This is a genomic window from Echinicola shivajiensis, assembly GCF_018642165.1.
GTDB lineage: Bacteria > Bacteroidota > Bacteroidia > Cytophagales > Cyclobacteriaceae > Echinicola > Echinicola shivajiensis.
This window is the reverse complement of record NZ_JAHHZM010000004.1, coordinates 403700-461063: the sequence shown is the minus strand read 5'-3', so window position 1 is coordinate 461063 and position 57364 is coordinate 403700. Positions and strand designations below refer to the sequence as shown.

49 protein-coding genes and 1 tRNA gene (1 of these 50 only partly in view) are annotated in these 57364 nt (G+C 40.6%); 12 read left to right on the top strand and 38 right to left on the bottom strand.

What is annotated here, in order from left to right; genetic code table 11:
* Positions 1–181 precede the first annotated feature (181 nt).
* Together KMW37_RS10375 and KMW37_RS10370 are read right to left on the bottom strand one after the other, a co-directional pair.
* Positions 182–853 (bottom strand): FAD-binding oxidoreductase, encoded by a 672-nt coding sequence (locus KMW37_RS10375; protein ID WP_215224541.1) that lies wholly within the window; start codon positions 851–853, stop codon positions 182–184.
* 86 nt (positions 854–939) lie between these two features.
* Positions 940–1776 (bottom strand): purine-nucleoside phosphorylase, encoded by an 837-nt coding sequence (locus KMW37_RS10370; RefSeq protein ID WP_215224540.1) that lies wholly within the window; start codon positions 1774–1776, stop codon positions 940–942.
* A 118-nt stretch (positions 1777–1894) separates the two neighbouring features.
* Here KMW37_RS10370 and KMW37_RS10365 point away from each other — a divergent pair, with 118 nt between their 5' ends.
* Positions 1895–2419 (top strand): NADPH-dependent FMN reductase, encoded by a 525-nt coding sequence (locus KMW37_RS10365; RefSeq protein ID WP_215224539.1) that lies wholly within the window; start codon positions 1895–1897, stop codon positions 2417–2419.
* Here the strand turns inward: KMW37_RS10365 and ftsZ are convergent, their stop codons facing one another.
* The 15 genes from ftsZ to KMW37_RS10290 form a co-directional block, all read right to left on the bottom strand.
* A complete protein-coding gene (ftsZ, locus tag KMW37_RS10360; protein ID WP_215224538.1) occupies positions 2420–4075 on the bottom strand; it encodes a cell division protein FtsZ in 1656 nt (551 codons plus the stop codon). It lies immediately after the preceding gene.
* 84 nt (positions 4076–4159) lie between these two features.
* Positions 4160–5473 carry a cell division protein FtsA gene (gene ftsA / locus KMW37_RS10355; protein ID WP_186754410.1) on the bottom strand — a complete coding sequence of 438 codons (1314 nt, stop codon included), beginning with the start codon at positions 5471–5473 and terminating at the stop codon, positions 4160–4162.
* A gap of 11 nt (positions 5474–5484) precedes the next feature.
* Positions 5485–6249 carry a cell division protein FtsQ/DivIB gene (locus tag KMW37_RS10350; RefSeq protein WP_215224537.1) on the bottom strand — a complete coding sequence of 255 codons (765 nt, stop codon included), beginning with the start codon at positions 6247–6249 and terminating at the stop codon, positions 5485–5487.
* Positions 6240–7637: a UDP-N-acetylmuramate--L-alanine ligase gene (murC, locus tag KMW37_RS10345; protein WP_215224536.1), complete on the bottom strand. Its 1398-nt coding sequence runs from the start codon at positions 7635–7637 to the stop codon at positions 6240–6242. The genes KMW37_RS10350 and murC overlap by 10 nt, the downstream gene beginning before the upstream one ends.
* A complete protein-coding gene (gene murG / locus KMW37_RS10340; protein ID WP_215224561.1) occupies positions 7634–8743 on the bottom strand; it encodes an undecaprenyldiphospho-muramoylpentapeptide beta-N-acetylglucosaminyltransferase in 1110 nt (369 codons plus the stop codon). The genes murC and murG overlap by 4 nt, the downstream gene beginning before the upstream one ends.
* A 12-nt stretch (positions 8744–8755) precedes the next feature.
* Positions 8756–9925: an FtsW/RodA/SpoVE family cell cycle protein gene (locus KMW37_RS10335; RefSeq protein ID WP_215224535.1), complete on the bottom strand. Its 1170-nt coding sequence runs from the start codon at positions 9923–9925 to the stop codon at positions 8756–8758.
* Between the two features lie 4 nt (positions 9926–9929).
* Complete coding sequence (gene murD / locus KMW37_RS10330; protein WP_215224534.1) at positions 9930–11270, bottom strand: UDP-N-acetylmuramoyl-L-alanine--D-glutamate ligase; 1341 nt, start codon at positions 11268–11270, stop codon at positions 9930–9932.
* 3 nt (positions 11271–11273) lie between these two features.
* Positions 11274–12485, bottom strand: coding sequence for a phospho-N-acetylmuramoyl-pentapeptide-transferase (gene mraY, locus KMW37_RS10325; RefSeq protein ID WP_215224533.1), 1212 nt, complete (start codon positions 12483–12485; stop codon positions 11274–11276).
* 3 nt (positions 12486–12488) lie between these two features.
* Entirely contained in the window at positions 12489–13955 is a 1467-nt protein-coding gene (locus KMW37_RS10320; protein ID WP_215224532.1) for a UDP-N-acetylmuramoyl-L-alanyl-D-glutamate--2,6-diaminopimelate ligase, read from the bottom strand.
* Positions 13955–16069, bottom strand: a complete 2115-nt coding sequence (locus KMW37_RS10315; protein WP_215224531.1) for a penicillin-binding protein — start codon at positions 16067–16069, stop codon at positions 13955–13957. Before KMW37_RS10315 ends, KMW37_RS10320 begins: the two co-directional genes overlap by 1 nt.
* Positions 16066–16464 carry an FtsL-like putative cell division protein gene (locus KMW37_RS10310; protein WP_215224530.1) on the bottom strand — a complete coding sequence of 133 codons (399 nt, stop codon included), beginning with the start codon at positions 16462–16464 and terminating at the stop codon, positions 16066–16068. Before KMW37_RS10310 ends, KMW37_RS10315 begins: the two co-directional genes overlap by 4 nt.
* A gap of 2 nt (positions 16465–16466) precedes the next feature.
* Positions 16467–17375 (bottom strand): 16S rRNA (cytosine(1402)-N(4))-methyltransferase RsmH, encoded by a 909-nt coding sequence (rsmH, locus tag KMW37_RS10305; protein WP_215224529.1) that lies wholly within the window; start codon positions 17373–17375, stop codon positions 16467–16469.
* Positions 17372–17824, bottom strand: coding sequence for a division/cell wall cluster transcriptional repressor MraZ (mraZ, locus tag KMW37_RS10300; RefSeq protein WP_215224528.1), 453 nt, complete (start codon positions 17822–17824; stop codon positions 17372–17374). The genes rsmH and mraZ overlap by 4 nt, the downstream gene beginning before the upstream one ends.
* 438 nt (positions 17825–18262) lie before the next feature.
* Complete coding sequence (locus tag KMW37_RS10295; protein ID WP_215224527.1) at positions 18263–19237, bottom strand: polyprenyl synthetase family protein; 975 nt, start codon at positions 19235–19237, stop codon at positions 18263–18265.
* 105 nt (positions 19238–19342) lie between these two features.
* Positions 19343–20263, bottom strand: coding sequence for a lipid A deacylase LpxR family protein (locus KMW37_RS10290; protein WP_246581430.1), 921 nt, complete (start codon positions 20261–20263; stop codon positions 19343–19345).
* Between the two features lie 161 nt (positions 20264–20424).
* On the opposite strand from KMW37_RS10290, the gene KMW37_RS10285 reads away from it, so the two are divergent.
* The 3 genes from KMW37_RS10285 (at position 20425) to KMW37_RS10275 (ending at position 24124) form a co-directional block, all read left to right on the top strand.
* Positions 20425–22125, top strand: coding sequence for a 1-acyl-sn-glycerol-3-phosphate acyltransferase (locus KMW37_RS10285; RefSeq protein ID WP_215224526.1), 1701 nt, complete (start codon positions 20425–20427; stop codon positions 22123–22125).
* Complete coding sequence (locus tag KMW37_RS10280) at positions 22100–23164, top strand: NAD(P)H-dependent glycerol-3-phosphate dehydrogenase (RefSeq protein WP_215224525.1); 1065 nt, start codon at positions 22100–22102, stop codon at positions 23162–23164. The genes KMW37_RS10285 and KMW37_RS10280 overlap by 26 nt, the downstream gene beginning before the upstream one ends.
* Positions 23165–23227: 63 nt before the next feature.
* Positions 23228–24124, top strand: a complete 897-nt coding sequence (locus KMW37_RS10275; RefSeq protein ID WP_215224524.1) for an SMP-30/gluconolactonase/LRE family protein — start codon at positions 23228–23230, stop codon at positions 24122–24124.
* A gap of 16 nt (positions 24125–24140) precedes the next feature.
* Here KMW37_RS10275 and KMW37_RS10270 read toward each other — a convergent pair whose 3' ends face one another.
* From KMW37_RS10270 to KMW37_RS10240, 7 genes are all read right to left on the bottom strand, one after another.
* Positions 24141–25235, bottom strand: coding sequence for a lipid II:glycine glycyltransferase FemX (locus KMW37_RS10270; protein WP_215224523.1), 1095 nt, complete (start codon positions 25233–25235; stop codon positions 24141–24143).
* A gap of 118 nt (positions 25236–25353) precedes the next feature.
* On the bottom strand, positions 25354–26160 hold the full coding sequence (locus KMW37_RS10265) for an Nmad3 family putative nucleotide modification protein (RefSeq protein WP_215224522.1): 807 nt from the start codon (positions 26158–26160) through the stop codon (positions 25354–25356).
* A 19-nt stretch (positions 26161–26179) separates the two neighbouring features.
* Positions 26180–27223, bottom strand: a complete 1044-nt coding sequence (locus tag KMW37_RS10260; RefSeq protein ID WP_215224521.1) for a phosphotriesterase family protein — start codon at positions 27221–27223, stop codon at positions 26180–26182.
* A gap of 18 nt (positions 27224–27241) precedes the next feature.
* The gene (locus KMW37_RS10255; protein WP_215224520.1) at positions 27242–28534 is read right to left on the bottom strand and encodes a hypothetical protein; all 1293 of its coding nucleotides are present in this window, start codon (positions 28532–28534) and stop codon (positions 27242–27244) included.
* 224 nt (positions 28535–28758) lie between these two features.
* The gene (locus KMW37_RS10250; protein ID WP_246581438.1) at positions 28759–30297 is read right to left on the bottom strand and encodes a M81 family metallopeptidase; all 1539 of its coding nucleotides are present in this window, start codon (positions 30295–30297) and stop codon (positions 28759–28761) included.
* A 163-nt stretch (positions 30298–30460) separates the two neighbouring features.
* Entirely contained in the window at positions 30461–31693 is a 1233-nt protein-coding gene (locus KMW37_RS10245; protein WP_215224518.1) for a M48 family metallopeptidase, read from the bottom strand.
* 12 nt (positions 31694–31705) lie between these two features.
* Entirely contained in the window at positions 31706–32755 is a 1050-nt protein-coding gene (locus KMW37_RS10240; protein WP_215224517.1) for a PorP/SprF family type IX secretion system membrane protein, read from the bottom strand.
* Positions 32756–32835: 80 nt separating this feature from the next.
* Here KMW37_RS10240 and KMW37_RS10235 point away from each other — a divergent pair, with 80 nt between their 5' ends.
* From KMW37_RS10235 to KMW37_RS10225, 3 genes are all read left to right on the top strand, one after another.
* The gene (locus tag KMW37_RS10235; protein WP_215224516.1) at positions 32836–38478 is read left to right on the top strand and encodes a gliding motility-associated C-terminal domain-containing protein; all 5643 of its coding nucleotides are present in this window, start codon (positions 32836–32838) and stop codon (positions 38476–38478) included.
* Positions 38479–38482: 4 nt separating this feature from the next.
* Positions 38483–39235, top strand: a complete 753-nt coding sequence (yaaA, locus tag KMW37_RS10230) for a peroxide stress protein YaaA (RefSeq protein ID WP_215224515.1) — start codon at positions 38483–38485, stop codon at positions 39233–39235.
* Positions 39236–39320: 85 nt separating this feature from the next.
* Positions 39321–39683, top strand: coding sequence for a septal ring lytic transglycosylase RlpA family protein (locus tag KMW37_RS10225; RefSeq protein ID WP_215224514.1), 363 nt, complete (start codon positions 39321–39323; stop codon positions 39681–39683).
* A gap of 83 nt (positions 39684–39766) precedes the next feature.
* On the opposite strand, the gene KMW37_RS10220 is transcribed toward KMW37_RS10225, so the two are convergent.
* From KMW37_RS10220 to KMW37_RS10170, 11 genes are all read right to left on the bottom strand, one after another.
* A complete protein-coding gene (locus tag KMW37_RS10220; RefSeq protein WP_215224513.1) occupies positions 39767–40966 on the bottom strand; it encodes a phosphoglycerate kinase in 1200 nt (399 codons plus the stop codon).
* A gap of 54 nt (positions 40967–41020) precedes the next feature.
* A complete protein-coding gene (locus KMW37_RS10215; protein ID WP_215224512.1) occupies positions 41021–41983 on the bottom strand; it encodes an L-threonylcarbamoyladenylate synthase in 963 nt (320 codons plus the stop codon).
* On the bottom strand, positions 41983–42663 hold the full coding sequence (locus KMW37_RS10210; protein ID WP_215224559.1) for a tetratricopeptide repeat protein: 681 nt from the start codon (positions 42661–42663) through the stop codon (positions 41983–41985). Before KMW37_RS10210 ends, KMW37_RS10215 begins: the two co-directional genes overlap by 1 nt.
* Positions 42664–42871: 208 nt before the next feature.
* The gene (locus tag KMW37_RS10205) at positions 42872–43423 is read right to left on the bottom strand and encodes an NUDIX hydrolase (RefSeq protein ID WP_215224511.1); all 552 of its coding nucleotides are present in this window, start codon (positions 43421–43423) and stop codon (positions 42872–42874) included.
* A complete protein-coding gene (locus KMW37_RS10200; RefSeq protein ID WP_215224510.1) occupies positions 43404–44009 on the bottom strand; it encodes a hypothetical protein in 606 nt (201 codons plus the stop codon). Before KMW37_RS10200 ends, KMW37_RS10205 begins: the two co-directional genes overlap by 20 nt.
* Positions 44006–45988 carry a RecQ family ATP-dependent DNA helicase gene (locus KMW37_RS10195; RefSeq protein WP_246581429.1) on the bottom strand — a complete coding sequence of 661 codons (1983 nt, stop codon included), beginning with the start codon at positions 45986–45988 and terminating at the stop codon, positions 44006–44008. The genes KMW37_RS10200 and KMW37_RS10195 overlap by 4 nt, the downstream gene beginning before the upstream one ends.
* Positions 45930–46706 carry an enoyl-CoA hydratase/isomerase family protein gene (locus KMW37_RS10190; RefSeq protein ID WP_215224509.1) on the bottom strand — a complete coding sequence of 259 codons (777 nt, stop codon included), beginning with the start codon at positions 46704–46706 and terminating at the stop codon, positions 45930–45932. Before KMW37_RS10190 ends, KMW37_RS10195 begins: the two co-directional genes overlap by 59 nt.
* Positions 46707–46761: 55 nt before the next feature.
* On the bottom strand, positions 46762–48726 hold the full coding sequence (locus KMW37_RS10185) for a ComEC/Rec2 family competence protein (RefSeq protein ID WP_215224508.1): 1965 nt from the start codon (positions 48724–48726) through the stop codon (positions 46762–46764).
* Positions 48727–48860: 134 nt separating this feature from the next.
* Positions 48861–49406, bottom strand: coding sequence for a porin family protein (locus KMW37_RS10180; RefSeq protein WP_215224507.1), 546 nt, complete (start codon positions 49404–49406; stop codon positions 48861–48863).
* A 61-nt stretch (positions 49407–49467) separates the two neighbouring features.
* The gene (locus tag KMW37_RS10175; RefSeq protein WP_215224506.1) at positions 49468–49908 is read right to left on the bottom strand and encodes a GNAT family N-acetyltransferase; all 441 of its coding nucleotides are present in this window, start codon (positions 49906–49908) and stop codon (positions 49468–49470) included.
* On the bottom strand, positions 49877–50866 hold the full coding sequence (locus tag KMW37_RS10170) for a PhoH family protein (RefSeq protein WP_215224505.1): 990 nt from the start codon (positions 50864–50866) through the stop codon (positions 49877–49879). The genes KMW37_RS10175 and KMW37_RS10170 overlap by 32 nt, the downstream gene beginning before the upstream one ends.
* A 103-nt stretch (positions 50867–50969) precedes the next feature.
* Between KMW37_RS10170 and KMW37_RS10165 the strand changes: the two genes are divergently transcribed.
* Together KMW37_RS10165 and KMW37_RS10160 are read left to right on the top strand one after the other, a co-directional pair.
* A complete protein-coding gene (locus KMW37_RS10165; RefSeq protein ID WP_215224504.1) occupies positions 50970–51749 on the top strand; it encodes an SAM hydrolase/SAM-dependent halogenase family protein in 780 nt (259 codons plus the stop codon).
* A gap of 414 nt (positions 51750–52163) precedes the next feature.
* A tRNA-Leu gene (locus KMW37_RS10160) sits at positions 52164–52245 on the top strand.
* Between the two features lie 378 nt (positions 52246–52623).
* On the opposite strand, the gene KMW37_RS10155 is transcribed toward KMW37_RS10160, so the two are convergent.
* The 3 genes from KMW37_RS10155 to KMW37_RS10145 all read right to left on the bottom strand — a co-directional run bounded on the left by KMW37_RS10155 (position 52624) and on the right by KMW37_RS10145 (position 54548).
* Positions 52624–53265 (bottom strand): hypothetical protein, encoded by a 642-nt coding sequence (locus tag KMW37_RS10155; RefSeq protein ID WP_215224503.1) that lies wholly within the window; start codon positions 53263–53265, stop codon positions 52624–52626.
* A gap of 57 nt (positions 53266–53322) precedes the next feature.
* Positions 53323–53832, bottom strand: coding sequence for a hypothetical protein (locus KMW37_RS10150; RefSeq protein WP_215224502.1), 510 nt, complete (start codon positions 53830–53832; stop codon positions 53323–53325).
* A 71-nt stretch (positions 53833–53903) separates the two neighbouring features.
* Positions 53904–54548 carry a hypothetical protein gene (locus KMW37_RS10145; RefSeq protein WP_215224501.1) on the bottom strand — a complete coding sequence of 215 codons (645 nt, stop codon included), beginning with the start codon at positions 54546–54548 and terminating at the stop codon, positions 53904–53906.
* A 268-nt stretch (positions 54549–54816) separates the two neighbouring features.
* Here KMW37_RS10145 and KMW37_RS10140 point away from each other — a divergent pair, with 268 nt between their 5' ends.
* The 3 genes in view from KMW37_RS10140 to KMW37_RS10130 are tightly spaced (at most 6 nt apart) and all read left to right on the top strand, a layout consistent with a single transcriptional unit that may run on beyond the window.
* Positions 54817–55557, top strand: a complete 741-nt coding sequence (locus tag KMW37_RS10140) for an outer membrane lipoprotein-sorting protein (protein WP_215224500.1) — start codon at positions 54817–54819, stop codon at positions 55555–55557.
* Entirely contained in the window at positions 55557–56780 is a 1224-nt protein-coding gene (locus KMW37_RS10135) for an ABC transporter permease (protein ID WP_215224499.1), read from the top strand. The genes KMW37_RS10140 and KMW37_RS10135 overlap by 1 nt, the downstream gene beginning before the upstream one ends.
* Positions 56781–56786: 6 nt before the next feature.
* Positions 56787–57364: the beginning of an ABC transporter permease gene (locus KMW37_RS10130; RefSeq protein WP_215224498.1), read on the top strand. Its footprint extends 637 nt past the window's final position; only the first 578 of its 1215 coding nucleotides appear in the window; it begins with the start codon at positions 56787–56789; its stop codon lies beyond the right edge, outside the window.

Here is a 57364-nt window from a genome sequence, read left to right as displayed (position 1 = left end):
CTCCTTTCTATCCAACCATGCTCGAAAACAGGCAATTTGCACTATACCAGGGACGGCTATATTGTACAGGCCACTTCGATCTAAACGTCATTCCCTTTTGTGCGGTTGGGTACCAAATGTTAGGTCTCGAAATGACAAATTTTGAGACAACCTTTTTATTTAAACTTTATTTCTAGCTAGGTTATCTTTCAAAAACCAAAGCCTCGGGATTGGCCCCCAAATCTTTTAATGCCCCCATTACCGCCTTCATAAATCCTCCTGGACCACAGACATAAAAATGCTGGTGATCAAAATGACCAATTTTATCTTTTAAATAAGTCTTATTGATTAATCCCTTATCATAGGCTGTATCTTTCTGATCTGAAATAATATTGAAAAATTTATGCCCAAGGATAGCTTTAAGCTCCTCATAAAGAATGATATCATCATTGGTCTTATTGGCAAACACCAACATGCTGTTGCCAATTTTGTTTTTCTTTCTCAAGTATCTTAAAATAGCTATAAAAGGGGTTATTCCTGCCCCGCCTGCAATAAAAACTCCTTCACCCTGAAAACTGATTGTCCCCCAGGCATCTCCTATTTCCAACTCATCACCCACCTCTGCATTCCCCAGCCTTTTGGTTACGCCTTCATGACCATTATAAGACTTGATGGTAAACTCCAAATAATCATCAGAGGGTAAACTTGTGAATGTAAAAGGACGCTTTTCAGCTTCCCACCCTGCTTTAAGCAAACTTACCTCTGTAGCCTGCCCAGGAGTGAACTGAAAGCCACGCGGTTTCTCCAACTTGAACCTGTTAACATCATGTGTCAAAGGCTCTTTTTCCAAAATTTTCAATCTGTAATTTGCCATTCCTCAACTTACAAAAAAGCCTACGCTTTTTGAAATTATTGCCGATAGCTTCTAGAAAATCATTAGGATAAAAGTCCGCGTTACAATTATATTTTCTGTACTAATTCCTGAACAATAGCTGTCATCTTAGGCTCCGCAATGGCCGCTGCTGCAATCACTTCCTGAATGGAAATTTTCTTGATTTTACCAGGTGAGCATAAATCTGTAATGGCTGACATCGCAAACACTGGTAAATCCATCTGCCTGGCCACGATCACTTCGGGAACAGTACTCATACCTACCGCATCTGCACCTATTGTCCTTAAATATTTGTATTCTGCACGGGTTTCCAAATTAGGTCCCTGCACCCCTACATAGATGCCTTGATGGGCATTAATTCCCTTTTCTTTAGCAATTCTTAAAGCTTCCTCTACCCATTTTAAATGATAAGGTTCACTCATATCTGGAAACCTAAGACCAAAGTCATCTAAATTCTTCCCTCTAAGTGGGTTTTCTGGAAAAAGATCAATATGGTCATTAATTACCATCACATCACCTACCGCAAAATCAGGATCTAAACCTCCTGCAGCATTCGAAACAATTAGCTTCTCCACTCCCATTTTTTTCATCACCCTAACAGGAAAGGTTATTTCTTTCATATTATAACCTTCATAATAATGGAAGCGCCCCTTCATAACGATAACACTGACTCCGGACAGTTTCCCAAAAATCAATTGTCCAGCATGGGTCTCCACAGTTGAAATGGGGAAATGAGGTATATCTGCATAGGAAATGGATTTCTCCACCTCTATATGATCTATCAATTGCCCCAAGCCAGTCCCCAAGATCACCCCTACTTTGGACTGGCCTGAGAATTCTCCTTGGATAAAATTTACGGCTTGGTTTATTTGCTCAATGTATTCCACAGAATTTCCTTTTTTCATGTTTACTTGGATTTGGCCTATCTACCATCTTATTTTGAGGCTAATAAAATATCAAAAGAACTTTATATTCCACGATATTGTATATATAAGATCAAATTAGCAAGAATAAAACTTATTCATGATTAAAATTATCATAGGTACCAATAGAAAAAATGCCCTTTCCAAAAGCATAGGCATTCAGTACCAAGAAATCCTGGAAGAGCTTGGCGTAGCATCTGAACTGATAGATTTGCGGAAGCTTCCGAACGATTTTGTTTTTACAGCCTTATACGAAAACAATGGTCAGAACGAGCATTACAATGAGCTGCATGACAAAATCAAGGATGGGGATAAATTCGTATTTATCGTTCCTGAATACAATGGATCTTTTCCTGGGATTTTAAAATCTTTTATTGATGGGATGACCTATCCCAATACCTTCAGGAACAAAAAATGTGCTTTGGTAGGTTTGTCCTCTGGAATAGGCGGCGGTGGCATTGCATTGAGCCACCTGACCGACATATTCAACTACCTGGGAATGCATGTTTTGGCGAGTAAACCAAAACTTGCAAAAATTGAGGAAAATATGTCTAATAACTTGCTCACCAACAAGCTTTACATAGACCTTTTAAGATCCCAGGCAGAAATGTTGATTAACTTTTAGTTAATCAACATTATCATGTAAAAACCGGTTATTGCCCAGAATTTCATTATCATCGTTCAAATTGAACTTAGAAATATTGGTTTCTGAGCTATGTTGCACATCCTGGAGTTTTACATTTTTCCTTAAATAAGCAGGCTTATCAAGCTTTTCCTTAAACTCTTCTGGAGTTTGGTTTGCAGCTCTAAGATTTTTCAATCTCTCAAAACGCTCGTGGGCGCGCTGCATGGCCTTTTGCTTGATTTGCTCATAATAATCATTGGTATACGCAGCATTGGACTGGCTTGGCTCCTCATACCTTGGTGCGCTTGGCTGTTCCGCTTGAGGTTCCTCGTCGTACAATGGAGTTACTTTTCTAGTTTCAGCAGTAGGATTGGCTGGCACAAACTCAAATTCCTCTTCAGAAGAATTGGTACTTGGCTGGTTGTAATCCTCTTCAGTTTCCACTTGATTCTGAGGCTGAACCTGGGGCTTAGCTGGTTGAACAGAAGATGCCATTGGCTCTTCAGGTCTATTGTTTACAGGGCTTGGCTGCTGAACGGTAAAGGTAAAAGTCTGACCTGCTGTGGCTGTAGTATCCTCAGTTACTTTGGTAGTCTTTCCAGAGTCCAAGTCGATTACCTTTTTCGCATTTTCCTCTTTTTCTTGCTCGGCTTTCTTGGCCTTTTCTTCCTCATCCTTGGTCAAGGCTCCTGCCTGAAAACCAGTAGCAATTACCGTAACACGGATAGATTTCTTCAAGTCCGGATCGATACCCTGACCGAAGATCACCTCAGCATCATCACCTGCACGCTCTTGGATGTATTCAGTGATTTCACTCAATTCATCCATTGAAAGCTCTTCTTCCTCGCCTGACATGATGGACAAGAGGATCTTCTCAGCTCCCTTGATATCCACATTGTTCAACAATGGAGAAGCGATAGCTTTCTCTGCAGCCTTGATCGCTCTGCCTTCCATTTCTTCGGTAGCAGATCCCATTACAGCAGCTCCGGCATCCTTCATTACCGTTTTAACATCTTCGAAATCGACGTTTACATCCTGGTGAACAGTGATGATTTCCGCAATGGATTTAGCTGCAGTGCTCAAAACATTATCTGCTTTACCAAATGCTGAACGGATTGGCAAGTTACCATAAACCTCTCTTAGCTTATCGTTAAGAATAACCAATACGGTATCACAGTTGGCCCTTAAATCCTCGATCCCCCTTTGGGCAGCGCCAGTCTTCTTACGACCTTCAAAAATAAATGGCGCAGTAACAATCCCTACTGTAAGGATATCCATATCCTTTGCGATCTTAGCAATCACTGGAGCAGCGCCTGTACCGGTACCACCACCCATACCAGCAGTGATGAAAACCATTTTGGTATTATCAGAAAGTAACTCTCTGATTTCTTCTTTACTTTCCAAAGCAGCATTTCTTCCTTTCTCAGGATTAGCGCCTGCTCCAAGTCCCTCTGTAAGGTGCGCTCCAATCTGAAGCTTTAAAGGAACAGGACTGCTTTTCAATGCTTGGGAGTCGGTATTAACTACCACAAACTCCACATCTTTTATTCCTTGGCTGAACATATGGTTCACAGCATTGGAACCACCGCCTCCCACGCCTATCACCTTTATGATAGACTTGTGATTTTTAGGAATATCAAATTTGTAATCTTTCATGATATCTGACATTATTTCCTCAATTTTTGGTGAACTGTTATTTCTAAATGCTTTATTACTCTTTCTAAATCTTTCTAATCTGTATTAATAGTTGCTATCGTCTCCGATATCGTCCGTGATAAAATCCTTCAATCTTTTTCGGATGCTTCCAAAAATATCTTTACCAGGCATTTCCATCGGTCTACGCTCGTTTTTGCCCTCAACAGGAACAGATTGACGCTGACGGTAATAATCCTCTCTATCATCCAAGGCTTTGAACCCTGCCAATACCAAACCAACTGTCGTGGCATACATTGGGCTCTTCACTTCCTCGATTTTAGATTTGCCTAAATGCTCGTTTGGATAGCCTATTCTAGTATCAAGCCCGGTCATATATTCGAATAATTGACCCACACCCTGAAGCTGTGAGCCACCCCCTGTAAGGACAATTCCTCCAGCCAGTTTCTTATATAATCCACTTGCGACAATTTCAGATTGGACCATCTCAATGATCTCCTCCATTCTTGCCTCTATAATACAAGCCAGATTTCTTACAGAAATTTCCTTTGGAGGCCTATTTCTTAAACCTGGAATAGATACGATCTCATTAGGATTGGCCTCTTCAGCTATGGCACGGCCAAACTTGGTTTTCAACAATTCCGCCTGGTTCTGCATCACCATGCAACCTTCCTTGATATCAGATGTGATGATATTACCCCCAAATGGAATAACCGCTGTATGACGGATGATATTATCGTAGAAGATGGCGATATCCGTAGTACCACCACCGATATCTACCAAACAAACGCCTGCCTCTTTATCCAAATCGCTGAGGACTGAAAGCGAACTGGCAAGTGGTTCAAGAATCAGATCCTTGGAATGAAGATCGGCTCTTTTTACACATCTGTTAATATTGTTGATAGCTGTGGTCTGGGCAGTAATAATATGGAAATCCGCTTCCAATCTGGCACCTGACATACCCACTGGATCCTTGATTCCATCCTCATAGTCTACTGTATAATCCTGTGGCATAACATGAATAATCGTATTGCCCGGAGGAACAACAATATTCTCCATATCATTGGAAAGACGACGTACATCTTCGATGGTGATTTCATCATCCTTGGTATTTCGGATGATCACACCGTGGTGTACAGAACTGCGGATATGCTGTCCGGCGATACCGACAATTACCTCCCTGATATCAACCTCAGCCATATCAGAAGCCTCATTAACTGCTTTCTGAATAGCATTAACGGTTTTATCAATATTGGTAACGATGCCCCGGATCACTCCGTCAGACACGGCCTTGCCCATGCCCAGCACCTCCAATTTTCCGAACTCATTTTTGCGCCCAATGATGGCACAAATTTTCGTGGTTCCAATGTCCAGTCCTACGATTAATTTGTCAGTTTCCATAGCTATATCAATTATTCACAAATGATTTGATCCTTAAATTCTACATTCACCCTTGTATAGGCATCCCAACCTTTCTCAGGAACAATCTCCTCATAAAAGAGATTGATTTTATTAAATTTCGATTTGATGTCCTCAGGCTTTCCAAATTCAATTTTCTGCCTCCCCACCTGCTGGTACATATTTATATTTCCATTTCTGTCTATTTCCAAGGAGGCAATCTGTGCGCTCCAAAATTCATTTTGATCAATAAAGTTGATCAGGTCTAACAATCCCTGATGCTCTTTAGTCAAATCCTTTGCTGCGAGCAGCTCATTTGCCAAAGCCCCATTAACAATCAATACCCTAGAGGTATAGTGAGTAGAAGTAGGTAGAATCAAACCCTCAGAAGAAATATATCCATCTGCAGCCAAAGGCCTAGTAATCCTGGCCATCGGCCTATATTGATCTACCGTTACCAGTACATCCCCTTTTAGGTCTGTATACACTTCTGCATTTTTTACAAAAGGATGGCTCTCCACTTTTTCCTCCAAATTCCTTAAGGCTATATTTTCCAGCTTGGCACCATCGCTAAGACTTGGAAACTCCTTCAACAACATGGATGATATCTCCTCCTCTTCTACAAAATAAACATCACTTATCCCTTTAACCTTAACTGACAATCCATGGTAACTTCTTTCAGCGCCTTTTTTTTCTACAAAGCCAATAAAAACCAACAGAACCAACAACAAGGCCGTGAAGACAAATGACTGCTTTATTTTAACATTCTTCAATCCCATGTTGCTATCAAATTATTAATTGGATCCACAAGTCTATCAATATCTCCGGCTCCCAAAGTCACCAGGACTTCTGGTCGCTTCTGATCCAAAAAGTCCATCAGGCCTTCTTTGCTTTGAAGAGACTTTTCAGTAGCATTGATCTTATCCATTAACATGGCTGCATTAACGCCTTCTATTGGGAGTTCTCTTGCAGGATATATATCCAACAATATCACCTCATCAGCTAATGACAGGGCTTCAGAAAAACCATCAGCAAAATCCCTGGTCCTGGTAAATAAGTGCGGCTGAAATATGGCTGTCAACTTCTTGTCTGGATACATGGCTTTTACAGATCCCAAGAAGGCTTTGATCTCTTCCGGATGATGGGCATAATCATCTATATAAACTCCTTTTTCATCCTGGCGCTTAATTTCAAAGCGTCTCTTCACTCCTCTGAAACTCTCCAGTCCCTCGCGGATATCTTTTTCCTCAACGCCAAAATGTAAGGCTATAGTTACTGCTGAAAGGGCATTCTCCACATTATGGAAACCTGGCACCTTCAAAACCAAGCCTTTGATAACCTTCTCTTCAGAGACATAGTCGAATTCAAAAGAAGCAATACCTGCCTTAATATTCTCTGCTCGTATTTCCCCTTCCTCAAGACCATACTCAAGCACCTTCATTCTGCCAAAATCATTCCTATTAAGCTTTTTCAGGGCATTTTTTTGAATAATTAATAAGCCATCTTCAGGAAGCAAACCGATGTACTTTTCAAAGTTCCTCGTAAGCTCCTGAGCATCACCATAAATATCCAAATGATCAGCATCCACGCTAGTTACCACAGCCACATTGGGATGAAGCCTTAGGAAAGAACGATCAAACTCATCCGCTTCAACTACCACTGTTGCTTTCTCATTGGTTTCCTCATCATGTAGAATAAGGTTACTCTCATAATTCTGGGTCAAGCCTCCCAAAAAGGCTGCAATATTTTTTCCAGCACTCTTTAACATATGAGCCACCATAGAAGAGGTAGTCGTCTTGCCATGGGTTCCTGCCACCCCAACGGTATACATGGAATGGGTAATCATACCCAAAACCTCTGAGCGTTTTTTCAGATCGTAGCCACCATTCTGGAAGAACTGCAACTGCACATTATCCTTTGGAATAGCTGGTGTCCACACGATCAATACATTCTCCTTGTCAGACTTAATCTGTTCAGGAATGGTATCCAAACTATCTTCATAGGTAATCACCATTCCCTCTTCCTCTAATTTCTTGGTCAATGGTGAGGGCGTACGATCATAGCCAAACACAGGTATCCCCACATGTTTAAACCATCTCGCAATGGCACTCATGCCAATGCCTCCGATTCCTAAGAAATACACGCTATGTAGTTTGTCCAACTTCATTTGATCAATGCTTCCAATTCTTTTACTATCTCAAGGGCTGCCTCAGGCTTGCCCATTTTCTTTATATTTTGTCCTAGCTTTCCTTGCAAGGATTTATCATTCATTAGTTCATCCACCATGCCTGCAAGTCCAGAAATAGCTTCGTCATCGCCAAGCATCAAGGCTGCCTCCTGTCTTACACAGGCCAGGGCATTCTTAGTCTGGTGATCCTCAGCTACATTGGGAGAAGGAATGAAGATCACAGCTTTGCCCACTAGACTCAGCTCTGATACAGACAGCGCTCCTGCTCTCGATATCACCATATCCGCTGCAGCATAGGCCAAGTCCATTTCCTTAATAAATTCCAAAGCATGAATGCTTTTCAATCCAGCAACCTTTAGCTTCTCCTGCATTTCTTTAAAGTAAAATCTACCTGTCTGCCAAAGTAGCTGATATCCTTTCTTTTCAAAATGCTCCATAGAAGCCACAACCGCATTATTTATGGTCCTTGCCCCAAGGCTTCCTCCCAATACCAAAACCACTGGTTTTGCTGGATCAAGCCCAAAATGATCAATTGCCTTATCCTTCTTATCCGCCAGATGCAGGATATCCTTCCTTACTGGATTTCCAGTAAAATGAATCCTATCTGCAGGAAAGAACTTATCCATCTCATCATAGGCCACGCAAAAGGCCTTTGCCTTTTTGGCCAACAACTTATTTGTCAGCCCAGCATAAGAATTTTGCTCCTGTATCAAAGTAGGAATACCTTTTCCTTGGGCCACATATAATAAAGGGCCACTCGCATATCCTCCAACACCCACCACGGCATGAGGTCGAAAATGCTTGATCAGCTTTTTTGCCTTGTTGATGCTGTCCCAAAGCTTAAAGGGAAAGATCAAGTTCTCAAGGGTCAACCTTCTCTGAAGTCCTGCCACAGGCAAACCTTCAATTGGGTATCCCGCTTCTGGAACCTTTTGCATTTCCATTTTCCCTTCTGCCCCAACAAAAAGGATTTCGCTGTCCGGATGTTTCTCATTCCAGGCATTAGCGATAGCTATGGCAGGATAGATGTGTCCACCGGTTCCGCCACCACTGATCATTATGCGATATATTTCCTTCTCTTTGATAAGCTATTCTATTTACTGTGCCATTTGCATGGCGTTTTTTCTAATTGCATTGGCATCACCCGCAAAACCATCTTCCTGATCTCCACGGCTAACACTTAAAATAATTCCCAGAGATATCCCTGTGAACAATAAAGAGGTCCCCCCCATACTGAGCAATGGCAATGGCTGACCGGTAATTGGTCCCAAACCTACTGCAACCGCCATATTAACCATGGCCTGTATCACCAGCGCAAAACTCAGACCTGCCGAGAGCAAGCCCCCAAATGGCCGATTCGAAATAGCCACGACCCTCATCCCCCTATAGAGCATGGCCAAGTAAAGAAACAATACTATCCCACCTCCGATCATACCATATTCTTCAATGATAATGGCATAGATAAAATCAGAGTAAGGGTGTGGCAAAGAATTTCTCTGTTCACTATTCCCTGGACCTTTGCCGGCAATCCCGCCAGTGGCAATGGCCATATATGACTGCTGTGCTTGATAAGGAATTTCCTCTTCAGACATAAAGTTTTCTATCCTTGAGAAGAATGTCCCACCCCGCTGTCCCAAGAAAATGGCTGAAGTCAGCGCAAGGAAGCCAATGAGGCAAACCGCTATCAAGAACTTCACTGGAACCCTTCCAATAAACATCAAAAGCAAACAGGTGCAAAGCAACATCACTGCCGTAGACATATTCGCCAATCCAATAAGCATACAGATCATTCCTATCCAGATCATCACCGGAATAAATGTCCGCTTAAAATCCTGAATATTCTTTTGCCGCTTAGCCAGCATACCTGCCACCGCTGCTATTAAGGCCAACTTGGCCAAATCAGAGGGCTGGAAGGCTTGGTTTATCAAGGGAATAGTCAACCATCTGTTGGCATCATTGACATTGGAACCGAATAAATAGGTAAAGGCCAAAAGTGGTACAGACACCCATAAGGCCATCAAACTCAACTTGGAATAGTACTTATAAGGCAACTTGTGGGCTCCCCACATCACCACCAAACTCAAAAGCACCAATAAGGAATGCTTGATCAAATAAGCCTCCGTATTACCACCCATTCTGCGATAAGCCAAAGTGCCGGTGGCAGAATAAACCACCAGGATACTGATGATGGAAAGCACCATCACAATCCCCCAAATAATGGGATCACCCTTTAAGTTCTTATCGATCCAAGTCTTGACCGCTACCATACTTTTATTGCTTCAACTTTTTTACTGCTTCTCTAAATTGATCACCCCGATCTTCATAGTTTTTGAACAAGTCAAAACTTGCACAGGCCGGTGACAATAAAACCACATCCCCGGATTTCCCCTTCTCATATCCCCACCTTACCGCTTCTGTGATATCCTGAGTTTCCAGAATCTCCGGAATCACTCCTTTAAAAGCTTCTTTCAGCTTTTCATTATCTTTTCCCAAACAGATCAAGGTTTTCACATGTCCCTTCACTTCAGACATTGTCGTTTCATACTCATTGCCCTTGTCCACTCCTCCTGCAATCCAAACCAATGGCTCCTTGAAAGCTGCCAAGGCATAAACGGTTGCATCCACATTGGTGCCCTTGCTATCGTTCACGAATACCACACCATCAACCTCAGCCACCTGCTCCATCCTGTGAGGCGCATTTTTGAAATCAGCCAAGCCTTCCTTGATAGCCGCTTCCTTTACTCCCGCCAATAATGCTGCATTCGCTGCGCACATTACATTCAACATATTATGTGTCCCCCTAAGTGACATATCACTTTCTGGGAATGAAACCATATGGTCATCATGATTGATCTTCACCTCAGTGCCATTAAAGAAACTGCCCTCCTTCACGATCTTTTCCAATGACACTTCATGCACTTTCGGTCTCACGATCAAATCAGATAATCCTTTCCAGATATTACTGTCCTCACGGAAATAAATGAAGTCATCTTCATCATCCATCTGCTTCAACAGATTCAATTTGGAATGGATATAATTTTCCAGTTTATAATCATACCGATCCAAATGATCCGGCGTGATATTAGTCAATACTGCAATCCTAGGTTTAAGGGTTTTGAATCCATCAATTTGGAAACTACTTACCTCGAGTACCCACCAGTCATGATCTTCTTCCACTAATTGTGAAGCCCAGCTTTTCCCTACATTGCCCCCCATTCCAACATCAAGTCCACCTTTTTTCATCAGGTGATAGGTCAAAAGGGTGGTAGTGGTTTTTCCATTGGTTCCAGTAATCGCTACTACCTTTCCCTTCGTGAAACCATAGGCAAACTCCAATTCATCAATCACTGGAATTCCTTTTTCCAAGGCTTCCTTTATAATGGCATTGCTAAAAGGAATCCCTGGGCTTTTGATAATTTCCCCCTGATCCAAAATGCGCTGCTCACTATGCTTCCCCTCCTCATAGGAAATACCAGCCTCTTCCAACAATTGCTTTCTCTCAGCATTTATTTTGCCCCCGTCTGAGACAAATACATCATAGCCGTTCTTCTTGGCCAGCAATGCTGCACCAATCCCACTTTCACCAGCTCCCAGTATGGCTATTTTCTTCATTACTTATCTTAATTTTAAAGTTGCCAATGTGATAATCGCCAACAATATTCCCACTATCCAAAAGCGTGTAACGATCTTGGACTCAGGAATCCCTCCCTTTTGATAATGGTGATGCAAAGGAGACATTCTAAAGACCCTTCTGCCTTCACCATATTTCTTCTTGGTATATTTGAAATAGGCCACTTGAATAATTACTGACAAGTTTTCTATTACAAAAATCCCACATAAAACAGGGATCAAAAGCTCTTTTCTCAAGACAAGACAAAGCACAGCAATTACTCCTCCCAACATCAAACTACCCGTATCACCCATAAACACTTGGGCCGGATAGGAATTGTACCAAAGAAAGCCCACACAGGCCCCCAAGAATGCTGAACAGAAAATCACCAACTCACCAGAATTGGGGATAAACATGATATTGAGGTACTGGGAGAAAATCGCATTACCGCTGAGATAAGCGAAAATCGCTATGGCCAAACCAATAATCGCCGATGTTCCAGCTGCCAGACCATCTATACCATCTGTTATATTGGCACCATTGGATACCGCGGTAACAATAAATATCACCAAGAGGGTATACAAAACCGGTGTAACTCCATCACCAAGAAAACCGAAGAAATTCTCGTAATTGAGTTCATTGTTTTTCATAAATGGAATGGTGGTTTTCATCACCTTTATATCCTTATATGCGGGTGTTTCTACCACACCTTCCTCGATGGAAACCGGTGTTTGGAACTCCCTTACCACCACATCTTCATGGTAGAAAAGGGTAATCGCAACGATAATCCCTATCCCCACCTGACCGATGATTTTGAATTTACCGGCAAGTCCTTCTTTATTCTTCCTGAATACTTTTATATAGTCATCCAAAAAGCCAATTCCTCCGAGCCAAACCACAGTGACTAGCAGAAGAATGATATAAATATTGTATACATCAGCGAACAAAAGTGTAGGGATAATAATGGCAGCAATCATCATCAGCCCCCCCATGGTTGGAGTACCCTTTTTCTCTGATTGTCCAGCCAGGCCAAGGTCCCTAACTGTTTCTCCAATTTGTTTCTTTCTAATCCAATTGATAATACTCTTACCAAAAGTGATCGTAATTATCAAAGACAGCATAGCTGATAATCCTGCCCGAAAGGAAATGTATTTGAACAAACCCGATCCAGGAAAATCAAAATTACTGTCGATATAGTCGAAAAGATGGTAAAGCATTATCTATTTTGTCGTATGTATTAATTGCATCAATTCTGTTATGGTCTGGAAATCATCAAAAGGATATTTCACACCTTTGATCTCCTGATATGTCTCATGCCCTTTTCCTGCCACAAGGATAATATCCCCTTTTACAGCCATTACACAGGCAGTTTTGATGGCCTCTCTTCTGTCAGCGATGACCACTGTTTTTTTAAAGGCCACAGGGTTCACTCCTTTTTCCATTTCTCGGATAATGTCCATAGGCTCTTCATCCCTGGGATTATCTGAAGTCAACACCACTTTCTCACTAAATTCCGTGGCTATTTTTGCCATAAGAGGTCTTTTGGCCCTATCCCGGTTACCGCCACACCCCACCACAGTGATCACATTTTCCCCTCCTGTTCTCACACCCTGTATGGTTTTCAGTACATTCTCCAAGGCATCTGGCGTATGGGCATAATCTACAATTGCTGTTATACCTGCTATTTCTATTTGATCAAACCTTCCATGAGCACCTTTGATTTTGGAGAGCTGGGTCAATACCTCATCCTCTTCTTCCCCTAACAATATGGCCACCCCCAAGACACTACAAAGGTTATAAGCATTGAATTCTCCTATCAAACGGAACCATGCCTGCTTGCCATTTATATCCAACTCCAATCCTTGAAGCGTATTGCTTAGCACCTTTGCTTTGAAATCGGTAGGATACTTCAATCCATAGGTATGCTTGCTCGCTTTGGTATTCTGAAGCATTACCATCCCCCTTTTATCATCAGCATTTACCAAGGCAAATGCATCTCTTGGCAATTCATCAAATAACTTTTTCTTTGCTTTGATATACTCGTCAAAGCTCCCATGATAATCCAAATGATCATGGGTAATATTGGTGAAAACTGCTCCACTAATATGCAATCCAGCCATTCTTTCCTGGACAATGGCATGTGAACTCGCCTCCATAAAACAATGAGTACAACCAGCCTCGACCATATCAGCCATCAGCTTATTGATCGCCACGCTATCTGGTGTAGTATGCGTCGCTGGAATGATCTTTTCATTGATTTTATTTTCTACCGTGCTAAGCATACCAGTCAAGTAGCCTAGCTCAATAAATAGACGATGAAGTAAGGTGACACAGGTAGTCTTGCCATTGGTTCCAGTTACAGCAACGACTTTCAATTTGCTGGATGGATTGCCATAAAAATTGGACGCCATTACCCCCAAGGCATTGGCAGCATGTACTACTTTTACATAGGTAATATTGGCTTGAAGTTTTTCCGGCATCTTCTCACAGACAATACTTTTCGCCCCCTTGGCTATGGCTTGATCTATAAAATCATGTCCATCAACTTGAGTTCCTGCGACTGCAACAAACACAACTCCTTCACTCACCTTACGGCTATCAAAGACAATATCTTTCACTGCTACTTCCATATCACCGGTAGTAGAGGTCAGCGAAACTTTATACAATATGTCCTTTAGGGTCTTCATTAACCTAGTATTATTCTTATTGATCCACCTTTTGAAACATTGGAACCTGCTGGAACGGACTGTTTTTTCACTCTTCCTCTTCCAATATAATCCACCCGCAATCCTTTATTTTCCAGTACATATAAAGCATCCTTAAGGGTCATTCCTGAAACATCAGGCACCATTGGCGCTTCTACCTTATTGGATTTCCAATTAATTGACCTGTTCACAACAGAAGATTTGACCCATCTATCTGCTCCATCATAATGGTTCGAAAGACCAAACTTATTGCAGATCATCTGAAGTTCATCTGCCATTCCCGCTTGTATATAAGGGAAGACTACCTGCGACAACTGTGGAGCAGCAGGTGCATTTTTTTCTTCCTCCTTGTTCAACTTCAGATCTTGGGCATATATTTTATCAGCTATTTCCTTAAAGACAGGTGCTGAAACATCACCCCCATAAGCATTGAATCCTTTTGGGCTGTCTATGACAATAATCATACTGTACTTAGGATCATCAGCTGGAAAATATCCAGCAAAGGAAGTATAGTATCTCTTGGTATATCTTCCGTTTACCAATTTCTGGGCCGTTCCTGTTTTTCCTGCAATTTTATATTCACTGTCACTGATATTCCTTGCCGTACCCTTTTCAACTACTCCCTCCAATAAGGATTGAAGCTGTTTGATGGTAGACTCAGAAGCAATGCTTCTCCTCAACACTTCCGTATCAAATTCTTCTTCAATATGATTGCCTTTTTGAATTGTCTTCACAATCATTGGCTTAACCACCTTTCCTCCATTGGCCACAGCATTGTATAGGGTCAAAGTATGTAACGGGGTTACCTTCAGCTCATAACCTATGGACATCCATGGCAGGGTAGTTCCATACCAATTCTTTTTGTCTTGTGGATCTTTAAAATAAGGTACTCCTTCTCCTTTAATCTGGAAGCCCAAAGGCTTGTCCATTCCCACTTGTTCCAAATAGGAAAGAAATTTTTCCGGCTTCACGCCAAAATGTTCATCCACCAATTTGGAAATACCCACATTGGAAGATTTCTCAAAGGCCTCCCTTATAGTCAACTTTCCATAACCACCATATTTGGCATCTCTCATGGTTTGGTTATAGAATTTATAGGCACCGTTGCCCGTATCTACAGTATCTTTAAGATTCACTTTACCTTCTTCCAAAAGTGCCAACATGGACAATAGTTTAAAGGTTGAGCCTGGCTCAGTCAAGCCTTGCTCTCCCACAGCATAATTATAGTACTCCCCGTATCCACCACCGTTATTATTCTTTTCCAAATTGGCAATGGCCTTGATATGCCCTGTCTTTACTTCCATCACAAGCACACTCCCATATTCAGCATCCTTGTTCATCAACTGCCTCAATAAAGCAGATTCAGCAACATCCTGAATATTCACATCTATGGTTGTCACAATATCATAACCGTCCTCTGGACGGATATCTTCCGCATCATGAACAGGCTTCCATGTGCCGCCGGCAATTTTCTGAAATAAGGCCTCCCCGTTTTTCCCTTCCAAATAACCATTAAAGCTATATTCCAAGCCAGCTCCATACCTGTCTTCATTCAAAAACCCAACAGTTCTACCTGCTAAATTCTTAAATGGACGATATCTCTTTTCTACTTTCTCAAACAAAACGCCGCCACCCATTCTTCCTTGACGGAAAATTGGCCATGTAGACATATTTTGCTTGGCCTGATAGCCTATTTGGCTCCTGTTCAACACTAAATATCTCCTACCATCTATTCTGGCATCATTAATAATGCGTTTGTAGGCATTGGCTGATTTGTCCTTATAGAAATTGGACAAGTTCATGGCTAAGGAATCGATTCCCTCCCTGAAGTCCTTTTCACTGGCGATCCCTGGATCCATGGCCACCCTGTAAAAAGGAAGGCTAGTGGCCAAAAGACTACCATCAGCACTGTATATATTCCCACGGGTTGCGCTGACTTTTCTATACTGAAGGTTGATATCTTCAGCCTTCTGGCGCCATTTATCTCCATCCACAAACTGAACATGGGCTATCCTATAAAGAATAGCCCCTGCGAAGAGCACCACAGCCAAAAAGGCCAGCCTTACTCTCAGAAGTATGGATTTTTTTATATTCATTTATCTACTATAATCTTTTGGGGAGGTTCCTCTATTTCGTAAATATTTAACACTTCAATTTTTTTGGCCACTTCAGACTGCTTGCTACTAAACATATATTCAGCTTCCAGCGTGGTGACATCAGCCCTAAGATCTTCTACTTCCTGCTGTAGCTTTTCTATTTCCCGAATCGTACTTTCAGCCTTATGATTTGACCAGATATAAATAAGAGCCATAAAGGCGGCGTACAAAAAAGGAGGCACCAGCCTTACAGGTATCCCTTCTCCAAGCCAATCACTGATCTTGAACTTTTTGTCTATAAAAGAGAAGAGGTTATTCCCTCCGCCGGAATTTCCAGACCTTCTAGATTCATTGGCCCCTCTTTTGATTTTTTTCTTGAAAGAATTTCCTTCCATGACTACAATTTTTTTGCAATCCTCAACTTAGCACTCCGCGCACGGTTGTTGACCGAGACTTCTTCAGGTCTTGCCTGAATAGCCTTTCTGCTCACCGGCTCCAAGGGCCTAATAAGGTTGCCATAGAAATCCTTTTCTACCTCTCCCTGTAATTTTCCCTTGTTAATAAAATTCTTAACCATACGATCTTCAAGAGAATGGTAGCTCATGACCACCAGTCTTCCCTCCGGCTTCAAAACCTCCACCGTCTGGTACAACATCTCCTCCAGAGCGCCCATCTCATCATTTACCTCTATCCTCAATGCCTGGAACACCTGGGCAAAATATTTGAACTCCCTGTTTCGGGGAGCCATCTTTTGCAATAGCTGCTTAAACTGCTCAATGGTTTCGAAAGGCTGGCTAGCTCTTTCTGAAACCACTGCTTGGGCAAGTGATTTTGCATTTTTCACTTCCCCATAAATACCGAAAACCTTATGAAGCTTTTCTTCCTCATAAGTATTTAATACATCCTTGGCAGTAACACTACCAAGCTGATTCATTCTCATATCCAAGTCCCCATCAAAACGGGTTGAAAACCCCCTACTGGGCTCATCAATTTGGTGGGAGGAAATCCCAAGATCCGCCAAAATACCATCCACCTGACTTACCCCATACAATCGGAGATAACGCTTCAAGTCCCTGAAATTAGCCTGCACAAAAGTGAAGTTGGGATGCTCAAAAGCATTTCTTGCCGCATCATCATCCTGATCAAAGCCATATAGATGCCCCTCAGGCCCCAAGTGCTTAAGTATTTCTTTTGAATGCCCTCCGCCACCAAAGGTCAGATCAACATATACGCCATCAGGACGTATAGCCAAGCCCTCAATGCACTGTTGGAGCATTACGGGAATATGGTATTCGCTCGCACTCATTTGTTTGTATTGGACAAATATTTCTTAGCCTCACTTGCAAAAACTTCAGGATCTTGGATGAGATAATCTTCATATCTCTCCGGATCCCAAATCTCAATGGTCTTACCCATACCAACTACTACCACTTCCTTGGTGATATCAGCAAACCTCAACAAAGGCTTAGGAATTAAAAAGCGACCAGTAGAATCCAACTCCACTTCTGTGTTGCCACGGTAAAAATTCCTTTTGAACCTCCTTTTATCTACATCAAAATCATCCAAAGCAGACACTTGACTGTCCAACTTGCGGTACTCATTCATAGGGTATAACACCAAACACGGGTCAAATCCTCTACGCATAACAAGCTCATTACCATAGGTATCCGGCAATGCCGCCTTTAGCTTGGCAGGCAAAACCAGACGTCCTTTGGCGTCAAGCTTGCAATAATATTCGCTAGAGAAATTAGCCATGTTGTTCCGATCGAGTCTCGTTCAAATACAAAAGTAATAAAAGCAATCACACAATCCACCACCTTTCCCCACTTTTTCCCACTTCTTTATAAAAGTATCCAAAAGTTTGATTTTTCCCAATAAATGAACAAAAAATATAGTAGCTATCAACTGGTTTTCACCAAGTTACACAGCTATCCGCACAACAACAAAACATGACTTACAGTCATTAAAAGCCGATTTATCGCCTATTTAGGGTTAATTTTAGTACAATTTCATAGGGTTTTACATGATTTCCCAAAAAGTGGGGGGAAATCCCATGATTTTTTTTCTAAAACAAATATTTTCACTTTTTTAGGCATAAAAGATCAATAAAAAATGAGCCCTCAAAACAGAAATCCAGTAAAGACATAATTTTTCAACTATTAAAAAATGTATTTCAACTATTTAAAAACGAATTTATTTCTTCCTTTCTATAGTGTATCTCACCAAATTCTCCAAGGAAACCTTATAATCTGAATCCGGCAAGCCTGCCAAAATCCCCAAAGCCTCCTGGTAAAATTTGTTCATAATCTCCTCGGCATAGTTCAACCCTCCAGAAGCCTTCACAAAGTCGATTACTTGGTTTACCGCTTTCTTATTTTCATTCTTATTACGGATGAGATAGATAATCTTTTTCTTGTCTGACCAACTGGCATTATTGAGCGCATAGATCAAAGGCAGGGTCATTTTCTTCTCTTTGATATCAATGCCTACCGGCTTTCCTACCTCATCCTCACCATAGTCGAACAAATCATCTTTGATCTGAAAGGCCATCCCCACTTTCTCCCCAAAATCACGCATCTTTTCCACTACTTCCTCATCTGCTCCGGCAGTCAGGGCACCAACTGCACAACAAGAAGCTATAAGACTGGCGGTTTTTTGGCGTATAATGGTATAATAAACTTCTTCTGTGATATCCAACTTTCTCGCCTTGGCAATTTGCAAAAGCTCACCTTCACTCATTTCCCTGACCGCATTGGACACTACTTTTAACAAGTCAAAATCCCCATTATCCACACTAAGCAATAAGCCCCGGGACAAGAGATAATCACCCACCAAAACAGCAATCTTATTTTTCCATAAAGCATTTACAGAGAAAAAACCACGACGATAATTGGCATCGTCAACCACATCATCGTGCACCAGGGTGGCCGTGTGCAACAACTCAATTAGCGCAGCTCCTCTATAGGTGGACTCAGAGATCCCACCTGTCACTCCAGCAGTCAAAAAAACAAACATAGGGCGCATTTGCTTCCCTTTCCTTTTGACAATATAGCTGGTGATATGATCTAAAAGTTTGACCTTGCTCTTCATAAAAGAACGGAACTTCTTTTCGAAGTCGGTCATTTCCGATGCTATAGGCGCTTGTATTTGTTGGAGGTCTGGCTTCATTACTTCTTTAGTGATGCAATAATACAATCAAATATGCCATTGACAAAATGGAGGGCACGTTTATTCACTACTGTAAATTGGTTTTTATAACCTACATGAAAAAAACTAAAACAGGTAGGAAAACTTCAAGCTACCCAAGTATTGCCCACCGGCAGTTTGAGTCTCTCGGCTTCGGTAAAAAATCCGATAGGAAAAGCCGAATCTTGGAAAGCCTAAAACCATCTCTACAAAATATTCATTGACCAAACGAGTAGGCTCCATAGTCACCAGATTCCACTTGGAAGTATTATCTGTTCCTTGCAAAGTTGCATTCCAATAAACCCTTTTGAACAAAGCCCCCATTTGAAGATAAAACTCTTTGCCCCCATTTCCTCCAAGGCGGGAACCCGAGATATAGCTTTGCTCTCCCGGAAGAAGCTTCCCTAGCCTTAAAGATGGCCCCAACTGCAAGCTTCTATCATAATTACCGAAAGCTGCTGATCCATTAAGCCAGAAATCAAAATTCTTTGTGGCCAGCAAATTATAGGCGGAATTCATTTTTAAGTTAAAAAGGCCTCCACTTCGGATTTGATAGTGCCAACCTCTAGGCTGTGGAAACCCAAAGACATTATGGTACCAAACTTGAACTTCCTCTGCCTTTGATCCTGGACCTATCTTCCCCAAAAGCACCTCCCCTTCAAACCAAGCTTTTTTTATAAAATACTGAAAACTTCCAGTTCCAAATAAAACTCCTGCATAGGGTCGATCATAATATTTCAACTCTGTCCTCGTATATCTTTGCGGAGTGAAAATTTGTTGGGATAATTTAAACTTGAGTCGTGATCGTTCATTTAAAAGATAATTGTAACCAACGAAAAGCCCATTGGTATAATAACGGTCAAACCGGGAAAAAGCAAATGCATCATTATCCAACTGTAAGAATACCTCATGCTTTTTAACCACGTCTACAGCCTTCTGCGCACTAACAATTGTCACAGGCAAGAACAAAAACAACAAAATCACCAGGGCTAACTTGGGCGTAATCAAGGGACAAGATTTACATTAGATAAAAGATTATCCAAAATATCAAAAAATCTTCATTAAGGCATGCTGAAATACCTTTTTTGTTTTCATTAGCATATTAGTTCTCCTTACTATCAAAGCTTCAATTTTTGTTTATCTTTGAAAACTCAACAAAACTATTTCAATTGACTGACGATTATATCAAACACAAATACGACCCGATTCTTCCTCAAAAAGATGAGTGGCCAGTGGTGAAGCTATCCAAAAGCCGAAAAGAATTCGTGCAGAGAATCGCTTCTCACAGTAAAGATAGCGTCATCAATATTACTGGCAACAACATAGAACTTCTTAAGGAAGAGCTGGAGACCACACTTTACAGGGAAAAGCTACGTATAAAGCAAAATCCTTGGCTTGTTGATCCCGATGATGAAGAGGAGTTTTGGGCCAATGTAAAATCTGCCCTGGTGCAGCTTTCTTCAGAAACAAATGGCACAGAGGAATCAAAAAAGAATGGCTATCATGAAATACTAGACAACATCACTTCCCGATATGCCGAGGAAATCGCCAGTAACTTTAAGCACAGCCACTATAAGGCAACCAGAAAAATTGTCACCTTTGGCTTTTCTAGATTATTGAATGCAGGTAGGGTAAAAGGATTGATGTCCATATTCAGTAAGCAATATAGTCTGGAGGACAAAATCCAGATCATAGGAGAAACTGAGCAAATCAGAAATTTGGCATCAAAAGGAACAGTGGTCATGGTTCCTACCCATTTCAGCAACCTTGACAGCATTCTCATTGGTTGGACGATCAGCACGTTGGGCATGCCTCCTTTTATATATGGGGCAGGACTAAACCTCTTCAACATCCAGATCTTTGCCTATTTTATGAATGCCTTGGGTGCTTATAAGGTGGACCGCAGAAAGAAAAATCTGATCTACCTGGAAACCTTGAAGACCTATTCCAGTGAGGCAATCCAATTTGGATGTCATAGTTTATTCTTTCCTGGAGGTACGCGCTCTAGGAGCGGAAAAATAGAATCCAAACTTAAACTAGGTCTTTTAAGTACAGCTATAGGAGCCCAAAGAGCCAATTATGAAAAAGGCCTAAACGACATTGGTGGCAAGGTATTTATTGTACCTGTAACCATCAATTACCATTTTGTTCTGGAAGCCCCAAGCTTGATCAAAGAACACCTTAGCCTTACTGGGCAGGAAAGATACTATAAGGAAACTGACGAATTTTCCACCTCTTATAAAATTTCTAAATTTTTGGTGAAGTTCTTTACAAAGGGCTCGGACATTTCTGTCTCCATTGGAAAAGCCATGGATATCCTGGGCAACTATGTAGATAAAGATGGGAACAGTCTGGACAAGGACAACAGAATAATTGATTGCAGGGATTATTTCATATCCAATGGAAAGGTTACCGAGGACCCTCAACGCGAGGAAGTATATACCCAAAAATTAGGGGAAAGGATTGTCGAGGAATACCATAAGATCAATAGAATCTTTAGTAGTCACTTGGTAGCCTTTACCGCTTTTGAGATGATCAAGAAAAACAATAATAAAATGGATCTTTTTAGTTTGTTAAGGCTCCCAGAAGAAGATCTAATTTTAGAATACAGTGATTTTAGATCCGAATGTCAAAGGGTACTTAATCGCATAATGGAAATAAGAAGTGAAGGATTGGTCCATGTAGCTCCACACCTCAAACAAGGACTAGATGACATCATTAACCATGGTCTCTCCAATGTAGGGATGTACCACGCAAAGCGTCCCTTGATCAAAACCCAAGATGGGCAAATCACCACACAAGATATGAGCCTATTATATTTTTATCACAACAGACTTGATGGTTATGACCTTGAAAAACTCTTCAAATAATTCTGACAAGCCAGTTGGAGTCATCGGAATAGGCAGCTTCGGCACGGCCATTGCGAATATACTTGCAGCCAAAAGCAAGGTAATCGTCTATGCCCGAAAGCAGGAAATCGTTGATGAAATCAACCAAAAACATACCGTTGAAGGCAGGGTCCTTCATGAAAACATCAGCGCTACCACCGATCCGGAATTGATTTGTGATTCATGTGAGGTAATGTTTCCTGTGGTTTCCTCTTCTGGTTTTCGGGAGGTCATGCAAAAGTTCGCCCCCTTTCTGCATCCCTATCACATCCTCATCCATGGTACCAAAGGACTGGCATTAAACTTACCCGAGGGCAAAAGTCTAGAAGATGTCAGTCGAATCAAGCGGGAAAACATCTGCACCATGAGCGAGGTCATCTTAAATGAAACCGTGGTCGTAAGGGTAGGATGTTTGGCCGGGCCCAATTTGGCCAAAGAACTTGCAACAGGCCAGCCTGCTGCAACTGTGGTCGCCAGTCGCTTCAATGAGGTCATCCTTGAAGGACAACGACTCTTGCGCTCAGATAAATTCCAGGTTTATGGCAACCAGGACATCATTGGGGTAGAACTCAGTGGGGTATTGAAAAACACCATAGCCATTGCCTCAGGAGCATTGGCAGGCTTAGGTCTAGGAGAAAACGCAAGAGGATTATTGATCTCTAGGGGAATGGTAGAATTAATCCACCTAGGCAATGCATTGGGTGGTCAAACGCAATCTTTCATAGGCTTGGCAGGAATTGGGGATTTGGTTGCTACCTGTAGCTCGACATTGTCCCGGAACTATACCGTAGGCTACAGACTTGCCCAAGGAGAAACCTTGGAAGAAATCAATGCAAGCATGGAGGAAGTGGCAGAAGGTATCAATACTGTAAAACTGATGAAGACCTTTTTGGAAGGCTCTGGTATGCGAGCCCCAATTACGGAAAATCTCTATAAAGTCCTTTTTGAAGGCTTTAAAGTAGAGGATGCCTTGCATTATCTGATGAAATACCCATTCAATGTCGATATTGATTTTCTTTAAAAATATATAACTCAGCCAAAGCCTTACTTTGGCTAAGTTTTTTGAACCCAAAAAACCAACAAAATGAATACCCAATCACTTTTTATCTTATTGGCCCTGCTTACGGCAATATTTTCCTGTAAAACTTCCGAAAAAAGCCTTTACCCAGCCAACGCTAGTCCAAATCTTGTCGCGGAGGGATTTGCCTTTACTGAAGGGCCAGCTGTAGCTCCCAATGGGGATGTATATTTCACAGACCAACCCAATAATAGAATTCACCGTTGGTCAGCAGAAACCGGAGATGTAAGTATATATATGGAAAATGCAGGTCGTGCTAATGGGCTCTATTTTGACAATCAAGGCAACCTCTTGGCCTGCGCAGATGAAAAATTCCAACTTTGGCAAATAGATAAAAATAAAGCTATAAAGGTTTTAGCGGATGGCTTTGAAGCTAGAGATTTCAATGGCCCTAACGACCTTTGGGTGGATCAAAAAGGAGGGATTTACTTTACCGACCCCTATTATCAACGCCCCTATTGGGAAAGGACAGAAATGGACATGGATAGCCAACGCGTTTATTACCGAAGTCCTAATGACCAAGAAGTCCAGGTAGTCGCAGACCACTTTATAAGACCTAATGGTATTATCGGAACAAATGATGGCAAAACACTTTATATCGCCGATATTGGGGATAAAAAAACCTATAAATACCCAGTTCAAAAAGATGGAAAACTGGGTAAGCCAGAACTCTTCGTTTCAATGGGATCAGATGGGATGACCATCGATGAAAAAGGAAATGTTTACCTCACCGGAAATGGCGTCACTATTTTTAATCCCAAAGGAGAACAAATAGGACATATCCCTGTTCCCCAAAAGTGGACGGCCAATGTCACATTTGGTGGCAAGGACAGGAAGACCCTGTTCATTACTGCCAGCAATGCTGTCTATACCATGAAAATGAATATTCAAGGGGCTAGATAAACAATCAAGGCGTTTATTATTTATTCAAATCCATGGCTCTGATCAACTCATACTCGTTCTGCTTAAAAGGATAATCCCAACATCCCATTCTATGATAAATTTCCCCTCCAAATCCCTTTTTATATAAATGTACCCCATGCAAAGGATGGGACTTATCTAAATTGGGAGCACAACCAAACATATCATATTCTTCACAGCCAAAAGCTTTAGCCCGTATTATTGCTTCCCATTGCAGAGCATAACTTCCCATGGCCTGCTTCTGATGGGATGATGAAGCTCCGAATAAATAAGTTGCCCGCTTATTGGACAAAACCAAAAACATCGAAGCTAAAACCTGCCCATCAAATTCCGCCATCAGCAAGCATACCCTAACATTCTCATCCTGATGCTCAAAAAGGTCCAGAAAATAGTCCTTGCTTTGATATTCAATCCCTTTCCTAATTCCCGTTTCTTCATACAAACCAAACCATTCATCCAACATCTCCACCCCGTACTCCTTTACCTCTACCCCTTTTTTAAATGCCTGGCGGATATTATAACGGGTATTGTATCGCATATCGTAAAGCAATTCTTCATCTTGCTTTTCAAGGTCCAGAAAAAAAGTATTTTTGGGCAAAGCATCTCCAGGGCTCTTTTTCAGTTTCCAATTATCCGTTCCAAAATTTAACCTGAATTCCTGGGTATGGGCAGAAGGCGGGCCTTGCCAATTACCATTTCCATCATAGTATTCCCCTTCATCGGCCCATTGGTTTTCCCAAATCAAATCATATCTAATAAATACGCAATTAGAAGGTAAATGGGGCCTGAGGCTTTCTGATAATTTCTCCAAGAACAAACCTTGTTGTTCAAATTTAGGTTCCAATTTTGGCCCATAAGGGACATAGGCAAAGCAATCCTGCTCATTGACATATTTAATCAAGACCAATAAGTCCTCTTGAACCTTATGATCAGACTCATTGTAAGGATTCAATAGTTCCTTGGATACAGTAAGCTCAAAGCCTTTTGGCACAAAACCTTGCTGATGCTTCACCTTTGCCCAAAAGGGAGTCTGGGGCAAAATATTGGTAGCACTGATATTATTAACTGATTTTCTCTTCGCAGTACAAGTCATCACCTTTCAATTAATGAAGCTGCGAAACTATAAAATGCCTTATGGACAGAAAAATATTTGGCTGACTTTCCTTTAAATCTCTTTAGAAATCAAGCTATTTGGGACACTAACTAGAAATTCATGTTCCTCTCTGAATTAATGTCTTGGCCCAATCAATCAACTCCCCATTGGCTTCAATAACAAACTCCTGTCCCTTGGCTGCTGATTGGAAGTAATCCACCTTAAAAGACTTTTCACTGTGATAGCTAATAGTTAACTCCCTAAAAAATTCTGGCAATTCCCATCTGCTCTTAGAATATCCTTTCTTGGTGAGTTGCAAGTCACCGTGATATTTTAGAACAGAGGCTCCTGACAATTCCGGTAGCAAACTCAGCTTTTCACTTGCCTCATAAATACAGTTATTACCCCTTCCCCGAAACCTTTCTTGAGCATGCGGATGATATTTCAAATGTTCCTCAAAATCCTCAAAACAACCATGGATTCTCCCGACTTCTAAATAACCAAATATTAGATGCACATCTGGAGCATTCTTTACGTAACTAAGAACCCCATTTACCATTTCCGTTTGTCGAAAGGTCCCAAAAAACAAAAATAAGTCTCCCTTGCTAACACCACTTTTGGCTAAATGCCCTTGGGCAGCTCCTATTTGACCAAATAGTGGGCTCCAATTCTCCCCTCTAAAAATTGTCTCTTTTATTAAATCCGGGTCCAAATGACAGCCGCTTTTAGCAGTGATAGAGCTTTTTGGATTTAAAGCCTTGATAATATCCAAATAGCTTTGTCCATTATGGTTTAATTCCTTATAAGTTAAGGATTCTGCATTTTCTGGAATAGGAAGACTTAATAAAGTACCATCTGGCAAAATGGGGCTTGGCTGTCCCCCATATTGCATATCAAAGCCTTTCCTGCTTAATATAATGCGCATGGACAAAGGTGGAAATTAATTAATAATGTGCAAAAAGATCGTTTCTATCAACCTCCCTTATCTTAATCCCAAAAGCTTTTGCAGGATTGACTTTAAGTAATAAATCAATCTCTCTTTGAGTAAATCCCGCTGATTTCAATTGTGGAAGGAATTCTTTGAAAATCTGGGTATAAGCGACGATTTCCTGCTCATCTTTCTGTGGATCAAACCATCCAGCATCATGGGAAATCAGCACTTGATCCAAAAATCCATTTTCCTTGGCAAAAATCACTTTCTCAAGGTGCTTTTCCAATTCCCAGCCCAAACCATCCAAACTGATCCAACAACCTGACTCTGCCGCCTTCATAAACTCTGGCATCTCCGATTCAGCCTGGGCATGGACCCACACAAAAGCGGTGGGAGAAACTTTATTCTTTCTTAATATTTCCAACTGAGGCCAAAGGGCCTTTGTTGCACCCGTATGGGAAGCAATCGTCAAACCAGTCTTTAAATGTGTAAGCGCGGCTGCTTCAACCAGTTTTTCATCCAATGATTCCAAAACGTCCAAATTATCCACACTGATCTTAATAAAGCCAGGCTTGATGCCCGTATCCGCTATTCCATTTTTATATTCTTCAATCCACTTTTCAGCCAGTTCTTTAGCATTGAGCTCAAAGGCAAAATCTGGAAGATATTTATTCCCCACAGCCCCATATAATCCAGTATTTGTAATGATATTTATCCCAGACTGTTGCGAAAGCTCCCTTAATAACTCAGGATCTCTCCCTAAGTAATTGGGTGTCGGATCGACAAAAAAATTCACATCATATAATTTCAACTCTTCCAAATAGGGCAACATGGTTTGGAGTACTTCAGTGTCATCCCAATCATCATCCTGAATACTGTCAGCTCCAATAAAATCAACCAATAGATGCTCATGACTCAACCATACTTTTGAAGTATCTATATTCAGCGTACCATTTACTGTTTGCACAAAATATTCAGCCTTTTTTTCTGTACATTTCAACATAAAAAAGCAAACAGCGACAAGGAGACATCCAATACTGACCTTTTCTTTTTTCATTCAACATTATTTCATTATTTACATTGATCGCTCATTATTCAAACCTTTTCCACTCTTAAATATAATATGCTTAAGCAACTCTACGGATTCATTCTTCAACATATCACCATTCATCCAATATTTAGTATGGGAAGAAATTTTTCCATCAATCTTTTTAGTTCTTCCGGCTTTATACTTTTTAATCAATTCTACTTTCTTGTCAATGATCCCCTTGCCAAACAAAGAAGTCAGTTCTCCTCCTAAGATATCTCCTTCGAAGAATATATTGGTCCATCTTGTCAGTGCAAAATGAGCGGCATGATGCAATATGACTTTTTGACCATCCAGATAACCATATTGGAATAAATAATCTTTATCATCTAACTCAAGATTACCTTTCACTGGTGGACAGACAGGTATTTCCCTTTGAATGATCCTTTGTGTAAATTCTTCCCTATTATCCGCCAACAAAAAATCCGCATAGGTAAGAGGGCTACCCAAAGTAATAAAATCAGACACCTTCCATTTGTCCAGCCCGATTTGGCTTGACCAATAGAGGTATTGGCTATCGCGAAACTTATATGGATATTCAGCCTTTCTCTTGAAATGGTCTTTTGTATTATGTGAATCAAACACCAATTTTCGATTATACTTTGGCCAAGCATGCTTAAGAATATCATATCCAATTACACTTCCCAAACTATGCCCAACCAACAAAATCCTATCGTAATCCTTTTTTTCATGTAAATAATAAATGGTTTGAATTCCGGCTTTTTTAATGGCCTGCCTTTCTTGGATATTCTCAGGGCCTGGACTCAAATACCTTGAAGCATCACCTGCTGTCATTGCTATTTTTTTTATGAAATAATAGGAAGCAAATGAAAGAATAAATTCCGCTATTAGTGCTACTGTTTCCCAAGAGTACGTACTAAAGATGTTAGCGGAGCCACTCTTTTCTGGCCCCCACAAAAAATTAAGCATTAATAGAAAAATTACAACAAAGAAAAACACGCAAATCAAAACCAAAATTGTTTTGATAAAATAAAATCTTTTTGGAATATTTTCAGATTGAATCAATCCAACAAACCATTTTAGAACCTGTGAAAATGTTGAATCCCTAAACCTGTAAGCCCAATATAATTCATAAAAATCAGTATTGGGTTTATTACCTTTTTCATCAAAATAACTCAACTTTCTCAGCTCAAAAGTATCATCCACCAAATCTGGAGCACTAGTATATTCCTTCCCTACTAAGGCTGTCACAAAACCCCTAAGGGTTTCCATGGGCTTTTGTTCTCCAATACCATGAATAATTAGAACCGCCTGTTTCATAAAAAATTATAAAATATTAATGCTAACAAAAGAAATAAAACACTGAAAATCTACACATTACATTTAAGTTACAATTTTTCTATCAATCCTCCATCCCCTTATTAAAGGTTTAATTTGGCATACCCTATCATCTTGAAAACTCATCATAAAAAAGCCCCATCTCTATATCCAGAAATGGGGTTTTATGAGTTGTTGACAAATTAAATTACTTCTTATCCAATTGATTATTCATGAGATAAAGGAATAAACTGTGCAGATAAGTCTGGCTTTTCCATATCAGGATCGAATGGGAACATGGGACGCTTGATGCGCTTATAGTCTAATCGCATCAAATCTTGGTCTACTCCACCTGGAGTTAATGCCAACAGCCAATCAGCTCTCATATTATACAATTCAGGAACTAGATACCCTATTTTTACAACTACAATATCTGTTTCTTTAGGATTTAGACCCAAATTGGTGAAATCACTTTCATGATGGTATGGCTTACGCTTTTTGGTAACAATCACATTAACCGAACCTACCTTTACAACAACCTCTACATCTGCATCTCTATCACCTTTTTCTATGGCCAGCACCTTTCCCTTCAAGGTTATTGGACCAGCAAATCGATCGTCTACAGCTGCCCCTACAGGAGCTTCAACCACTTCACCAACCCCTACTTTTTCGGCAGCCTCTACTAGCTTTGGACCAGGAATAGATGCATAAATCAATGAAGGGCCATCTTCCTTTTTAAATTCTGGCCTTTCCAATATTTCTTTTAAGGTCCAAGTAACATCCCCTGCGCCACCAGCAGTTGGATTATCCCCTGAATCACTGATCATAAATGGTACCTTATCGCTTTTTACTGCAGCATCCAAAGCCTCTTCAAGGCTGGCAGTAGGGGCGACAAAGTCAAATTCCTCCCTGACTGACCAAAAACTTTCTGCTAATTTCTCAGCTGTGCTGCCTACTTTTTCCTTATCATCGCCTGTCACCATTACCACTCCATGATTTCTAGGCTCATCTGCCCAAGCATAGCCTATCCAAATTGCAGCATCCACAACACCTTCTTGATCTGCCGCTGGAGCAACTTGCTCATACAGACTTTTTCCCGGCTCAATTCGGGTGGAAGTTTTTTCTCCAGGCAATAAAATAGGTACTGGAACATAGGCCTTATATGCAGGCTTACCCTTTCCGCTCTCCAATCTTTCCAATAAATTATCCATTGCCCTTTTCTTAGATTCCAAGGCATCTTCATGTGGAGCTAATCTATAACAAGTTATGATATCAGAATGCTTTGCCAGTCTATGTGAAACATTACCATGAAGGTCCATTGAGGTGGAAATAATGGCATCTTCCCCGATCACCTCTCGGATCTTTTCTATCATATCTCCTTCAGGATCATCAATGCCTTGAACACTCATGGCGCCATGAATATCAAAAAACAAGCCGTCATATGGACCATTTTCTTTGAGCATCGTCAGGGTTTCAGACATCAAGGATTCATAGGCTTCCTTACTCACAATGCCTCCTGGAATGGCGTGGCCTTTCAAAGTCGGTACCCAATCAGCCCTTTTTCGGTTTTCAGAACCTTCTGACATAAATGGATAATAAGAGTAAATCTCCTCTCCCCTTCTCGCCTTGAAAGCATCTTTTTCAGTCACTGCAGGAGAAAAGGTACTGGATTCAATCGCCAATCCAGCTATGGCTATTCTTGGTAAATCCTGCTCTTCTTTTTCTGATGAAGAAGAACAACTCGAAATCCCAAGAACAAAAAGCATTAAACAAAATAATGTAGTCGCGGTAATTGGTTTGCTCATAAGTAAAGTTTTTAATTAATTTATTCAATTTAATTAAATTTTTACCAAATGTTTCAAAAATACCGCATTCTTTATCACTTACTTAAACTTCACTTTAACAGCCATTAATAAACAAAATTGAATCTTAGACTTCTAACTTAGCTAACCTTTCCATCAATGGAGGATGGGAATAATTGACAAACACATGTAAAGGATGTGGATTGATCTGACTAAGGGTCTTTACTGAAAGGGTCTTCAAGGCTGCTGCCAAAGGTTCTCCTGCATAGGTCTCTTTGGCATATCTATCAGCTTCAAACTCATTTTTTCTGCTCAAAACATTCATCCCAATACCTAAAAAGGTAGATATCGGAGAAAAAAGCAACATAAAGCCAATCAGGTTCAAATGCACCGCAACTCTTTCTGCTCCCATGGCCAAACTGATCATTTCACTGTTTACAAATAATGACAGAATATAAAGCATCAAACCAACCTGCAAAACACTAATGACCATGCCCTGCTGTATATGCTTTTTCTTATAATGGCCTATCTCATGTGCCAAAACAGCCACTAGCTCTTCTTTGCTGTGTTGTTCAATCAGGGTATCGTATAAGACCACTTTTTTTTGTTTGCCAATTCCCGAAAAGAAAGCATTGGCTTTAGTTGAACGGGAACTGCCATCAATAACGAAAACATTCTCCAGAGAAAATCCCACAGAAGCAGCATAGGCCATAATACTTTCCTTCAGCTCTCCTTCTTCCAAAGGGCTGAGTTTGTTGAATAATGGCAAAATCCAGGAAGTGTAGAACATATTGAGCAGCACCATGAAAAAGGCGGCTACTATCCAGAAATACAGCCAAAAAGAACTGCCCAGCTCATTGATCAACCAGAGCAAAAAGGCCAGTAAACCACCTCCAATTATTATAGCCAAGGCATACCCCTTAAGCTTGTCCAAAAAGAAGGTCTTTCTACTGGTTTTGTTAAAGCCAAAATCCTCCTCGATTCTAAAGGTGTGGTAATAGTCGAAGGGCAGTGAAAGCAAATCCGAACCGATATAAAGCAATCCAAAATAAACCAATGATTGCCAAATTGGGTTTTCAAGCCAAGAATTCACTATGGTATCTAAGGCCCCAAAAATTCCCCAATACAGAAATATCAGTGTTATAATAAACGACAATAATCCAGTTAAGAGCCCAAACTTATAATTTACCTTTTGGTAGTTTTTTGATTCTTGAAGTTTAACTTGATCTAAATGATTGGTCAAAGTTTTGGGTACTTCCGGTACTTGCTGACGAACATTTAGCCAACTTGTAAGTTTATCAAAAATGAAGCCTGCTATGATCAGGCCAATCATTAGGTATTTCAGTCCTTCTGCGCTCATGCGGCAAAGCTACTAAAATTTAGGACATGGCAATAGCGTATCTCTTAGCCTCGGTGCGCCAGGGTTCTTATCGGGAAATCTCAGGGAAATACTTATCTCATGTGCCCCTCCTGATTGAATCCCCAATTGCGAAACGGTATAATCAAAACTATAACCAACATCCAGCCCTGAGGGAAGGCTAACGCCGACCAAAGCCACAATGGCATCCCGATTACTTTCGCTATTCAATGGTTTATAAGGAAGTCCTCTATACCAAAGTCCAAAAATTAAAGGTTCTGCATACAAATAAGCTCCCAGATCCAATTGCTCAAACGGCCCCTGTCTTTTATAGTTGACTGTAGGAACAAAATACCGTTGTTTATAAGTATGGGTAAAATCCCTTTTCATGGCACCATGCCCCAATCCAATTCTATATCCGGCATGTGCTGAATATTTTCTTGGCAATAAACTCTCCCCATCCAAAAAAGACTGGTTGGGTTGATTGATATGGTGCACAGATGCTCCTAACCATAGATTTTCGGTATAAAATAATCCTCCAAAGGATAAGGACACCAAATTCACAGGTTCACCCAATCCAGCTAAATTGGAATTACCAGGCAATAAAGGACCAAAAGGGTCTTCAGGATTAATCTGATTGGCAAATATTAAATTCTCAAAATACCCTATATCCCTACGGATATAACTAGCCTGAAATCCTGGTCGAAAATAAACAGATTCTGCAATTTTCAGTTCATATGAGTATATTCCAGAAATGGTTAGGGATTTTAAATCTGCAGCCCCTTCTACATCGTTCATGATCATTAAACCAAAACCACTATTATAGCGTTCTAGAAAAGTATCGGCATAAACGGAAAATGTTTTAAACTGCGCGTCCAGCCCTGGCCATTGGGTGCGATAATTCGCCCCAATACGTGTTTGGTAATCTGATCCTGCAAAAGCTGGGTTCAAATAAAGCGGGGCAGCATAATACTGACTATATTGAGGATCTTGTCCAAAACTTATTTTAGTAATGAACGTGAATGCTAAAGTGCAAAAAACTATATTTATATAAGACCTAAACAAATATTTGTTCGTTAATTTGAATAACTAAGATTATAAACGTTTTGCCTGGGAAGGGTGTTGTTTACATCAGCTGTTAAATTATGAAAAGGACTCCTATATACATAAATTTCAGATTGATTTATATATGCTATGGGATAATTTTATTCTTTTTAACCACAAACAACATTTTTTCACAGGGATATAACAATAACGAATGGATATTCGGATACTGTGGGGCAGGTACTCAAAATAATTATATTTCTTTTGGCAGAGGGGATACCCCTAGTGTAGAAACACTACCAGGCAATCAACCCTTGGGTACCGGAAACATTGCAGGGGCCATTGATCCCATTACCGGAGAGATGCTATTTTACACAGATGGGGCATTAGTTTATAATCATCTTAACGAACAAATCCAGGGACTTCCTGATTTCCCTGGCAATGAACTTGGTGGAGATGAATCAGGTCGTCAAACCATTGCCATTGCACCATTGGATTATCAGCCTGATGGAGGAAACCAATTATTTTATATCCTTTTCCTTTCCTCTTCAGGCAATCTTGAATATGCCATAGTTGACATGAATGACCAAGGTGGAGCTCCCACTGGACAACCGCCAGCTGGGGCAGTCACCCAAGGAGGGGTAATTGGTCCTGCCCAAGGCTTTGTATTAGTTGTGCCAGGAACCGGCGCTAGCAGTGACATCAACTTCTTGGTCAGCTTTGAAAATGGTGATTTGGTTACTCGGGAAATCCAGGATCAAGAAGGCGTCTTCTCGGACCGGACTCCCAGTTCAATTCCTTTTACTCCAAAAGCCGCTTATTTTGTAGAAAACACCAATGTCAACAGGGGGACTTTGTTTCTAGTTCCTGAAGGCACTGGAGGCAATTTGGCCTTTATCAATATTAACACGGAAACAGGAACTTTCGGCTCTCTGAACGAAATGCCACAAACCGCAGGAAACGGAAACGAGCCCTTTGGTGGATTGACTGTTACTCCCTCTGGAGACTATATTTATTATAGTCAAGGAGCTAACCTTTACCGCCTATCAAGCCCTGATGCCACACCAGAACTCGTACCATTAGAAAACCCAGTGGAAGAGGTTCACGACCTGAAAGTAGGTCCTGATGGGCAACTTTATTATATCTATAAGGAAACTGGCAGCGATGCTTATTTTGTAGGAACAGTTACCAATCCTGATGAACCAGATTTAGAACTATTAGAGGTCGATGAAGATCCTTTTGGAGGAGCGGATTTTTGTGGTACTACTTTTACCACTTTTGCTCCTAACTTAAATTTAAATGTAGCTGCAGATTTCACTTGGACCCCACAGATGCCTTGTATGAATAATCCACTGCAGATCACTTCCATGGTAACCCCTCCCAATGTACCTGTGGCTTCATACGAATGGATCTTAAACCCTCCCCCTACTGATCAGGACGGAGAAGTGATAGAACTTGAACTTACTGAGGAGCACCTGCTTTTACCAGCAGATGCCACTGGTCAACAGAACATTACCGTAACCCTTATAGTCACCTTAGAGGATGGAACTGCTGATACAGTATCCTATCCAATTACCTTTCAGGAAAACAACCTGCAGGCCAGTTTTATGCCCTCTGACACCACAACCTGTATGACCTGTCTGGACCTTAATGAGATGCTGGATGTCCAATCCGGTGAAGAAGGCCAAGGCGGAGGTTCTGGCGGTGGCGGAGGAGGTGGAATAGGCATCCCCGGAACTGGCGGTGGCGGAGGCCAAAATGGTGGCTCCAACTATGAATACTTTTGGTCAAACAAAAAAGAAGAGGGTTGGATAGGCGAAGGTGCCAATGAGGTTTGTGAACCTGGCACTTACTGGGTCTTGGCCCGCGAACCTGGCTCCTCCTGTTATGTCTATGCGGAGACCACCATTAAAATGTGGGACCCCGTAGCCAATGAAAAAGTGAATGACCAAACCAATAATATTTGGTATTTCGGAGATGGAGCGGGCTTGGACTTTAATCCGGATCCAGATGATCCCGAAGGCCCCGTTCCTAGACCAGTCGAAGATCCTGGCTTTACCTGGGATTTACCAGCAGGTACCACCACTATTTCTGATCAGTCAGGCCAGGTTCTTTTCTACACTGACGGTAAAACAGTTTGGGACTTGAATGGTAACCCCATGCAAGGTGGGGAAGATATAGGGGGAGACAATAATTCCTCTCAAAGTGTGATCGCTATAAAAGTTCCAAGAGAACAAACACTATATTACCTATTAACCACAGAGGAAGCCTCTGGAGGCGGAAACCAAGTGAAATTTTCTCTGGTAGACATCAAGGGAGAAAATCAACAGGGCGTTGGTAGTGTGGTAAGTGGAGATAATTTCCTCTTTAGCCCTGGCACAGAACAATCAGCAGCCATTGCCTCAGGAGACACCACTTGGGTGATGTTTCATGAATTGGGCAATAATACTTTCCGTGCCTACCCCATCACTTCTCAGGGTATTGGCCAATCTATCAATAGCTCAGTGGGCAATTCCCATGATTTTGGTACTGGAACGGGATCCATGAAATTCAGCCCCGACGGAGAGAAACTAGCGGTAACCATTGTGGATGCCAATGGATGTAGTATGGTTGATGTCTTCGATTTTAATGAACAAACAGGTGAGCTTAGTGAGTATGCAACGATTGACCTAGGTTGTGATGATGAGGTATATGGACTGGAATTTGGAAATGACAGTGAAAAAATCTTTGTTTCCTACCGTAATGGCAAGGGTATTGAAGAAATCCCTATTCAAGGAGTTACCCTAACAGATGACACCGATCCGGACAACCCTATTACCAGTGTTTGCCCAAGTTGTTTCGAATCAGCCAGTACCCAAGCCCAAATAGAACAATGTATCCAAGATAGTAGAACTACCCTTTCGGGAAGTGCCGGTGGAAACTTAGGAGCACTTCAAATGGGACCTGATGGACAAATCTATGTTTCAGTAGTCGGGGCTCCCCAGGTAGGTACCATACAGCCAGGAGCTGATTGTAATCCAAGTTTTTATAATGAGCAAGGTCCAGTCACCAATGGCACCAATAATCTGGGTTTACCTTCTTATGTTCAAAATTCTGGTAGTAATGTACCTGATCCTGAAATATCAGGACCTGAAAGGGTTTGTCTTGATGAAAATGGACTTGCACTTGTGGAATTTGAAGGAGCTGGTGAACCAGACATTGACTTTTATGATTGGACAATTTCTGATAGTAATGGGGCCACGGTATTTTCATACAGCGGTGAGGGAGACGATTTCCAAAACATGGAATACAGTTTTGACTCTGCAGGTGTCTACACAGTCTTTTTGGACGTAGAAAGATGCGGCAATCCTAATTATTATTCTGGAAATATGGAAATTGAGGTAGTCGCTCCTCCGGTAATTACCCTTCAGGATGATGTGACATTTTGTGCAGGAGACACCATCACCCTAACCGCAATAGATGGTTACGACCCAAGTGAGGGGCTTTACACTTTTGAGTGGCAAAATGCAGCGGGAGAATTGCTTGGTGACGAAAATTCCAATTCCATTGACATAAGCGAAGAAAGTATATATACCGTTACCGTTAGCTATATCGTACCTGCAGGTGCTGATTCCACCTTCCTTTCTTGCCCAGCAAGTTCCTCTATTTTTGCAGGACCTGCATTTGATTTTGAACTGAATCAAGATGCCGCTGAATCCTGCTATGAATCTACCACCATCCTGTTTACCCCCGACTCACCTGTGGACGGACAATGGTTCTACCAACTTCAGGGCAGCGATGACCCTCCGGTTGCTTTGGGGCCAGGTTATGACTTGGAATTGGATGTAAATACTCTTCCAGGACCAGGAACATATGATATCATTATTCAGGTGGAAGATCCTATTTTACCAGGCTGTATCGTTGAAAAACGAGCAGAACTTTTAGTGCTTCCACTTCCTGAATTTACCACCACCGTCATCAGTACTGCTACCGACTGTGCTAGCCCTGAAGGTAGCTTTGATATAACCATGCTTGCTGATGCCGATACAGTGACCATCGTGGAGACCAATGAGGTATTTATTGATGTGAGCCAAGATGATGTCCTGGGGCCTTTCGAAAGTCTTCTTCCTGGGATTTACACAGTTATTGCCGTCAATGACAATGGCTGTATCTTCGCCCAAACCGTCAATATTACCAATGAAAATCCTCCTGCAGGATTTGAATTTTCAATCTCTACAACTCCAGAAACTTGTGGACCAGACGGGATAGTAGATGGAAGCATGGAAATCACTTTGACAGGAAGTCCTCAAACTGGCTCCTATGTAATCACCAAAGAAGCTGATGGCAGCCAATACTCTGGGGACATTGACGGCAGCGTGCTGATCCCACTTGGAGGAGGTAATTATGCTGTAGAAATTTCCGACCCGAATGGATGCGCGGTCTCAGCACCAGAAATGCATAATATCCCAGGTAAAAGACTGACTAGATTCTCTATCCCTATTGATCCTATTGCTTGTGGTGCATATTATTTTAGTCCTGAACCTACAACTGGTGTGGCCTATACCATAACAGCGCCTGATGGAAGCGTCCTTAGTCCTGAGCCCAATGGATTATTTATTTTGGAACAGGGTGGTATATACTCCATACTCGGAGAAGACCTTGTTGGTGAAGATTGTCCTAATACCAAGGAAATGAACCTGACCATTAATGATCAGGTAGAATATTCACTCCCAGAACCTGACTATGATTGTGAGGACGGGGTAAGGTATACTGCTGAAATAGCCCCTGAATTTGATCCTGCGGATTATATTTATATCTGGAGAAATTCCCTTGGTGAGATTGAAGGAAGAAATCAATCCTTTGCACCTAATATCCCAGGAAATTATTCATTGGATGTTCAACCAAGAGATGGCACTATTTGTCCTAGGCCACCTTTGGAATTCACTGTAGACCCTATTCCTGAAGAAGTTGAAGTGGAATTGACCATAACCAGCGGATTTTGCTTTGGAGCTACTACCGCAACCCTGACAGCCAACTATGACCTTCCACCAGGTGTGGATGCAGAACCTGTGTGGTTTACTGTTGATGAAAACAATGTCAGCACCTACATCCCTGGTCTGGATGGTATGGACGAAATTACCGTTACCGAACCTGGTACTTATAGAGTCAGAATGATTTATGTGGCATTTGGAAAAATCTGCTCCTTGGGAACAGGCAGAGTAGACGTTGTTACCTCCACATCAGTTCCTCCAGTCCTTGAAAGCTCCTATACAATTTGTGCTATTGAAGGATATACCCAAACCATCGATTCACTGGGTGTTTGGGAAACTTATGAATGGTATTTAGAGGATGATTTGGTGAGCACTGATTCCACTTTCACCCCTACATTACCTGGAAATTATACCTTAATGCTTACAGATGAAGCAGAATGTTTGTTTGTGGAAACATTTGAAGTAATTGAGGACTGTAGGCTAAGAATAATCTTCCCTGACGCACTAATCCCAGAGGATCCGGAAAGAAACTTTGTTGTTTTCGTCAACGACTTTGTAGATGAAATCAGTGTTTTGATTTATAACCGATGGGGCGAATTAATCAAACATTGTATCCAACAAAACGTCCCTGAAAATTCGCCTTTCTGCACATGGGATGGAACAGTAAATGGTGAGAAAGTACCTGTAGGAACCTATCCTGTTATAATCAAGTTTTATAGCAAAGACCAAAATTTAGAGAAAACCATTAAAAAAGCTATAGTAGTAGTTGAGTAAAAATATGATTGCAATAATATCGCCAGCAAAGACCCTGGACCTTAGCACCACCGACGTTTCCTTGGCCTCCCAGCCTGATTTTAAATCTGATATCAAAGCCTTGGTATCCATCATGAAAAAAAAGTCCGCTTCAGACATACAAAAGTTGATGAAAGTAAGCGAAAACATCGCCCAACTCAATGAGAAAAGGTACCAAAATTTCAGTGCTGACTTTAACCCGGAAAATTCCAAGCAAGCACTTTTGGCCTTCAAAGGAGATGTTTATAAAAGCATGGATGTAGAAAATTATTCAAAAGAGGACCTGAACTTTGCGCAGGAGCACCTTAGGATTCTTTCAGGACTTTATGGTTTGCTAAAGCCAATGGATCTAATACAGCCTTATAGATTAGAAATGGGTATTTCGCTAGTAAATAAAAAAGGGAAAAACCTCTATGAATACTGGGGAACAAAGATTTCTAAAGCACTCAATGAGCTATCAAAGGGGCAACCAATAGTTAATCTGGCTTCGCAGGAATATGCAAAAGCCGTTGATAAAAAGGCATTAAAATCACGCATAATAGATGTTAACTTCAAAGAACATAGGGATGGCAAGTATAAAATAATCGGCATCTTTGCCAAGCAGGCCAGGGGATTAATGGCAGACTATATCATCAAAAATCGGATTACTGATCCCGAGCAAATCAAGCTCTTCAATGTAGATGGCTATGAATTTTCTGCCCCTCAAAGCAAGGAAAATGAATGGATCTTCGTTAGATAAGTAATTGAAGTCCTAACTCAAGTAAGGCCAGCGGAGAAGCACTTTGTAGAACCTGCTGGCCTTAGTATTGTATTCCCTTTTATCAATGAAAAAAGAGTTCAACCTTTTAATAATAGTCATATTCCTACTCAGCTCTTGTGCCAGTATTTCTCATAAAGGCAGCAGAAGCGAGAAGGGTCTTGCCAGCTATTACGCCAATAAATTTAACGGAAGAAAAACTGCAAGTGGAGAACGTTATAGACCAAGTGAATTAACAGCTGCTCACAGAACCCTGCCCTTTGGCACCCTGGTCAAAGTAGAAAACCTTCAAAACGGGAAAACCGTGAAAGTCAGAATTAATGATAGAGGTCCTTTTGTTTCTGGTCGGGTAATCGATCTTTCAAAAAAAGCAGCCAGAAAAATCAATATGATCCAAGAAGGAGTTGTTCCTGTGAGGTTAAAATATTAAATCATATGATCAGTGTATTAGCACAAAAAAGGCTGCCTCTTTTGAGACAGCCCTAACAGTTTATAGTTACTATTTTTTAGCCCTTAAGGTTCCAAAGCTTTTACACCTGGTAGCTCTTTACCTTCCATATATTCAAGCAAAGCACCACCTCCAGTCGACACAAAGGAAACATCTTCGCCTAGTCCAAATTTGTTCACCGCAGCGGCAGAATCACCACCACCGATCAAACTAAATGCTCCTTCCTTGGTCGCTTCAACTACTGCATCAGCAATAGCTTTGGTTCCCTTGTCGAAGCTAGACATTTCAAATACTCCCATTGGGCCATTCCAAAGTATAGTCTTAGATTTCTTAACTACATCCGCAAAGAGCGCGCGAGTTTCTTCTCCAATATCCAATCCCATCCAGCCGTCAGGAATTTGACCGCTCTTAGACGTTCCTTGCTCAGCATCATTGGCAAAATCAGTAGAGATCACATTATCCAAAGGCAAATAAAGGTTTACACCCTTTGCCTTAGCTTTTTCTACCAATTCAAGTGTCAATGGCATTTTATCTTCTTCTAATAAAGAATCACCAATGGTACCTCCTTTTGCTTTAGCGAAAGTATAAGACATACCTCCACCGATGATCAGGTTATCCACTTTGTCCATCAATTTCTCAATGATCAAGATTTTATCAGAGATTTTAGCTCCACCCATGATTGCAGTGAATGGTCTAACTGGATTGCCCAATACCTTATCGGCATTTTCCAATTCAGATAGCATCAAATAACCACATACTTTATCATTGAAATAATCTGCTACAATAGCTGTAGAAGCATGCGCACGGTGAGCGGTACCGAAGGCATCATTTACATAAATATCTCCAAGGCTAGCCAATTGCTTTGCAAACTCAGCATCACCTTTAGTTTCTTCTTTGTAGAATCTTAAATTTTCCAAAAGTAAAACTTCACCTCCTTTAAGAGCTGTTGCCAATTGCTTTGCTTCATCTCCAACACAATCAGGAGCAAATTTTACAGGACGGTCCAAAGCCTTTTCCAAATCCAACAAAATATGCTTTAGAGAGAATTTGTCCTCAGGTCCTTCTTTTGGACGACCAAGGTGAGACATCAATATCACTGCACCACCATCATTCAATATTTTATTGATGGTTGGCAAAGCTGCCTGGATCCTGGTATCATCTGTTACATTGAAATCACCGTCCAATGGAACATTAAAATCCACTCTTACTAGGGCTTTTTTACCTTCAAAGCTAAGGTTATCAACAGATTTTATCCTACTGTTCATGGTTAAATAGGTTTTAATATGATTTTTTAATTTCTAATTCTATTTGCAATAATTCTATTTGGCTGAAGCCCTTCTCAGGCGGTCATTGATTGCTTTTCCAAGCCCCTTCTCAGGTAGTTCCTCGGACAAAATCAAAGACACATCCTGTTGGTCCAAGTATCGCATAGCAGCAAACAGTTGCTGTGCAGCTTCTTTAAAATCCCCTCGCTCACTAAGCACAATTTGATCCTCATCAGCAACCCCCTCGTAAGCTTTCTGAAAACTCAAAACACCAAATTTCTTCCCCTTATCCAAATAATAGGGCACCAACTGATCCAATTCTCCTAAAACAAATGGCTTCCTTGGCGCGTAATGACTTTTCAACATCCCAGGTGATTTAGGATTGCTGCTTGACTGTGGCAATATCAACACATTTCCTACCACTTCCTTGATAGCAGACACTTCCACTCCCCCTAGTCTATAAATAGTAATTTGACCATCTTCGACCCCAACAATTGTACTTTCTAAACCTACTTCACACTTTCCTCCGTCCAGCACATAAGGAATCTTACCTTCAAGCTGATCTACTACATGAGAGGCTTGGGTCGGGCTAATATAACCAAATGGATTGGCACTTGGCGCAGCCAAAGGAAAATCAAGGGATAATAATAACTCTCTTGTCAAAGGATGACTTGGCACCCTAACTGCCACCTGCTCCAGGCCACTTGTTACCAAATCAGGAACAATGTCTTTTTTGGGTAACAATAAGGTAAGTGGACCTGGCCAAAACCTATCAGCCAATTCGGCCAGCTCTGGCAACAATCCGGTAGTATAAGATGCTATCTGATCCACACTGCCTGTATGCACAATCAGTGGATCAAAGCTTGGCCTGTTTTTGGTTTCAAAAATCTTACTAACTGCTTGGGGGTTTAAGGCATTTCCGGCCAGACCATAAACCGTTTCAGTAGGTATTCCTACTAGATCTCCTGCTTCTAGGATCTCCTTTGCATTGATAATATCTTTTCCGATTGTTGTCATTAAGAATCCGTATCACAAAATTCATCAATCCATTCCTTAGCATCTGTATATCCAAGGCTCAAGGCCCTTTTCAGATGCATACAGCCTTCTTCTTTTTTGCCTAGAGCACTCATTTGTGTAACTCCAAGAAGATAAAAAGCAGGGCCATTTTGGTCATCAAGCGCAACAGCTTTTTCAAGAGCATTGATGGCTTCTAAGGGATTATTGTTGCCCAATAGGGCTTTTGCTCGGTTAAAATGTACCAAAACCTGATTTGGATCCACCTGTAAGGCCATATCAAAATCCAGTATAGCATCTTCATATTGCTCCATGCCTAGCAGTGCCAGGCCACGGTTATAATAAATATCTGTTTGATTGGGATCAAGAGAGCTAGCCATATTATAGTTCTTGACTGCATTTTTGAACTCCTTTTTCTCAAGGAATGCATTGCCTAAATTCAAATATGGCTTATAGGAAGTAGAATCAATTTCCATAGAGATCTGAAATGCAGCTATTGCTTCATCCCATTTTTCCAGTTCAAAAAAAGCTACCCCCCTTGCATTATGTGCTGCGGTATTTTCTGAATTTTTAGCGATCACTTTATCAAAGTAACTGATCGCTTCAGTATAATTCCCACTTTGCAATTCTTTGATACCTGCATCGTACAGTTCCTGTTCAGAAGGAGCACAAGCCCAACACATCACTATGAGCAAAGGCAATATTAGTAATTTTCTCACTTTTGGTAATTTTTCAGACAAAGATAAGAATTATAAATGATCTGGCAGACTATTAGTTTAATCTTTACCAAATATCTAACAGCCACTTATAATCAACTGATTACCGTCATTCGAAAATAACCAGACCCCAGCCGTAAATTTCATTAAACAGGAATTAGAAATAGGCGGGAATTTAATAAACCAATTCTGATTTGCTGGTTTTTTCTAACATCCTAATAATGGAATCATTACTGTTAACGACATCAGGAACCGTTTCAAAACTAACCCAAGCCAAATCTTTGCTTTCCTCACTGATGGTCAAAGGCTCATCCATCGCTGCCTCCACCAAAAAGCGTACATCATAATGATAATGCTGCTGATCTTTGGCATTAGCAGGAATCAGATGCTTGTCTATATCAAAAATAAAAGTGTCTACCAGCTTTAAAGAGATCAAGCCACTTTCCTCCTTGGCCTCTGTCATAGCCACTTCCATCAAGTTTTCATTTCCATCGGCATGACCTCCCAACTGCAACCAGCGGTTCAATTTTCTATGATGGGTCAAAAGCGCATGGGTCCTGGTTTTATTCACGATCCAAGCTGAGGCAGTAAAGTGCCCTTCCTCCCTTTCCCTGGAAAAGGCCAAAGGGTCATCAGTAAGTGCCATGAAGTCATTGATAAAGGATGTTTCTTCCTCAAAAGGTGTCCGATAATTGTTAAGTATTTTCTTAAGTCCTTCTCTGTTCATTTTTAGTAGGGTAATTAAACATTGCTTCAATAAAGGAATCAAACGATTTGGCTTTTGTATACAGTCTATCAGAATAAACCGTAACCAGGATTTTGATCATTTGAGGTTGGTGATTGACCAACACTTTTTCTATCGTAACATTCCCAAAAAGCTGGTCCGTTTGATCCGCCATTAAGGTTGGCTTGGGCTTAAGGTATTGTTTCTCCGTAATATTGATTCCCTGTTTCTTTTCTTGAACAGATCGTTCAATACTCACGCGATCATATCCTAAATCTAACATTCGTTCGCCAAAAGCAAAGAAAAGTTGGTAAAAATTTTCAGAATTGAATGGGAATTCGTAAAAAACAGCAATTCCGTTGGCATATGGAGAACGATAGACCTGAATTTCAGGGCTAATCTCTTCTCCTATCTTCTGTAAATGGTAATTTGAATATACCGACTCAAATAACTTCCGCCCCTCTTCAGAGTCCATCCATTGCCTTACCCTAGCCTTGTCCTCTGCGGTGTACGTTGCATTTTCCCTATGACTAATGGTTTCACCTTGCTTTGGGAATAGCTTATTTAAGATATTTTCTACAAATGTCATTCAGCGTTTTTCTTTATTCTTCCGTCTTCCATGCTTATCAAAAGCCCTTCCTCTTCCATTTGTCGAAGCAATTCCAAGGCATCATCATCCTCGTTACTCAATCCTGCTTCTGACAAAAGCTCTTTATAGGTAAACAAAGCTCCGGTATTTAAAGTTTTCACAAGCCTTACTCTCATCTCGTCAAGATGGCCACCAAAACTGCCGGACTTTTTGTTTTCTAAACAAACGTCGCAAATACCACAAGGTTCATCTTTCTCTTCCCCGAAATAGGACAAAATCTGAAGCGTTCTGCACAGCACTCCATTTTCAATATATTGAACCATGGATTTAGCTTTTGAAACACTATTTTCTCGCCTTTCTGCAATTCTCTTTACGTTAAGCGGCAGTCTTCCCGCATCAAAACGTGGCGTTAAAAATGTCACCTGCGGCTTGTCCTTTTTCTTATTATAAGCTCCTATCCCTAGGTTTTCAATCCGCTCCAAGAGCTTTACCACGTGCCCTTCAGGCATATTCAGGATACTGGCTATTTTTTCTTCGTGGATTTTGATATACTCCGTAAATAGTTCTCCTCCATGCATTCTTAACAAAACCTTGATCACAGGATCCAAACTGGCTTGGGCAATTTGATAGCCATAAAGCTCCTTTTGATCCACCAGAAAATGAAAGGAACTGGCACTGTAAAAGCCCTCGTTCAACTCTACCATACCTTCCTCCTGAAGAATCTTAAGGGCGTGATAGGTCAATAGTACATCAAGATTATAAATATTAGTGAATGCCGTGATGTCAAAATCATAGCTGACCATCAAACTACTTCCCACTGCTATCCTATAATAGTTAGCCAAGCTCTGATAGACCCTTTTTATAAAATCAATAGGTGGATAGGCCTGCTCAGCCCTTTCTTGAAGAAGCTCCAAATCACGATCATGATAAAGTATGACAGCAAAGGCCTTCCATTCATCACGTCCAGCTCTCCCAGCCTCCTGATAATAATTCTCCAAATTCTCGGGCATATCCACATGGATTACCAGCCTTACATCTGGCTTGTCAATCCCCATCCCAAAAGCATTGGTGGCCACCATAACCCTTATTTTGTTATTTTTCCAGTCAAGCTGTCTTACTTCTCGGGTTTCTTTGTCCAATCCAGCGTGGTAATATGTTGCTGAAATACCCAGTTGATATAAGGCTACAGCCAATTCCTTACACCCTTTCCTGCTTCTTACATAAACAATGGCCGAACCATTTACCCTCTTCAGGATTTCAATGGCTTTCTCCAGTTTATTTTCCACCTTCCTCACAGAATAACTCAGGTTCTTTCTGGCAAATGATTTCACAAATAAGCCTGGGGACCTTAAGCCTAGTTTCCCTATAATATCTTCCCTTACCTTTGGGGTGGCAGAAGCCGTGAGTGCTATAAAAGGCACATCAGGTTGATATTCCCTTAATTTTGCTATTTCCAAATATGGAGGCCTAAAATCATAACCCCATTGCGAAATACAATGCGCTTCATCGATGGCGACCAAACTGACATTCATCTTTTTAAACCGCTCAATAAATAAATCTGTACGCAGGCGCTCAGGAGACACGTACAGGAACTTATAATTCCCGTAAATGCAATTGTCCAAGGTGGTATCAATTTCTCTTTTGCGCATGCCAGAATAAATGGCTGCTGCCAATATCCCTCTTTGTCGCAAATTATCTACCTGGTCCTTCATCAAGGCAATCAAGGGACTGACCACAATGCATATTCCTTCTTGCATCAAGGCGGGCACCTGAAAACAAATGGATTTCCCTCCCCCTGTTGGAAGCAGAGCCAAAGTATCCTTTCCATTGGCTACAGAAAGGACAATTTCCTGTTGCATCGGCCTGAAATCATCATAACCGAAGACTTTTTTTAATACAGATAATGCTTTTGTTTTCAACTTACCACTCAATTGACTTTTTCTCCAGGAAAGCAGCAATCCCTCTTTTGCAGTCTTCATTCTCCCTGGCCTTGGCATTCATTTGGGCAGCATAATCCAAAGCCTCTTCCAAGCCCATCTCCTGAACTTTTGCAATCATTTCTTTGGTGAGGGCCAACGACTGACCAGCATTTTGCTTCACCAAACCTTCTGCAAATTCTTTCACTTTCTCTTCCAATTCCTCTGCCTCAAACACATCGTTTACCAAGCCTAATTTTCTCGCTTTTTCTCCCGGCACCAATTCTCCTCCCAAAAGTAAACTTTTGGCTGCGCCTTCTCCGATTTTTCTCAACAAAAATACCAATACCATGGCAGGAACAAATCCTATTCGAACTTCAGAATAGCCCATAAAAGCAGAAGGAACTACAAATGAAAAATCACATACCGAAACTAATCCACATCCACCTGCAATAGCATGTCCATGAACCTGGGCTATAACCACTTTCGGAAAAGTATAAATCTTATAAAACAAACTCTTTAAATGCTCGCTATCTGACAGGTTTTCCTCAAAACTATTGACTTGCATCTTCTTGATATCCTCCAGATCAGCACCGGAGCAAAATACTTTACCCTCCCCCTTTAACACAACTACTTTCACCTCACTATCCTTTTCGATCTGGTCAAACGCCTCTATCAAACCCTTAACCATATCTCCATTAAGCGCATTCCTTTTTTCTGGCCTATTCATAATGACATAGCCTATCCGTCCCAGCTTTTCTATGATAACGTAATTTCCCATAATTTCTTTGTCTTGGATAGTTGAAGATAGGTGGAGTAAACTGTTCTTCCAAAATTTAATTTTCTGAGCTTAAAATAATTTTGAAGGCTTTCTCCCCTAGCCTTAGGCTATCCCTATGAGTCAAAACCTTCCAGTTTTCCTTATCAAAATAAAACAGCTCATTGGTATTGACATCACTAATATTAAGGTAATTCTTATTTACTAAAAGTGTCTCTCCATTTGGCAAAAACACCAGTCTGTGAGATCCTATGTTTTGACTTTTTAGCTCATAAATACTTTGGCTTGCTAAGGATTCCCTATGAGGGTCTACTTTGAACACTTGTTCCTTCAATGGCAAATCCCAATTGAATTTATAATATTGCCCTTTGCTGAAATAGTCAATAGCTATCCCCTTATTGAGACAATAGACATAGAGTTCGTTTTTTTGAGTTTTCAAGAACCATCCCAGATGATGATGGGTCACACCTATAAAGCATAAGACCAGAAACATAAAAGCATAAATCTTTCTTTTGAATTCATAAAGGTAAAACACACAAACTACCCCTAACCAAAACAATAGCATCCCGACCAAGCTCATATAGAGCCCTTCTGTTTGGGCAAAAGGCAAGTCCTGAATGCTGAATATAAGGTAATTCAAAATACTGACCACTGCTTCCAGTAGACCTGCCAAAAGTGGAGATGAAAGTCCTAGAAGCAATAACAACAAATATGGCAAGCCCAAAGCCATAATTAAAAACGCACCTGGGATAGCCCATAAATTCGCCAACAAACCATAATTGGGGAAAACATGGAAATAATAGGCTGAAATAGGAAATGTGGCCAATTGAGCGGCAATACTCACTGTACTGATCTCCCATAAATAATACAAAAATTTATTCTTTGGGAGCCACATCCCACTGATCTTTGGTTGTAAAAGCACTATCCCCAGCACAGCAGCGTATGAAAGTTGAAACCCCACTTCGTAAATTATAAATGGCTGAAAGACCATTAGTATAACCGCAGACAAGGCCAGTGAATTGATGATGGATGGTGATCGCGAAATCACTTGTGCCAAAGATAAAAGCGTAAACATACTTGCTGCCCGCATCACAGAGGGGGACAAGCCAGTTAGCAGCGCATAGCCCCAGATTAACATGACGATGATGCACAATAACACCAAACGTTTCCGAGAGGAGGATTGCATGGGTTTAAAGAAAAGAAAAAAGAAGCCATAAATCATTCCCACATGCAAACCAGAAACCGCAAGAATATGCATGGTCCCTGCCTTAACATAGGCATCGCTTAGTTCTTCTTCCAAGTCCTGTTTTTCACCTAGCAAAAAGGCTTTCAAAACTTGGGCAGCCTTCTCATCCTTAATACTCCTGTCAATCGCCAGCATGGCATTATTCCTGATTCCACTTATCCAAGAATATATTGGCCTTTCATTTACTCTGCCCAAAACCTCTAATCCCTTGCCTACAAATTGACTATGATAAACCTGTTTATTGGCCAAGAATCGTCTATAATCAAACTCTTCGGGATTACTTGGTGCAGGTAATTTATCTGGACTGCCATCCACCCATAGCACATCTCCAATTTGTAGGGCTGAATCCATTTGATGGTAAATAATTACCCCACCACTGGCATTGTAAAATCCATCTAGGGTTTTCACCTTCCTCAATTCCAGCTTATTCGCAAAAGAGTTGGCCTTCTTTTGATCTGATTCCAGAACCACCGTCATATATCCCTTCACATCCTGAAAGTGACTCAAATGATCTTGCACATTTCGCTCATCTGCATGAAAAGCCAAATAATAGCCTGAAATAATTAGCAGGACATAAGCCAGACAAGAGAATCCCCACTGATTCTTAAATCCTTTTTTACTTAACAGTCCTAGAGAAATTAATAGGTAAATAAGTAATAGCAGGACAATAAACCATGCAAGCTGACCGGTATTAAAAAAATGAATGTTTGGATAGCTAATAATACCCAGTGCCATAAAAGCGAGGTAGCGTAAAAATGGGAATTCATTAAATTTCATAATAAAAAAGTTTACCTGTAATTTAAGAAGTCCTTTAATAAATCTCAAGTCATTAAAAAAAAGGCTGTTACAAAATGAATCCTTGAAAGATCATTTTGTAACAGCCTTAATAATTATTTTTACTGATTAAAGTACTAGAATCGATATCCAATACTTACACCTGCATTTAATTCTACAGCAGAAAACCTGTCTTTGACTTCATCACTAAAGCCCCTGGCTATATTTACGTAGGGAGCAATAGCGAATTTATCACCTTGAACAAATTTATACCCGGCTCCAATACCAAGCATGGCACTGTTCATATCGGTTTCCATCAATTCATTATTCTCACCAACTTCCTGAAAATCCCCAAAACGGTATTTGAAGAAAGGATACACATAAAGGCTCCCATCACTGTAATCATTCAGGAAATAAAAATTATAGGAAAACAATAAGCTATTGGTATTATATTCTTTGGAGTCATTCTCAGAATTATATCCAAAACGGTCATTGATAAGATATTCAACACCAATAGATTGATTCTTCTCTACAAAATATTCGTAACCAATCTCTACAGATCCTTGAACAATCGTATTGAGGATGTTAAGTTTAATTTCACTTTTATTATACTCTTCATCTGATTGGGCCTTTGCCTGCCAGAAAAACCCAAAAAACATTAAAACTAGTAGTAACTTTTTCATATGGATAAATTAAATAATTGATTCTAAATATCATAGCAAGGAATGGACCAGAATAACAGGCCTAAGAAAATGTTTTTTCCATTTTGTAATGCTGAATATCACATTCAGTAAAAATATCCCCCACCTTTTTAAAGCCGAACTTTTCATATAAAGGAACAGCAGCCAACTGTCCATGTAAATAAAGCACTTTACTCCTGGCTTTAGGATTGTTCTGAATATCCTGTAAAACGGCCGCCACCAAGGCTTGGCCAACACCTTTTCCGCGTGCAGCTTTTAAAACAGCAAAACGTTCCAGCTTCACTCCATTTTCAGTAAACCTCCACCTAGCAGTACCTACCGGATTCCCTTTCATTACAGCCAAAAAATGAGCTGATTCATCCTCAAATTCATCATACTCCTCTTCCCTGTCCACCTGTTGCTCTATTACAAAGACCTCTTCCCTGATTTTGAAAACCTGCTCAAGTTCATGTTTATTCTGAACCTTGTTGACGCTTATATTCATCTTTGAGTTTTTCCTTTTCCAAATCATCTTTATCATAGGCCTCAATAATGGATTTCACCAGCCTATGACGAATCACATCCTTTCCTCCCAATTTCACCAAGCCAATCCCTTTCACATCCTTCAACACACGAAGCGCCTCTCTAAGACCGGACTTTTGCTTACTTGGTAAATCTACCTGGGTTTGGTCACCTGTAATGATCACCTTGGAATTAGGTCCCATCCTGGTCAAGAACATTTTTATTTGTTCTCTGGTGGTATTCTGGGCTTCATCAAGCAGCACAAATGCATCATGCAAGGTCCTACCGCGCATATAAGCCAATGGAGCAATTTCAATCACCCTGTTTTCTTGGTAAAACTTTAGCTTTTCAGCCGGCACCATATCTCCTAAGGCATCATAAATTGGCCTTAAATAAGGATCCAATTTTTCCTGAAGATCACCCGGCAAAAAGCCCAGGTTCTCCCCTGCTTCCACCGCAGGGCGGGTAATAATAATTCGCTTCACCTCTCTGTTCTTGAGCGCCCTCACTGCCAAAGCAACGGCTATATAGGTTTTACCGGTTCCCGCGGGCCCTAGGGCAAATACAAGGTCATTTTTAAATGCAGCATCAACCAACTTACGCTGATTGCTGGATTTTGGTTTGATGACTATCCCCTTGTTGCCAAATACGATAATATCATTTTTATGTTCTTCCTCAAAGGGAACTCCCTCTAGGTCTATATATTCTTTTACATTCTCCGGGGTCACCTGACCGAAACGGTTAAAATGTTGTAAAAGCATATTAAGGACATCATTGATTCGAATAATTTCAGGAGCCATGCCCTGAATTCGAATTTCATTTCCGCGCGAAACAATTTTGCTTTTTGGGAAAGCCGCAGCTATTTGGCGGATATTCTCATTTTCTGATCCGAGAAAATCCAGTAGCGGAATGTTTTCTAAAGTAATTACTTTTTCTACCAATCTGATATTATGTATTTAGCTTTGTCAGATTATTCTTAGAAGAATAAAATTTCTATTTTTGTTTACACTTACAAAAGTACAAAATTTTAATTGACTTCGTTCCATGGCCTTAGTAACATTCCTATCTGATTTTGGAGATTGTGATTATTATGTACCAGCAGTAAAAGCCAAGATGTTATCCATCAATCCGCAGCTCAATATCATCGATATTACACATAAAATCGATACTTACGATATTGCCCATGCTGCTTTCGTACTAAGGTCAGTCTATAAAGACTTCCCTAAAGGGACTATCCACCTGGTAGCCATCAATAGCACTAGTAGTATTACTGCAGGATATATAGGTATCAAATTGGAAGAACATATCTTTATCGGGCCAAACAATGGGGTCTTGAGCATGCTTGCCGATTACGATCCTGGAATTGTGGTGCAGTTTGCCGATATCCATGTCAAGGACAGCACTTTCCCGGCAAAGGATATTCTAGCCCCCATTGCAGCCAAAGTGGCCAGTGGAGCCGCTATTCATGACTTCGGAGGGCCTTTGAAAAACATCAAAAAAATGATGCCAAGGCAGATCAAAGCCACTAAGAAACAAATTGTAGGCCACGTATTGCGTGTTGACAACTATGGAAATTTAATCACCAACATCCCTAAAGATGTTTTCGACACCCTCAACCCAGGCAAATTCACCTTGGAATTTAGCCGCGAGGCAATTGATCAGATCAACCAATCTTATGACAATGTAGAACCTGGAGACTGCTTTGCCTTTTTCAACAGTTTGGATCTATTGGAAATCGGTATTAACCATGGACATGGAGCAGATTTGCTTGGTTTAAAATATGACAGCCCGGTAATGATCAACTTCCATAGGGAAGAAGATTGATTTGTTGTCTTCGCATAGTGCTTTTTCTCATTATGCGAAGACATATCAGACCGAGACTATACCCATTATCCTTTCTATTTTTTTAATTTACGGACTACTTTTTCATATTATTCATTGTTAAGAAAAAAAATCAAAAATATTTTTTTCAGGCCTTAATTTATGACCAAAACTCAAACCCTACACATCAATTCACAGACGCATAAGCAATTACAAATTCAAACTCCCAATTCCTGACTAGAAAAGCCAACTTCAAGGAAGCCCAAATCAAAAAAAAATTAAAATATCTAGGCTCCAGCTATTGCACAAGAAAAAATCTTTGTCCATATTTGCATCCCATTCAGGAAGGAATGGAGACAAAACAAGAGAAAATTTTTCGAAAGTTTTGATCAAAATGGTAAACATACCATGTCACAAGCCCAGGTGGCGGAATTGGTAGACGCGTTGGTCTCAAACACCAATGCCTTCGGGCGTGCCGGTTCGACTCCGGCCCTGGGTACACAAAACCCCTTCAGATGCAAATCAGAAGGGGTTTTTCTATTTTTTGGCTAAGATTTTAAAAAACAAGGTTATAACACCTTAATAAAATTAGGCTTCAAAAGATTAAATAAATTTCTTCCACCGGTTCTTAATCGTTCAAACTAGTCAAAGGGATCTCCAAAGACATCAGTTCTTTTACTCTAGCTCACCATTATTAAATTCACTAAATGGATTAGGTTTCTTTAAACTAGATCAGAAAGGCTACGTCTAGCTCTAGCTACTGAATGACCAGCTACTTTGACTTAATCAGTACCCCTGAAAAAGGTTAATTTGATAAGTGCCATAAAATTGGAAAATGTGATATCCTATGCTTCAAAAATTCAATCATGCATATATTTCAATGAGAATGCAAAAATTCAAGATACAAATCCTCTTTATCTTTAATTGTAGAAAGATATTGCTTTCCTTTGGATTTAATAAACTTAATAAAGTCTCCCTCAAATGAGTCCTCCAATATTTTTGAAGCAATTTCTTCAGCACCATATTTTATATTATCCATCACCTCTTTTAAATCAGAATATTGCTCATGAGTATTATTAAACATAATTGCAAGACAATTATCATTCAATCCATTAAACAATAATTCCATACGACGTAAATCTTCTATTTTTTGAATAATATCACTCGATACCTCCTGATATTTCCAATAAAATCTAAGATAATAATCCACGTCAATTAAATATCTAGAAGAAGCATCAATCGAAAAATTCTCCTCCATAGCAACCTTTTCAGCAAGACTTTCACGATTAATAAATTTAGGATTATGTAAATAATATATCTTTTTCCGTAACTCACCTAACAAAATAACGAGTTTAGCAGCAAGCTCTCTTTTCTCTTTCCAACGCTGATTTTGCTTAAACTCATTGATGGAGTTAGCAGCCAATCTAAAAGTCCAGTAAAGTATCAAAAGTTGAAATACTGCCAAAACTGCTATAACTATTGATGAAACAGGACCTAAAAGCTCGATAAATTCTCGCATAATTTTTAAAGGATCATAAATTGAATAAAACCACTATTAACTCTTAATTATCCTCTTTCACAAGTTTTCAATAACCTCATTTTCTGGATAAGTCTGGCCATAAACTTTGTTCGCTGAAATAATGCTATCACTATAGTAGACCCTTTCGTCAAGTTTCTCAACCAACAACTTCAAGGAAACTTTTTGATGCGCTTTGATCAATTCCTGAAGCCGATAATCTTCGACTTTTTCATATTGGCTTTCCGAAAGATAAACGGCCATAACAGAATCTGGCTCCAGCCGGAGAAATACATATGGATTTCTTAACAAGCCCTTTCCTCTCAACCGATCAAAATGTTGGTATAATTCCATTTCATGTGGCTGAGCATTGCCACTTGATAATATACTGTCAATTTCATTCTCAAACTGATAAAATTGTTTATCCGTTATTCCATAAAGGCTCATCATAGAAATATGCTGAAAAAACAAATCCCCTTCCAAGACCTCAAAATCATGAGGTAAATTTATAAAACTGAAAAAAAAGAAGATGACCAAAAAAGTCATCAATAACTTAAAGCGAACTAACATGATTATAACTTAACTAAAACAATGTAACAAAAGAAAGCAAGCAATAAATTAATGCAATTCTCCTGCTTCAATTAATTCTGATAAAGCAGTTCATTGGTAAAAAAGTTGAATATTTCTTCATTATTGCCATACCGATCATTTAAGGCTTTCCATGTGGCTCCACTAAACTCCAACTTATTACCCCTGCTATCTTGGTATACCCATTTATCAAATATATTTTTCCTCAAAGAAGCCTTTTCCTTATCCATTTCCAATAATAAACCACCATCCAATTCCTTCTTGACATATATCCGGCGACCATTCCTCTTTTCCTCACGGATATAATTCCCGTGTACATCTTTTCCTTCTACCAATTTATTTTCCCGGTTATCTTCTATAACCATTCTGTCAAAAACATCTATGGTATACTTTACGACATATCCTTCTTCCCTTTTATACTTTCTCACCAAATTCAAAAGAAAATCCCTTTCCTCCTCTTCTGTTTTTAAAATATCTCCATATATTTCATCAAGGTATTCTTTCTCAAAAGTCACTTTATTTCCATTGTCATCAGTATAAACCAAGCTTTTAAAAACATCTCTGTCCAGTTTTGCCTTAAAATCACCATTTCTGGAGACATACTCTAGGTCACCAAAAAAATCTCGTTGGATAGACTGTCCAATGGCCAATTTCGATACACCAATAAATAAAAGTACAAAGATCCAATATTTTTTCATTTCTGCTATTGATTATGTTTTTAGGCCAAAAATCTTAATTCATTGCCTGTTGAGCAATCTTAGTTAGAAAAGATAATAATCATGCCAAAAACCAAACAGGTTTTAGCGATATAAAAATAATATCCCAAACCCTATCAATCTATTTCTGAAAACACTTTTCCATAACATATTGACAGTGGCCTAAATCCTTAAGGATTCTATTGGAACATGAATATGGAATCATTAAATTATGATCATGACCAATCAGACAGGTTATAACTTCATTTTTATGAAAGCTATATTTTGCCTCTTTTTCCTTTTTGCCCCTCTCTTGCTCGCTGCTCAGGATGCCACTGAGATCATCAAGAAGGTCGACCAAAAAATGAGGGGTAAGTCCTCTTCATCCAATATGACCATGAAGATTATCCGGCCAGATTGGTCAAGGGAGATTTCCATGAAAGGCTGGAGCTTAGGGACAGACTATTCCCTCATCTTAATAACCAGCCCCGCTAGGGATCAGGGGACCGCTTTCCTCAAGCGAGACAAAGAAATATGGAACTGGCAGCCCACCATTGACAGGGTGGTAAAACTCCCACCTTCTATGATGAGCCAATCCTGGATGGGCTCAGATTTTACCAATGATGATCTGGTGAAAGAATCTTCAGTGGTTTTTGATTACAACCATTTTCTCAAAGGGGATACCACCATCAATAATTATGATTGCTGGAAGCTGGAACTGGTCCCAAAAGAGGGAGCCGCAGTGGTATGGGGCGCTATTGAGCTATTTGTTTCCAAAGAGGATTATATAGAACTGCTTATCCGTTATTATGATGAGGATGATTTTCTTGTCAACACCATGGTCCTATCAGACATCAAGGAAATGGATGGCAGACTTATTCCCAGTAAAATGGATATGATCCCTGCTGAAGACCCTGACCAAAGAACAGTGATTATCTATAATGATATTGATTTTGATATCGACATCAATGAAAGCTTTTTCTCTATTCAAAAAATGAAACGCATACGCTGATGCTATTAAAACTGGCCTGGCGAAATATTTGGAGGAATAAACGAAGGACAATAATCACCATCGTCAGTATTGCTTTTGCAGTCATCTTGTCCAGCCTCATGCGATCCATGCAATTAGGCTCCTATGAAAGGATGATTGATAATAGCGTGCGCTTTTTAACTGGTTATATTCAGATCCATCAAAAAGGATATTGGGACGAACAAGTGATAGACAATGCCTTCTCCCCACCTTCAAACTTACTGGAAAAAGTTGCAGCAATCGAAGATGTAGAGGCAGCTGTCCCAAGGCTGGAGTCCTTTGCTCTCGCCTCCTATCAAAACCAGACCAAAGGGGCATTGGTCATAGGTATTGACCCTCAGAAAGAAGTGTCGCTCACCAATGTCGAAGATAAGATTGTCCAAGGTAAGCCCTTTGAAATTGATGAAGAGCATGTACTGGTTGGAACAGGGCTGGCAGAATACCTGAAGCTTTCTGTGGGTGATACCATAGTATTGATCAGTCAAGGTTACCATGGGGTAAATGCGGCAGGAAAATATGCTGTTAGCGGCCTTGTACAATTTGGCCTGCCCTTGCTCACCAATCAAGTGGTTTTCATGCCCTTGCCTGCAGCCCAATATTTCTATGGGGCTGAGCAGCTGCTTACAGCCTTGGCCGTGGTCACTGAGCATCCCAAACATGTCAGCTCCATAGAGACTAGTTTACGACAAGAGGTAGATACCACCGCATTAGAAATAATGAATTGGAGAATAATGATGCCAGAGTTGATTCAGGGAATAGAAGTGGATAATATTTCCGGAATTATCATGTTAATGTTACTTTATGTGGTTATCGGCTTCGGTATGTTCGGTACATTTCTGATGATGACAACTGAACGTTTATATGAATTTGGGGTCTTGCTTTCTATAGGAATGAGAAGGTACAAACTGCAATTGATCGTATTTGCAGAAATCATCATGCTGGCGATGATCGCTGTATTGGCGGGCTTTGCCTTAAGCATGCCTGTGATCAGCTATTTCTATCACCATCCAATCACTTTGGCGGATGAATATAAAGAGGCTTTCGAAAAATTTGGAATTGAACCGGTCTATGTTTTCAGTCTAGATCCTGTAGTATTTACCAGTCAGGCCTGGGTGGTGTTTTTTATGGCCTTGGTGTTAGGTGGATACCCTCTATATAAAATTTGGAAACTAGATCCTGTAAATGCAATGAGAGAGGGAAGGTAAATGAATATGTTAACCAAAATAGCCTGGAGAAATGTCTGGAGGAACAGAGGACGCAGCCTAGTGGTCATTGGCTCTATTGTCGTGGGCATCTGGGCCTTGCTTTTTATGTTGGGCTTTATGAATGGATTCACTGTTTCCTATATCAATGGAGCTATTGAACATGAAATTTCCCATATACAAATCCACCATCCAAAGTTCAAGCAGGACTATAATATCGTTTACTCCATTCCCAATGGGCTTTCTCTTGAAAAGTCAATATCATCCGACCCGAGGATTGCAGCGATTTCCCCCAGAAGCTTAGCCAATGGAATGATTTCATCGACCAGAAAAGCCAATGGAGTCCGCATTTATGGCATCATCCCTGAATTGGAAAAACGGGTCACCCACCATGACTCTCTGCTAACAGCAGGTACCTATTTTGAATCCAAACTGAGAAATCCTGTTGTAATCGGAAATGAGTTGGCCGAGGAACTAAAGGTGAACGTTAACTCCAAAATAGTCCTGACTTTTCAGGATGAAGAAAATAATTTGGTAGCTGGGGCATTTCGGGTCGCAGGACTGATAGAAACCACCTCTCCCAGCAT

Coding starts and splice junctions, on each gene's coding strand:
- KMW37_RS10375 (WP_215224541.1), bottom strand. CDS start 853: ATGGCAAATTACAGATTGAAAATTTTGGAAAAAGAGCCTTTGACACAT.
- KMW37_RS10370 (WP_215224540.1), bottom strand. CDS start 1,776: ATGAAAAAAGGAAATTCTGTGGAATACATTGAGCAAATAAACCAAGCC.
- KMW37_RS10365 (WP_215224539.1), top strand. CDS start 1,895: ATGATTAAAATTATCATAGGTACCAATAGAAAAAATGCCCTTTCCAAA.
- ftsZ (WP_215224538.1), bottom strand. CDS start 4,075: ATGAAAGATTACAAATTTGATATTCCTAAAAATCACAAGTCTATCATA.
- ftsA (WP_186754410.1), bottom strand. CDS start 5,473: ATGGAAACTGACAAATTAATCGTAGGACTGGACATTGGAACCACGAAA.
- KMW37_RS10350 (WP_215224537.1), bottom strand. CDS start 6,249: ATGGGATTGAAGAATGTTAAAATAAAGCAGTCATTTGTCTTCACGGCC.
- murC (WP_215224536.1), bottom strand. CDS start 7,637: ATGAAGTTGGACAAACTACATAGCGTGTATTTCTTAGGAATCGGAGGC.
- KMW37_RS10335 (WP_215224535.1), bottom strand. CDS start 9,925: ATGGTAGCGGTCAAGACTTGGATCGATAAGAACTTAAAGGGTGATCCC.
- murD (WP_215224534.1), bottom strand. CDS start 11,270: ATGAAGAAAATAGCCATACTGGGAGCTGGTGAAAGTGGGATTGGTGCA.
- mraY (WP_215224533.1), bottom strand. CDS start 12,485: ATGCTTTACCATCTTTTCGACTATATCGACAGTAATTTTGATTTTCCT.
- KMW37_RS10320 (WP_215224532.1), bottom strand. CDS start 13,955: ATGAAGACCCTAAAGGACATATTGTATAAAGTTTCGCTGACCTCTACT.
- KMW37_RS10315 (WP_215224531.1), bottom strand. CDS start 16,069: ATGAATATAAAAAAATCCATACTTCTGAGAGTAAGGCTGGCCTTTTTG.
- KMW37_RS10310 (WP_215224530.1), bottom strand. CDS start 16,464: ATGGAAGGAAATTCTTTCAAGAAAAAAATCAAAAGAGGGGCCAATGAA.
- rsmH (WP_215224529.1), bottom strand. CDS start 17,375: ATGAGTGCGAGCGAATACCATATTCCCGTAATGCTCCAACAGTGCATT.
- mraZ (WP_215224528.1), bottom strand. CDS start 17,824: ATGGCTAATTTCTCTAGCGAATATTATTGCAAGCTTGACGCCAAAGGA.
- KMW37_RS10295 (WP_215224527.1), bottom strand. CDS start 19,237: ATGAAGCCAGACCTCCAACAAATACAAGCGCCTATAGCATCGGAAATG.
- KMW37_RS10280 (WP_215224525.1), top strand. CDS start 22,100: ATGACCTTGAAAAACTCTTCAAATAATTCTGACAAGCCAGTTGGAGTC.
- KMW37_RS10275 (WP_215224524.1), top strand. CDS start 23,228: ATGAATACCCAATCACTTTTTATCTTATTGGCCCTGCTTACGGCAATA.
- KMW37_RS10270 (WP_215224523.1), bottom strand. CDS start 25,235: ATGACTTGTACTGCGAAGAGAAAATCAGTTAATAATATCAGTGCTACC.
- KMW37_RS10265 (WP_215224522.1), bottom strand. CDS start 26,160: ATGCGCATTATATTAAGCAGGAAAGGCTTTGATATGCAATATGGGGGA.
- KMW37_RS10260 (WP_215224521.1), bottom strand. CDS start 27,223: ATGAAAAAAGAAAAGGTCAGTATTGGATGTCTCCTTGTCGCTGTTTGC.
- KMW37_RS10255 (WP_215224520.1), bottom strand. CDS start 28,534: ATGAAACAGGCGGTTCTAATTATTCATGGTATTGGAGAACAAAAGCCC.
- KMW37_RS10250 (WP_246581438.1), bottom strand. CDS start 30,297: ATGCTTTTTGTTCTTGGGATTTCGAGTTGTTCTTCTTCATCAGAAAAA.
- KMW37_RS10245 (WP_215224518.1), bottom strand. CDS start 31,693: ATGAGCGCAGAAGGACTGAAATACCTAATGATTGGCCTGATCATAGCA.
- KMW37_RS10235 (WP_215224516.1), top strand. CDS start 32,836: ATGAAAAGGACTCCTATATACATAAATTTCAGATTGATTTATATATGC.
- yaaA (WP_215224515.1), top strand. CDS start 38,483: ATGATTGCAATAATATCGCCAGCAAAGACCCTGGACCTTAGCACCACC.
- KMW37_RS10225 (WP_215224514.1), top strand. CDS start 39,321: ATGAAAAAAGAGTTCAACCTTTTAATAATAGTCATATTCCTACTCAGC.
- KMW37_RS10220 (WP_215224513.1), bottom strand. CDS start 40,966: ATGAACAGTAGGATAAAATCTGTTGATAACCTTAGCTTTGAAGGTAAA.
- KMW37_RS10215 (WP_215224512.1), bottom strand. CDS start 41,983: ATGACAACAATCGGAAAAGATATTATCAATGCAAAGGAGATCCTAGAA.
- KMW37_RS10210 (WP_215224559.1), bottom strand. CDS start 42,663: ATGTGTTGGGCTTGTGCTCCTTCTGAACAGGAACTGTACGATGCAGGT.
- KMW37_RS10205 (WP_215224511.1), bottom strand. CDS start 43,423: ATGAACAGAGAAGGACTTAAGAAAATACTTAACAATTATCGGACACCT.
- KMW37_RS10200 (WP_215224510.1), bottom strand. CDS start 44,009: ATGACATTTGTAGAAAATATCTTAAATAAGCTATTCCCAAAGCAAGGT.
- KMW37_RS10195 (WP_246581429.1), bottom strand. CDS start 45,988: ATGAAGACTGCAAAAGAGGGATTGCTGCTTTCCTGGAGAAAAAGTCAA.
- KMW37_RS10190 (WP_215224509.1), bottom strand. CDS start 46,706: ATGGGAAATTACGTTATCATAGAAAAGCTGGGACGGATAGGCTATGTC.
- KMW37_RS10185 (WP_215224508.1), bottom strand. CDS start 48,726: ATGAAATTTAATGAATTCCCATTTTTACGCTACCTCGCTTTTATGGCA.
- KMW37_RS10180 (WP_215224507.1), bottom strand. CDS start 49,406: ATGAAAAAGTTACTACTAGTTTTAATGTTTTTTGGGTTTTTCTGGCAG.
- KMW37_RS10175 (WP_215224506.1), bottom strand. CDS start 49,908: ATGAATATAAGCGTCAACAAGGTTCAGAATAAACATGAACTTGAGCAG.
- KMW37_RS10165 (WP_215224504.1), top strand. CDS start 50,970: ATGGCCTTAGTAACATTCCTATCTGATTTTGGAGATTGTGATTATTAT.
- KMW37_RS10155 (WP_215224503.1), bottom strand. CDS start 53,265: ATGCGAGAATTTATCGAGCTTTTAGGTCCTGTTTCATCAATAGTTATA.
- KMW37_RS10150 (WP_215224502.1), bottom strand. CDS start 53,832: ATGTTAGTTCGCTTTAAGTTATTGATGACTTTTTTGGTCATCTTCTTT.
- KMW37_RS10145 (WP_215224501.1), bottom strand. CDS start 54,548: ATGAAAAAATATTGGATCTTTGTACTTTTATTTATTGGTGTATCGAAA.
- KMW37_RS10140 (WP_215224500.1), top strand. CDS start 54,817: ATGAAAGCTATATTTTGCCTCTTTTTCCTTTTTGCCCCTCTCTTGCTC.
- KMW37_RS10135 (WP_215224499.1), top strand. CDS start 55,557: ATGCTATTAAAACTGGCCTGGCGAAATATTTGGAGGAATAAACGAAGG.